Origin of the sequence: Phytoactinopolyspora halophila (assembly GCF_003287285.1) — a bacterium.
Lineage (GTDB): Bacteria > Actinomycetota > Actinomycetes > Jiangellales > Jiangellaceae > Phytoactinopolyspora_A > Phytoactinopolyspora_A halophila.
The window spans coordinates 57,351-112,536 of record NZ_QMIG01000006.1; the positions used below are offsets into that span (position 1 = coordinate 57,351).

General features: G+C 63.7%; 59 protein-coding genes and 2 pseudogenes (2 of these 61 only partly in view). 23 read left to right on the forward strand and 38 right to left on the reverse strand.

Annotated features, from left to right (window positions below; translation table 11 throughout):
• Positions 1-158, forward strand: partial view of an arsenite methyltransferase gene (arsM, locus tag DPM12_RS08935; protein WP_112257968.1) — the 3' end only. It extends 643 nt beyond the left edge of the window; only the last 158 of its 801 coding nucleotides appear in the window; its start codon lies off the left edge, out of view; its stop codon occupies positions 156-158.
• A gap of 78 nt (positions 159-236) precedes the next feature.
• On the opposite strand, the gene DPM12_RS08940 is transcribed toward arsM, so the two are convergent.
• A complete protein-coding gene (locus DPM12_RS08940; protein ID WP_112257969.1) occupies positions 237-1,217 on the reverse strand; it encodes a threonine ammonia-lyase in 981 nt (326 codons plus the stop codon).
• A gap of 80 nt (positions 1,218-1,297) precedes the next feature.
• Between DPM12_RS08940 and DPM12_RS08945 the strand changes: the two genes are divergently transcribed.
• From DPM12_RS08945 to DPM12_RS08955, 3 genes are read left to right on the forward strand one after another with little or no spacing between them, the layout of a single operon-like run.
• A complete protein-coding gene (locus tag DPM12_RS08945) occupies positions 1,298-2,191 on the forward strand; it encodes a LysR family transcriptional regulator (protein ID WP_112257970.1) in 894 nt (297 codons plus the stop codon).
• Between the two features lie 56 nt (positions 2,192-2,247).
• Positions 2,248-2,490, forward strand: a complete 243-nt coding sequence (locus DPM12_RS08950) for a hypothetical protein (protein ID WP_211658708.1) — start codon at positions 2,248-2,250, stop codon at positions 2,488-2,490.
• Positions 2,487-2,924: a type II toxin-antitoxin system VapC family toxin gene (locus tag DPM12_RS08955; protein WP_112257972.1), complete on the forward strand. Its 438-nt coding sequence runs from the start codon at positions 2,487-2,489 to the stop codon at positions 2,922-2,924. The genes DPM12_RS08950 and DPM12_RS08955 overlap by 4 nt, the downstream gene beginning before the upstream one ends.
• Before the next feature lie 34 nt (positions 2,925-2,958).
• Here the strand turns inward: DPM12_RS08955 and paaE are convergent, their stop codons facing one another.
• The 6 genes from paaE to paaZ all read right to left on the reverse strand — a co-directional run bounded on the left by paaE (position 2,959) and on the right by paaZ (position 8,974).
• Positions 2,959-4,047 (reverse strand): 1,2-phenylacetyl-CoA epoxidase subunit PaaE, encoded by a 1,089-nt coding sequence (gene paaE, locus DPM12_RS08960; RefSeq protein WP_164465333.1) that lies wholly within the window; start codon positions 4,045-4,047, stop codon positions 2,959-2,961.
• Positions 4,044-4,634 (reverse strand): 1,2-phenylacetyl-CoA epoxidase subunit PaaD, encoded by a 591-nt coding sequence (gene paaD / locus DPM12_RS08965; protein WP_112257974.1) that lies wholly within the window; start codon positions 4,632-4,634, stop codon positions 4,044-4,046. Before paaD ends, paaE begins: the two co-directional genes overlap by 4 nt.
• 2 nt (positions 4,635-4,636) lie before the next feature.
• Positions 4,637-5,575, reverse strand: a complete 939-nt coding sequence (gene paaC, locus DPM12_RS08970) for a 1,2-phenylacetyl-CoA epoxidase subunit PaaC (protein ID WP_112257975.1) — start codon at positions 5,573-5,575, stop codon at positions 4,637-4,639.
• Between the two features lie 8 nt (positions 5,576-5,583).
• Positions 5,584-5,874: a 1,2-phenylacetyl-CoA epoxidase subunit PaaB gene (gene paaB / locus DPM12_RS08975; protein ID WP_112257976.1), complete on the reverse strand. Its 291-nt coding sequence runs from the start codon at positions 5,872-5,874 to the stop codon at positions 5,584-5,586.
• 80 nt (positions 5,875-5,954) lie between these two features.
• The gene (paaA, locus tag DPM12_RS08980; protein WP_112257977.1) at positions 5,955-6,941 is read right to left on the reverse strand and encodes a 1,2-phenylacetyl-CoA epoxidase subunit PaaA; all 987 of its coding nucleotides are present in this window, start codon (positions 6,939-6,941) and stop codon (positions 5,955-5,957) included.
• Positions 6,938-8,974: a phenylacetic acid degradation bifunctional protein PaaZ gene (paaZ, locus tag DPM12_RS08985; RefSeq protein WP_112257978.1), complete on the reverse strand. Its 2,037-nt coding sequence runs from the start codon at positions 8,972-8,974 to the stop codon at positions 6,938-6,940. Before paaZ ends, paaA begins: the two co-directional genes overlap by 4 nt.
• 266 nt (positions 8,975-9,240) lie before the next feature.
• Here paaZ and DPM12_RS08990 point away from each other — a divergent pair, with 266 nt between their 5' ends.
• On the forward strand, positions 9,241-10,404 hold the full coding sequence (locus DPM12_RS08990) for a thiolase family protein (RefSeq protein WP_112257979.1): 1,164 nt from the start codon (positions 9,241-9,243) through the stop codon (positions 10,402-10,404).
• A 144-nt stretch (positions 10,405-10,548) separates the two neighbouring features.
• Here DPM12_RS08990 and DPM12_RS08995 read toward each other — a convergent pair whose 3' ends face one another.
• The 3 genes from DPM12_RS08995 to DPM12_RS09005 are packed head-to-tail and all read right to left on the reverse strand — an operon-like array spanning position 10,549 to position 14,137.
• The gene (locus tag DPM12_RS08995; protein WP_211658710.1) at positions 10,549-12,828 is read right to left on the reverse strand and encodes an ABC transporter permease; all 2,280 of its coding nucleotides are present in this window, start codon (positions 12,826-12,828) and stop codon (positions 10,549-10,551) included.
• Positions 12,829-12,839: 11 nt separating this feature from the next.
• On the reverse strand, positions 12,840-13,580 hold the full coding sequence (locus DPM12_RS09000) for an ABC transporter ATP-binding protein (RefSeq protein ID WP_112258087.1): 741 nt from the start codon (positions 13,578-13,580) through the stop codon (positions 12,840-12,842).
• A gap of 5 nt (positions 13,581-13,585) precedes the next feature.
• A complete protein-coding gene (locus DPM12_RS09005) occupies positions 13,586-14,137 on the reverse strand; it encodes a PadR family transcriptional regulator (RefSeq protein ID WP_112257981.1) in 552 nt (183 codons plus the stop codon).
• A gap of 223 nt (positions 14,138-14,360) precedes the next feature.
• Here DPM12_RS09005 and DPM12_RS24475 point away from each other — a divergent pair, with 223 nt between their 5' ends.
• Positions 14,361-14,723: a response regulator transcription factor gene (locus DPM12_RS24475; RefSeq protein WP_112257982.1), complete on the forward strand. Its 363-nt coding sequence runs from the start codon at positions 14,361-14,363 to the stop codon at positions 14,721-14,723.
• A gap of 49 nt (positions 14,724-14,772) precedes the next feature.
• On the opposite strand, the gene DPM12_RS09015 is transcribed toward DPM12_RS24475, so the two are convergent.
• Together DPM12_RS09015 and DPM12_RS09020 are read right to left on the reverse strand one after the other, a co-directional pair.
• Positions 14,773-15,651 (reverse strand): 3-hydroxyacyl-CoA dehydrogenase family protein, encoded by an 879-nt coding sequence (locus DPM12_RS09015; protein WP_112258088.1) that lies wholly within the window; start codon positions 15,649-15,651, stop codon positions 14,773-14,775.
• A gap of 63 nt (positions 15,652-15,714) precedes the next feature.
• Positions 15,715-16,935 (reverse strand): thiolase family protein, encoded by a 1,221-nt coding sequence (locus DPM12_RS09020; RefSeq protein WP_112257983.1) that lies wholly within the window; start codon positions 16,933-16,935, stop codon positions 15,715-15,717.
• 137 nt (positions 16,936-17,072) lie between these two features.
• On the opposite strand from DPM12_RS09020, the gene paaI reads away from it, so the two are divergent.
• From paaI to DPM12_RS09045, 5 genes are all read left to right on the forward strand, one after another.
• The gene (gene paaI / locus DPM12_RS09025; protein ID WP_112257984.1) at positions 17,073-17,468 is read left to right on the forward strand and encodes a hydroxyphenylacetyl-CoA thioesterase PaaI; all 396 of its coding nucleotides are present in this window, start codon (positions 17,073-17,075) and stop codon (positions 17,466-17,468) included.
• Positions 17,465-18,817 (forward strand): phenylacetate--CoA ligase PaaK, encoded by a 1,353-nt coding sequence (gene paaK, locus DPM12_RS09030; RefSeq protein ID WP_112257985.1) that lies wholly within the window; start codon positions 17,465-17,467, stop codon positions 18,815-18,817. The genes paaI and paaK overlap by 4 nt, the downstream gene beginning before the upstream one ends.
• A 22-nt stretch (positions 18,818-18,839) precedes the next feature.
• Positions 18,840-19,505: a TetR/AcrR family transcriptional regulator gene (locus tag DPM12_RS09035; RefSeq protein WP_112257986.1), complete on the forward strand. Its 666-nt coding sequence runs from the start codon at positions 18,840-18,842 to the stop codon at positions 19,503-19,505.
• A 170-nt stretch (positions 19,506-19,675) separates the two neighbouring features.
• Positions 19,676-20,302 carry a YceI family protein gene (locus tag DPM12_RS09040; protein ID WP_112257987.1) on the forward strand — a complete coding sequence of 209 codons (627 nt, stop codon included), beginning with the start codon at positions 19,676-19,678 and terminating at the stop codon, positions 20,300-20,302.
• A 156-nt stretch (positions 20,303-20,458) separates the two neighbouring features.
• Positions 20,459-21,358, forward strand: coding sequence for a DUF3592 domain-containing protein (locus DPM12_RS09045; protein WP_158542830.1), 900 nt, complete (start codon positions 20,459-20,461; stop codon positions 21,356-21,358).
• 51 nt (positions 21,359-21,409) lie between these two features.
• On the opposite strand, the gene DPM12_RS09050 is transcribed toward DPM12_RS09045, so the two are convergent.
• Positions 21,410-22,312 carry an endonuclease/exonuclease/phosphatase family protein gene (locus DPM12_RS09050; RefSeq protein WP_211658716.1) on the reverse strand — a complete coding sequence of 301 codons (903 nt, stop codon included), beginning with the start codon at positions 22,310-22,312 and terminating at the stop codon, positions 21,410-21,412.
• Between the two features lie 88 nt (positions 22,313-22,400).
• The gene (locus DPM12_RS09055) at positions 22,401-23,081 is read right to left on the reverse strand and encodes a LysE family translocator (protein ID WP_112257990.1); all 681 of its coding nucleotides are present in this window, start codon (positions 23,079-23,081) and stop codon (positions 22,401-22,403) included.
• A 100-nt stretch (positions 23,082-23,181) separates the two neighbouring features.
• Between DPM12_RS09055 and DPM12_RS09060 the strand changes: the two genes are divergently transcribed.
• Positions 23,182-23,658 (forward strand): Lrp/AsnC family transcriptional regulator, encoded by a 477-nt coding sequence (locus DPM12_RS09060; protein WP_112257991.1) that lies wholly within the window; start codon positions 23,182-23,184, stop codon positions 23,656-23,658.
• 60 nt (positions 23,659-23,718) lie between these two features.
• On the opposite strand, the gene pip is transcribed toward DPM12_RS09060, so the two are convergent.
• Complete coding sequence (pip, locus tag DPM12_RS09065; RefSeq protein ID WP_112257992.1) at positions 23,719-24,687, reverse strand: prolyl aminopeptidase; 969 nt, start codon at positions 24,685-24,687, stop codon at positions 23,719-23,721.
• A 213-nt stretch (positions 24,688-24,900) separates the two neighbouring features.
• On the opposite strand from pip, the gene thiI reads away from it, so the two are divergent.
• The 5 genes and pseudogenes from thiI to DPM12_RS22795 all read left to right on the forward strand — a co-directional run bounded on the left by thiI (position 24,901) and on the right by DPM12_RS22795 (position 30,616).
• Positions 24,901-26,133, forward strand: a complete 1,233-nt coding sequence (thiI, locus tag DPM12_RS09070; protein ID WP_112257993.1) for a tRNA uracil 4-sulfurtransferase ThiI — start codon at positions 24,901-24,903, stop codon at positions 26,131-26,133.
• 143 nt (positions 26,134-26,276) lie between these two features.
• On the forward strand, positions 26,277-28,412 hold the full coding sequence (locus tag DPM12_RS09075) for an endonuclease/exonuclease/phosphatase family protein (RefSeq protein ID WP_123788600.1): 2,136 nt from the start codon (positions 26,277-26,279) through the stop codon (positions 28,410-28,412).
• 158 nt (positions 28,413-28,570) lie between these two features.
• Positions 28,571-28,719: pseudogene (locus tag DPM12_RS24100) on the forward strand (IS982 family transposase); the annotation flags it as partial.
• A gap of 59 nt (positions 28,720-28,778) precedes the next feature.
• Positions 28,779-29,942, forward strand: coding sequence for a site-2 protease family protein (locus DPM12_RS09080; RefSeq protein ID WP_112258089.1), 1,164 nt, complete (start codon positions 28,779-28,781; stop codon positions 29,940-29,942).
• Positions 29,943-30,193: 251 nt separating this feature from the next.
• Positions 30,194-30,616, forward strand: a complete 423-nt coding sequence (locus tag DPM12_RS22795) for a hypothetical protein (protein WP_123788601.1) — start codon at positions 30,194-30,196, stop codon at positions 30,614-30,616.
• Positions 30,617-30,705: 89 nt separating this feature from the next.
• Here DPM12_RS22795 and DPM12_RS09090 read toward each other — a convergent pair whose 3' ends face one another.
• The 4 genes from DPM12_RS09090 to DPM12_RS09100 form a co-directional block, all read right to left on the reverse strand.
• The gene (locus DPM12_RS09090; RefSeq protein WP_112257996.1) at positions 30,706-31,380 is read right to left on the reverse strand and encodes an LmeA family phospholipid-binding protein; all 675 of its coding nucleotides are present in this window, start codon (positions 31,378-31,380) and stop codon (positions 30,706-30,708) included.
• A 77-nt stretch (positions 31,381-31,457) separates the two neighbouring features.
• Positions 31,458-32,366 (reverse strand): hypothetical protein, encoded by a 909-nt coding sequence (locus DPM12_RS09095; RefSeq protein WP_146751905.1) that lies wholly within the window; start codon positions 32,364-32,366, stop codon positions 31,458-31,460.
• Positions 32,333-32,929 carry a hypothetical protein gene (locus DPM12_RS22800; RefSeq protein ID WP_123788602.1) on the reverse strand — a complete coding sequence of 199 codons (597 nt, stop codon included), beginning with the start codon at positions 32,927-32,929 and terminating at the stop codon, positions 32,333-32,335. Before DPM12_RS22800 ends, DPM12_RS09095 begins: the two co-directional genes overlap by 34 nt.
• A gap of 88 nt (positions 32,930-33,017) precedes the next feature.
• Entirely contained in the window at positions 33,018-33,431 is a 414-nt protein-coding gene (locus tag DPM12_RS09100; RefSeq protein ID WP_112257998.1) for a VOC family protein, read from the reverse strand.
• 94 nt (positions 33,432-33,525) lie between these two features.
• On the opposite strand from DPM12_RS09100, the gene DPM12_RS24105 reads away from it, so the two are divergent.
• On the forward strand, positions 33,526-34,125 hold the full coding sequence (locus tag DPM12_RS24105) for a TetR/AcrR family transcriptional regulator (protein ID WP_112257999.1): 600 nt from the start codon (positions 33,526-33,528) through the stop codon (positions 34,123-34,125).
• A gap of 14 nt (positions 34,126-34,139) precedes the next feature.
• Here the strand turns inward: DPM12_RS24105 and DPM12_RS09110 are convergent, their stop codons facing one another.
• Positions 34,140-34,967, reverse strand: a complete 828-nt coding sequence (locus DPM12_RS09110) for a carbohydrate kinase family protein (RefSeq protein WP_123788603.1) — start codon at positions 34,965-34,967, stop codon at positions 34,140-34,142.
• Positions 34,968-35,094: 127 nt separating this feature from the next.
• On the opposite strand from DPM12_RS09110, the gene DPM12_RS09115 reads away from it, so the two are divergent.
• Both DPM12_RS09115 and DPM12_RS09120 read left to right on the forward strand, forming a co-directional pair.
• The gene (locus DPM12_RS09115; RefSeq protein WP_112258001.1) at positions 35,095-35,862 is read left to right on the forward strand and encodes a maleylpyruvate isomerase family mycothiol-dependent enzyme; all 768 of its coding nucleotides are present in this window, start codon (positions 35,095-35,097) and stop codon (positions 35,860-35,862) included.
• Positions 35,863-35,922: 60 nt separating this feature from the next.
• Complete coding sequence (locus tag DPM12_RS09120; RefSeq protein ID WP_211658717.1) at positions 35,923-37,107, forward strand: winged helix DNA-binding domain-containing protein; 1,185 nt, start codon at positions 35,923-35,925, stop codon at positions 37,105-37,107.
• A 103-nt stretch (positions 37,108-37,210) separates the two neighbouring features.
• Here DPM12_RS09120 and DPM12_RS23150 read toward each other — a convergent pair whose 3' ends face one another.
• Positions 37,211-37,354 (reverse strand): hypothetical protein, encoded by a 144-nt coding sequence (locus tag DPM12_RS23150; protein WP_158542831.1) that lies wholly within the window; start codon positions 37,352-37,354, stop codon positions 37,211-37,213.
• Positions 37,355-37,469: 115 nt separating this feature from the next.
• Here DPM12_RS23150 and DPM12_RS09125 point away from each other — a divergent pair, with 115 nt between their 5' ends.
• Positions 37,470-38,117 (forward strand): hypothetical protein, encoded by a 648-nt coding sequence (locus DPM12_RS09125; protein ID WP_123788604.1) that lies wholly within the window; start codon positions 37,470-37,472, stop codon positions 38,115-38,117.
• Positions 38,118-38,212: 95 nt separating this feature from the next.
• On the opposite strand, the gene DPM12_RS09130 is transcribed toward DPM12_RS09125, so the two are convergent.
• The 8 genes from DPM12_RS09130 to DPM12_RS09165 form a co-directional block, all read right to left on the reverse strand.
• The gene (locus tag DPM12_RS09130) at positions 38,213-39,301 is read right to left on the reverse strand and encodes an ABC transporter ATP-binding protein (protein ID WP_158542832.1); all 1,089 of its coding nucleotides are present in this window, start codon (positions 39,299-39,301) and stop codon (positions 38,213-38,215) included.
• A gap of 32 nt (positions 39,302-39,333) precedes the next feature.
• Complete coding sequence (locus DPM12_RS09135) at positions 39,334-40,143, reverse strand: ABC transporter permease (RefSeq protein WP_112258004.1); 810 nt, start codon at positions 40,141-40,143, stop codon at positions 39,334-39,336.
• Entirely contained in the window at positions 40,140-41,015 is an 876-nt protein-coding gene (locus DPM12_RS09140; RefSeq protein ID WP_112258005.1) for an ABC transporter permease, read from the reverse strand. Before DPM12_RS09140 ends, DPM12_RS09135 begins: the two co-directional genes overlap by 4 nt.
• Before the next feature lie 15 nt (positions 41,016-41,030).
• Positions 41,031-42,185: an ABC transporter substrate-binding protein gene (locus tag DPM12_RS09145; protein WP_112258006.1), complete on the reverse strand. Its 1,155-nt coding sequence runs from the start codon at positions 42,183-42,185 to the stop codon at positions 41,031-41,033.
• Between the two features lie 438 nt (positions 42,186-42,623).
• A complete protein-coding gene (locus DPM12_RS09150) occupies positions 42,624-42,938 on the reverse strand; it encodes an L-rhamnose mutarotase (protein WP_112258007.1) in 315 nt (104 codons plus the stop codon).
• A 2-nt stretch (positions 42,939-42,940) separates the two neighbouring features.
• Positions 42,941-43,834 carry an amidohydrolase family protein gene (locus DPM12_RS09155; RefSeq protein ID WP_112258008.1) on the reverse strand — a complete coding sequence of 298 codons (894 nt, stop codon included), beginning with the start codon at positions 43,832-43,834 and terminating at the stop codon, positions 42,941-42,943.
• Positions 43,834-44,625, reverse strand: coding sequence for an SDR family NAD(P)-dependent oxidoreductase (locus tag DPM12_RS09160; protein WP_112258009.1), 792 nt, complete (start codon positions 44,623-44,625; stop codon positions 43,834-43,836). Before DPM12_RS09160 ends, DPM12_RS09155 begins: the two co-directional genes overlap by 1 nt.
• Before the next feature lie 33 nt (positions 44,626-44,658).
• The gene (locus tag DPM12_RS09165) at positions 44,659-45,462 is read right to left on the reverse strand and encodes an SDR family NAD(P)-dependent oxidoreductase (RefSeq protein ID WP_112258010.1); all 804 of its coding nucleotides are present in this window, start codon (positions 45,460-45,462) and stop codon (positions 44,659-44,661) included.
• A gap of 411 nt (positions 45,463-45,873) precedes the next feature.
• Here DPM12_RS09165 and DPM12_RS09170 point away from each other — a divergent pair, with 411 nt between their 5' ends.
• Both DPM12_RS09170 and DPM12_RS24275 read left to right on the forward strand, forming a co-directional pair.
• Positions 45,874-46,611: an IclR family transcriptional regulator gene (locus tag DPM12_RS09170; RefSeq protein WP_342778765.1), complete on the forward strand. Its 738-nt coding sequence runs from the start codon at positions 45,874-45,876 to the stop codon at positions 46,609-46,611.
• A 793-nt stretch (positions 46,612-47,404) separates the two neighbouring features.
• Positions 47,405-47,641, forward strand: coding sequence for a GntR family transcriptional regulator (locus DPM12_RS24275; RefSeq protein WP_112258012.1), 237 nt, complete (start codon positions 47,405-47,407; stop codon positions 47,639-47,641).
• A 670-nt stretch (positions 47,642-48,311) separates the two neighbouring features.
• Here the strand turns inward: DPM12_RS24275 and DPM12_RS09180 are convergent.
• The 9 genes and pseudogenes from DPM12_RS09180 to DPM12_RS09220 all read right to left on the reverse strand — a co-directional run.
• Positions 48,312-49,241 (reverse strand): hypothetical protein, encoded by a 930-nt coding sequence (locus tag DPM12_RS09180; RefSeq protein ID WP_112258013.1) that lies wholly within the window; start codon positions 49,239-49,241, stop codon positions 48,312-48,314.
• Between the two features lie 55 nt (positions 49,242-49,296).
• Positions 49,297-50,112: an aminoglycoside 3'-phosphotransferase gene (locus tag DPM12_RS09185; RefSeq protein WP_211658719.1), complete on the reverse strand. Its 816-nt coding sequence runs from the start codon at positions 50,110-50,112 to the stop codon at positions 49,297-49,299.
• Between the two features lie 220 nt (positions 50,113-50,332).
• A complete protein-coding gene (locus DPM12_RS09190) occupies positions 50,333-51,622 on the reverse strand; it encodes a type II toxin-antitoxin system HipA family toxin (protein WP_112258015.1) in 1,290 nt (429 codons plus the stop codon).
• A complete protein-coding gene (locus DPM12_RS09195; RefSeq protein WP_112258016.1) occupies positions 51,604-51,903 on the reverse strand; it encodes a helix-turn-helix domain-containing protein in 300 nt (99 codons plus the stop codon). The genes DPM12_RS09190 and DPM12_RS09195 overlap by 19 nt, the downstream gene beginning before the upstream one ends.
• 551 nt (positions 51,904-52,454) lie before the next feature.
• Positions 52,455-52,799, reverse strand: coding sequence for a type II toxin-antitoxin system PemK/MazF family toxin (locus DPM12_RS09200; RefSeq protein WP_112258017.1), 345 nt, complete (start codon positions 52,797-52,799; stop codon positions 52,455-52,457).
• Entirely contained in the window at positions 52,793-53,038 is a 246-nt protein-coding gene (locus DPM12_RS09205; RefSeq protein WP_112258018.1) for a ribbon-helix-helix protein, CopG family, read from the reverse strand. The genes DPM12_RS09200 and DPM12_RS09205 overlap by 7 nt, the downstream gene beginning before the upstream one ends.
• Positions 53,039-53,110: 72 nt before the next feature.
• Positions 53,111-53,323, reverse strand: a pseudogene (locus DPM12_RS09210) (DNA alkylation repair protein); the annotation flags it as partial.
• Between the two features lie 108 nt (positions 53,324-53,431).
• Positions 53,432-53,794 carry a hypothetical protein gene (locus DPM12_RS09215; protein WP_123788605.1) on the reverse strand — a complete coding sequence of 121 codons (363 nt, stop codon included), beginning with the start codon at positions 53,792-53,794 and terminating at the stop codon, positions 53,432-53,434.
• A gap of 153 nt (positions 53,795-53,947) precedes the next feature.
• On the reverse strand, positions 53,948-55,186 hold the 3' portion of the coding sequence (locus tag DPM12_RS09220; RefSeq protein ID WP_112258020.1) for a type II toxin-antitoxin system HipA family toxin. It continues 60 nt past the right edge of the window; the window shows 1,239 of its 1,299 coding nt (coding positions 61-1,299); its start codon lies beyond the right edge, outside the window; it ends in the stop codon at positions 53,948-53,950.

Below are 55,186 nucleotides of genomic sequence, written 5' to 3' on the forward strand. Positions count from 1 at the left end.
CCTACGTCGGCTGCATCGCAGGTGCGCTGTCGTTCTCCGAGTACCGCGCCGGTCTGATCGAAGCCGGCTTCGCCGACGCCACGGTGGAGCCGACACATCAGGTCACGGATGGGATGCATTCCGCGATCGTCCGCGCGACGAAGGCACCAGCCAGCTAGATCCGAGGAAACTCGACCGGATGATCCGACAGCCCGGCAGTCCGACAGTCCGACGGCGAACCGGATCTTCCCGGAAGATTATGCGGGCAGGTGAGCAGGCTGGGTGATCCGCCGGAGCTCGGGTTCGCTGGCGTTGGCCCCGGTACACATCACCGCGACGCGCTCGCCGGCGAACCGGCCCGGATAGGCCAGGAGGGCGGCAAGCGCGGCCGCGCCGGCGCCTTCGGCGAGCGTGTGCGCGTCGCGCAGCATCACCCACTGCGCTTCGAGGATGGTGGCGTCGTCGACGAGCAGGAAGTCGGCCAGGCGCTCCTGCATCACGCTCTGGGTGAGCTCGAACCCGCAGCCGGTGGCCAGGCCTTCCGCCTTTGACCGGTTCGGCCGCCGCATCATCTCTCTGGCTTCCCAGGAGTCGTGCGCGGCCGGCGACGCCGACGACTGCACGGCGACGACCTCGCACGCCGGCGCCAGCGCGGAAGCAACCAGGCAGGCACCTGCCGCACCGCTACCGCCTCCCACCGGAACGAGCACGACATCGACGTCGGGCTCCTGTTCGAAGAGCTCGACGTAGGCCGTGGCGACGCCCGCGATGAGCGCGGGCTCGTTGCCGGCGCTCACCATTCGGGCGCCTCGCTCGGCGGCGATCTTCTCTGCCAGTTCGCGTGCCTCGTCGAGCGTCTCTCCCGACTCGATGAGTTCGGCACCTCGAGCTCGCACGGCCGCCGCCTTCGCGGCGTTCGGATTCTCCGGCATCACGATCACGCAGGACGCTCCGGTCTGCGCCGCAGCGTAGGCCAGCGACTGCGCGTGGTTGCCCGTGGAGTAGGCCACGATGCCGCGCTCGCGCTCCGCAGGAGCCATCGTGGCCAGGAGGTTAAGGCCACCACGGACCTTGAACGCTCCTGTCGGCTGCGCGTTCTCGTGCTTGATCAGGGCGTGCACGCCCACAGTGGAATCCAGCGCCGGATACGACCACAGCGGGGTGGGCGGGAGCTGGCCGTCGAGCACGCGCCGGGCCCGAAAGATGTCGCCGATGGTGGGGAGCTGGAAGACTGGCATGTGACCACGATGTCACGCGCTAAACGATAGGTCCAATATAGGTTTTCAACAAAAGCATCGAATATATCTATGATTGAGCCATGGATCTCACCCGGCTGCGAGTGTTCGCCGCCGTCGCGCGGCACGGTTCGGTCACCGGCGCGGCCGAAGCCTTGCACTATGCCCAGCCATCGATCAGCCACCACCTCGCCCGGCTCGAAGCCGAAGTCGGCACGCCCCTCATCCAGCGCGCAGGGCGTGGCGTCCGGCTCACCCAAGCCGGGCGCCTCCTCGCGCTCCGCGCCGAGGAGATCCTGGGCCGGGTCGACTCCATCCAAACGGAGCTCGCAGCCCACGCCGGCCTTCGAGCCGGCCGGGTACGGCTGGCGGCGTTCCCGTCTGCTCTCGCCACGCTCGTGCCGCCTGCGGCCGCCCGGCTTGCCGTCGACGCTCCGGAGCTCGAACTCGCCCTCGTCGAGGCCGAGCCCCCGGAATCTCTCGCCGCGCTACGCAACGGCGACGTCGACGTCGCGCTGGCCTTCGAACACGACACTCCGGCAACACCCGCACCGGCCATCACCTCGACGGTGCTGCTGGAGGAACCTCTCTACGTGGTCACGCCCCTGCATCGCACCTGGGAGGGGCGCCGTTCCGCCCTGGCGACCTACGCCGACGAACGCTGGATCGCCGGATGCGAGCGGTGCCGCGCGCACCTCCTGGCCTCGTGCGCCGAAGCCGGATTCACCCCGACGATCGAGTTCGAGACCGACGACTATGTGGCGGCGCAGGCACTCGTCGCCGCGGGCGTGGGCGTGACGACGCTGCCCGGGCTGGCCCTGCTGGCCAGCCGCAACGACGACGTGCGTATCGACCCGATCCCCGGCGATCATCGCCGCGTGATCGCGGTGACATACGGGACGCCACACGCACGCCCCGTTCAGGCCTTCCTCGACATCCTCATGGCCACGCTCACCCCACCCGATTGGCCGGCGTAGATACGTCAGGCTCGGACGCAGGATAGCTATACAGGCATGTTGATATGGTTAGCAATATGAAGACGACCGTAGATCTGTCTGATGTGCTCCTCCGAGAAGCGCAGGAGACCGCACAACGGAAGAACACGACCTTGAAAGCACTGATCGAGTCCGGTCTGCGCAAGGTTCTGGCCGAGCAGTCCGAACGCTCGCAGTTCACGCTTCAGGACGCGAGCGTCGATGGCCGTGGGCTGCAGGACGAGTTCCGGAATGCTGGGTGGGAAAAAGTGCGGGACACCATCTACGAGCGCACTACATGATCGCCCTAGATACGAACATCCTGGTCTACGCGCACCGCCAGGATTCCGAGTTTCATAGCGCAGCTGCCCAGCAGGTCAAGGCGCTTGCTGAGGACATAGCCACCTGGGCGATTCCTTGGCCGTGCATTCACGAGTTCTTTGCCATCGCGACTCATCCGAAGATCTATGACCCGCCCAGCACCACAGAGCAGGCCATCATCCAGATCGAGGCCTGGCTCCAATCTCCGAGCCTGACCGTCCTCGGCGAACCGCACGGATACTGGAACGAATTGAAGACGCTACTCGACAGCGGAAAGATCAAAGGTTCCGCCGTGCACGACGCCCGAATCGCCGCACTTTGCAGTTCCCACGGTGTGCGCGAACTCTGGAGCGCCGATCGCGACTTCAGCCGGTTTCCGTCGTTGCGGGTACGGAATCCGCTCCTCCAGCAGTAGCGATGGAGCGGCAGATCCTCGGAAAGGACGTCGCTCAGGTGTCGTAGTCAACGACGACCTTGTCAGACTGCGGCAGCCCCTGGCACGTGACGACGAAACCCTCTTCGACCTCGGACTCCTCCAGCGCGAAGTTCCGCCGCATGTGTACCTTGCCTTCGATCACCTTCGCCCGGCACGTACCGCAGACACCGCCCTTGCAGGCGAATGGAAGGTCCGGTCGGGCCTCCTGCGCGCCGTCAAGAATCGACATTTCCTGCGGAACCGTAGTGGTGGTCGAGCGGCCGTCGAGGATGATCGTCACCTCGCTCGTCGGCCCCTCGATCGGCGCCTCCTCGTGCCGCACCGGCGGGGGCGGGACGTCGTCGACGTAGAACAGCTCCCGATGGATCCGATCGGCGGGCACGCCCAGCTTCTTCAGGAGTGTCTGGACATCGGCGACCATGCCGAACGGACCACACAGCCACCAGTGCCCGACGTTCTCGACGTCAAGGAGGGCATCGAGCAGCTCGCTCAGCTTCTGGGCATCGAGGCGGCCGCTGAACAGCTCGACGTCACGCGTCTCCCGGGACAATACGTGAACCAGCTCCACCCGGTCCGGATGACGGTCCTTGAGCTCGGCGACCTCGTCGGCGAACATCACCGTCTCCGTGCGCCGGTTGCCATAGAACAGGGTGATCGACGACTCGGGATGGGCGAGGACGGTCTCGGCGATGGAGAGGACCGGCGTGATCCCGGAACCGGCGGCGATGAGCACGTGATGCGCCGGTGCCTGCGGGTCGGGGGTGAAACTTCCCGTGGGCGTGCCCACCTCGATCACGTCGCCCGGCCGGACCTCGTGGACCAACCAGGTGGAGAACAGGCCGTCCGGCACCTCCCGCACCCCGATCCGTGGAGGCGCGCCCTCGGGAGCACAGATGGAATACGACCGCCGCTCATCTCGGCCGTCGACAAACCGGCGCACGGTTAGCGACTGGCCGGCACGGAACGTGTAGGCGTCGGCGAGCTCCGCCGGAACGTCGAACGTGATCGCCACGGCGTCGTCACACAGGCGATCGACGCGCGCGACCCGCAGCGAGTGGAAGTCTCCCCGATGCCGGGGCTTCGCCGTCGTGGTCACCGTCAGATCTCCTTGACGTGTTCGAAGGGTTCGGTGCAGGAGCGACACCGGCGCAGTGCCTTGCACGCAGTCGCGCTGAACCGCGACACCTCCTCGGTGTCCGGCGATCCGCACTGGGGACAGCGCACAGCGCTCCCGCCCCCTCTCCCATGATCATGAACACTTTCCGACCACATAGGCCCGCTAGTGTTCATGATCATGGGAGAGGGGGCGGGTTCGAGGGTCAGGGGGACCGGACCTTGCTGCGGGCTCGGTGCGGCGCCGGGCGGTGCGATCCCGGCCTCCGCGAGCTTGCGTTTGCCCTCCTCGCTGATCCAGTCGGTACTCCACGGAGGATGCAACACGGTACGCACCTCGACGTCGTCGTATCCGGCTTCGTGCAAGGTGCGTACGAGGTCGTCGCGCATCGTGTCCATCGCGGGACACCCCGTGTAGGTGGGAGTGATCGACACGATGACCCGGCCGTCCACGACATCGACATCGCGCAGGACGCCGAGATCCGCGAGCGTGAGCATGGGCAGCTCCGGATCGGTGACGGTTTCCGCGGCGGCCCGCGCATCGGCGACGACGTCGTGGTGCCGAGTGCTCGTCATGCTCACCACCGGCCCTCCGGGTGCGCCCGCGCCACGCTCTGCATCTCCGCCAGCAGGTAGCCCATGGCCTCGGTGTGCACGCCGTCGCGTCCGAGCTTGCCGGCCACTCCCGGGATCGGTGCCACCTCGGGGCGCTCCAGGCTCGCCGCCTTGAGTACCTGGGCGAGGACGTCGTCGAACTCGGAACGCAGCGTGCCCGGATCGATCGCGACCGCAGGCGCCGTATCGTGATCGCCGCCACGAGCACCGTCGCCATTGCCCTCGGCTGCCTGGACGGCGAGGCGCTGCTCCACCGGGTGCGCGGTGAACAGCTCGTCGACGTAGGGCCAGACCGCCTCCAACGCGGCGCGCATCCGCCGGTGCGACTCGTCCGTGCCGTCTCCGAGCCGGACCGTCCACTGTGCGGCGTAGTCGCGGTGATACGTGATCTCCTTGACGCCCTTGGCCGCGATCGCCGCCAGGACGGGATCGCGGGAGACCCGCAGCCGGTCCAGCAGCGCGAGCCGCCACGTGGAGAAGACGAGCAGCCGGGTGACGAGCTCGGCGAAGTCGCCGTTCTCCAGCTCGACCAGGCGGACGTTGCGGAACTCGTGCTCGGGGCGGAAGAACGCGTAGTAGTCCTCCCCGTGACCACCGCCGTCGGCCGCTCCGGCCCGGGTCAACAGGAGGCGTGCCTGTCCGAGCAGGTCCAAAGCGATGTTGGCAACCGCGACTTCCTCTTCGAGCTCGGGCAGCCAGGTGCACCACTGCTGCAACCGGTGCGACATGATGAGAGCATCGTCGCCCAGCATCACGCAGTACGCCGCCAGGTCAGCGCCGTCCACACCGTCGGGCAGCGTCGTGTCGACACCGGAGAGCGGATCCTCGAACCCGGTGCCGAACGCCCACCGCGCATCGTCCTGACCTTCGGTCAGTGCCTCGTACGCGTTGTCGAAACCCATCGGCGACCTCACATGTGCGGCACGTTCTCGGGAATGTCGTAGAAGGTGGGATGGCGATACACCTTGTCCGCGGCCGGAGCGAAGAAGGGATCTTTCTCGTCCGGGCTGGACGCCGTGATGTCCGACGCCTTCACGACCCAGATGCTCACACCCTCGTTGCGCCGGGTGTAGACGTCGCGCGCGTGGCGCAGTGCCATCTCGGCGTCACCTGCGCGCAGCGAACCGACGTGCACGTGGTTCAATCCACGCTTGCTGCGGACGAACACCTCGTAGAGTGGCCACTCGCCTCGTTCACTCATCTCTCGCTCACTTCCTCCCGGCGACGTCCCCGCTGATCATCAACGATCGTCACCATCATCATGTGCCGGATCGTCAATGATCACGACACCGCGGCGTGGCTGTGCTTGGCGGCGTGGGCGGCCGCGGCCTCACGCACCCACGCTCCGTCCTCATGGGCGCGACGACGGTGGGCCAAACGCTGCGCGTTGCACGGCCCGTTGCCGGAGATGACCTGTTTGAACTCGCTCCAGTCGATCTCGCCGAAGTCGTAGTGGCCGCGCTCGTCGTTCCAGGCCAGCTCCGGGTCCGGCAGGGTCACGCCCAGAGCCTCCGCCTGCGGCACGGTCATGTCGACGAAGCGCTGGCGCAGCTCGTCGTTGGTGTGCCGTTTGATCTTCCACTCCATCGACTGGGCGGTGTTCGGGGAGTCGTGATCCGGCGGGCCGAACATCATCAACGACGGCCACCACCACCGGTCGGTGGCGTCCTGCACCATCTGCCGCTGTTCCTCGGTGCCGCGCATCATGGTCATCAGTAGCTCGTAGCCCTGCCGCTGGTGGAACGACTCCTCCTTGCAGATACGCACCATGCCTCGCGCGTACGGGCCGTACGAGCTGCGGCACAGCGGCACCTGGTTGCAGATCGCCGCGCCGTCGACGAGCCAGCCGATCACTCCGACGTCGGCGAAATTCAGCGTCGGGTAGTTGAAGATCGACGAATACTTCTGCCGGCTGTCGATGAGTTTCTCGGTCATCTCCGTCCGGTCGGCCCCCAGCGTCTCGGCCGCCGAGTAGAGGTAGAGCCCGTGGCCGGCTTCGTCCTGCACCTTGGCCAGCAGGATCGCCTTGCGGCGCAACGACGGGGCACGCGTGATCCAGTTGGCCTCCGGCTGCATGCCGATGATCTCCGAGTGGGCATGCTGCGCGATCTGGCGGACCAGCGTCTTGCGGTAACCGTCGGGCATCCAATCCCGGGGCTCGATCCGCTGGTCCCGGGCGATGATCTCGTCGAAGTGCCGCTCCAGATCCTGCTCGGATGGCGTCGCGGTCGGACTCGTGGTCGGGCTCGCGGCCTGGCTCGTCGTCATGGGGTCCACTCCTTTGCCACGAGAGTCAGCACGTCATAGCGCGCGACCACCTCGTCGTCGGCGTTGGTGACGTCGGCGTTCCACCGCACCTCGCCGTAATCGGCGTCGACACGCGGCGTGATCTGCTTGGCGGTGAGCGTGACGGTCAGCTCGTCACCGGGATACACGGGCGTGAGGAAGCGCAGGTTCTCCAACCCGTAGTTGGCCAGCACCGGGCCGGGTTCGGGATCGACGAACAGGCCGGCAGCAAGCGAGACGACGAGGTAACCGTGCGCGACGACGCCATCGAAGAACGGGTTAGCCGCGGCGGCGTCCGCGTCGGTGTGCGCGTAGAAATGGTCACCGGTGAACTCGGCGAAATGATCGATGTCCTCGCGTGTCACGGCTCGCGGGCCAGCGACGACGGTGTCGCCAACATTCAGCTCGGCCAGCGACTTGCGGAACGGGTGGGTCTCGGTGTCGCCGTGCGGGGCGCCGTTCACCCACTGGTTGGTGACAGAACCGAGCACCTTCGGAGTCGCCTGGACGGCCGTACGCTGCATGTGGTGCAGCACACCCCGGATGCCGCCCAGTTCCTCGCCGCCACCGGCACGCCCGGGACCACCGTGGGTGAGTACCGGCAGCGGGGAGCCGTGTCCGGTGGATTCCTTGGCGTTCTCCGCGTCGAGCACGAGCAACCGCCCGTGCCAGGGCGCGACGCCGAGCACGACGTCACGGGCGAAGTCGGCATCGGCGGTGACAACGGATCCGACCAGGCTGCCCGCGCCCCGGGCCGCGGCGTCGATCACCTGATCCGTCGAGGTGTACGGCAGCAGCGTCGAGACCGGGCCGAACGCCTCCACCTGGTGCGGCTCGGGGCGATCGGGGTCCTGGGCGCGCAGCAGAATCGGCGAGATGAACGCGCCCCGTTCGGGATCCGCGTCGACGATGTCGGGCCGCTCCGGGTCACCGAAGACCAGGCTTCCGGCGTCCATGAGCGCCTTGAGCGAGCGGCGGACCTCCTCGCGCTGTTCCAGGCTGGCCAGCGCGCCCATCCGCACGTCGGGGTTAGCCGGGTTCCCGACGGCGACCTTGCCAAGCCGATCCACGGCCGCCTGTGCCACGTCGTCGACCCGTTCTGCGGGGACGAACGCCCGGCGGATCGCCGTGCACTTCTGGCCGGTCTTGACGGTCATTTCGGTGACCAGTTGCTTGACGAACAGATCGAACTCGTCGGTCCCGGGTGTGGCGTCGGGTCCGAGCACGGAGAGGTTGAGCGAGTCGGCCTCGGCGTTGAACCGCACGGCGTTGCGAACGATGCCGGGATGGGTCCGCAGCCGTTGCGCCGTGGACGCCGAGCCGGTGAACGACACCAGGTCCTGCTCGGTCAGGTGATCGAGCAGGTCACCGGCACTCCCGCACACCAGCTGCAACGATCCTTCGGGTAGCAGGCCGGAGTCGATGATCAACTCGACGAGTTTCGCGGTCAGGTAAGCCGTCGGGCTGGCCGGCTTCACGAGGGTGGGCACCCCGGCGAGGAACGCCGGGGCAAGCTTTTCCAGGGGACCCCAGACGGGGAAGTTGAACGCGTTGATCTGGACGGCCACTCCGCGCCGCGGCGTCAGGATGTGCTGGCCGACGAAGGTCCCGCCCTTACCCAGCGGCTCCACCGGGCCTTCGACGTAGACCGTGTCGTTCGGCAGTTCCCGCCTGCCCTTGCTCCCGTAGGAGAACAGCACGCCGATCCCGCCATCGACGTCGAACTTCGCATCGTAGCGAGTGGCTCCAGAGTGGTAAGAGAGCTCGTAGAGCTCCTCGCGGTGCTCCTGCAAATGCAGGGCCAGCTGCTTCAGCAAGAGCGCCCGCTCGTGAAACGTCAGCTCACGTACCGGCGGGCCGCCGATCCGCCGTCCATAGTCCAGGGCTGCCGCCATGTCGATGCCGGCCGACGATACGCGAGCTACCTCCTCGCCGGTCACCGCATCGTGCAAGGGAGCGCCCTCGTCGGGTGGCGTGTGCCATTGGCCACGGACGTAACTGCGTAATGCGCTCATCTGGCGGCCGACCTCCTCGTCGCTCGGGATCCCACCGGGCCGAATTACCGACCGAACGTTCAGGAATTAATGGTAACGCAGCCACCATCACGACGAAAAGATTCGGCACGAACGACGGCTCGCTCCCGCGCGGTCCGGCACATCCGCATCGTCATACCCGACCGCGCTGTGTTGTTCCGCCCGGTGTCCGTCGGCTAGCTTTCGAAGAAACCCCCATCACGAACCGCAGCGACTCATCCCAGCCCGCCGACACCAGGAGTCCCGCCATGCGCAGTGCCGTGATCGTCGACGTCATCCGTACCGCCTCCGGGAAGGGAAAGGCCGGTGGGGCGCTCTCCGGCGTACACCCCACCGAATTGCTCGCCTCGGTCCTGCGCTCCCTGATCGCACGCAACGACGTCGACCCCGCAGCCATTGACGACGTCCTGACCGGCTGCGTATCCCAGGTCGGCGAGCAGTCGTTCAACATCGCCCGGAACGCGCTCCTCGCCGCAGGTCTGCCCGAGTCCGTACCCGGCACCACGATCGACCGCCAGTGCGGATCCAGCCAGCAGGCAGCGCATTTCGCCGCACAAGGAGTCATGGCCGGTGCGTACGACGCCGTCATCGCCTCCGGCGTGGAGTCCATGAGCCGGATCCCGATGTTCAGCAACATGCAGGGCCAGGACCCCTACGCGCCGCTCGCCGCCCGCTACCCGGAGGGCCTGGTTCAGCAGGGCATCAGCGCCGAACTCATCGCCGCCCGGTGGAAGATGGTCCGGGACGAGCTCGACGCCTTCGCCGCACGTTCACACCAGCGCGCTGCGAAGGCCACCGAAGCGGGCTGGTTCGCCGACGAGATCGTCGCCGTCGACGGGCACGCCATCGACGAGTCCGTACGGCCATCCACAACAGTCGAGCGCCTGGCCGAACTGGAGCCAGCGTTCACCGACGCCGCGATCGCCGAACGGTTCCCGGAGATCTCCTGGTCGATCACGCCGGGGAACTCATCACCCCTCACCGACGGCGCGTCGGCGGCGCTCATCATGAGCGAGGAGCGCGCCACCCAGCTGGGGCTGCGCCCGCGGGCACGGTTCCACGCGTTCGCCGTGACCGGCAGCGATCCGATCACGATGCTGACCGGCATCATCCCGGCCACACACAAGATCCTCGACCGTTGCGGTCTGGACATCCACGACATCGACGCGTACGAGGTCAACGAGGCGTTCGCACCCGTGCCCCTGGCATGGCAACACGAGTTCGGCACCGACCCGGAGCGGCTCAACCCGCGCGGCGGCGCCATCGCCCTCGGCCACCCGCTCGGCGCCTCCGGCACCAAGCTGCTCACCACCCTGGTCAATCACCTCGAACGCACCAGCGGCCGGTACGGCCTGCAGACCATGTGCGAGGGCGGCGGCATGGCCAACGCGACCATCATCGAGCGGCTGTAGCCGGGTCGGCCCGGCCGGCACTTCGATATTCACACGTGCGGAAATACCGCCGGATCGGCGGATAAGCGCACGCCTGAGGGTCGAAGTCACCCCGCACTCTCCGGAGTTATGCGGTGACCCCGCCAACAACTCCGACATGTGGAGCTATTCGAAGCGAGTTTGTTCGACAGCCGTTATTTTGTTGACGGCTGGTAGGGCTATTCCAACAACGGTCATCGTGAAGACGAGGCCAGCAAGAACGGGGAGCAGGAGATGCCCCCATGGCAGGGACGCGAGGTTGCCACCCGCGTCGACGATAAAGTGCCCGATGATAATGCCGAGCAGTGCAGATATCACGGACATCACGGTGAGTGGCGCAGCGGCTTCGAGAAACAAGGTGCGTCGCAGGGTGGGCAGTGGCGTGCCGGCTGCACGCAGCAACGCGAAAGGACGCCGCCGTTCGAGTAGGCCAATGGTGACGGCGACGATGAGTCCACACCCCGCGACAAGGAAGACCGCCACCGTGGCAATGGTGAGGGTTTGGTACAGCTGTCGCACGCTGCCACTGAATCCCTCGTAAGAGGTTTCGCGCGTGGATACGTCAGCATCGGGCGCCCGTCGCAGAACGGTAGTGCGGACAGCTTCCAAGGCGTCGACGGAGTGATAACGAGCAAGGAGCAACGTGGGTCGCAGCTGCGGAAGGACGGAGCCAAGTGCATCTGGGGTGACGATCACTGCGGGCATGTCCACTCCCTCGTGGGAAGGCATGATCGCGGCGTCGTCGACCCGGACCGTAGCCGTCTCGATCTGATCCTCATCTGGCGCTGTGGTGTTTGAGACGGGCGTGGCAGGAGAGAGGCTGTGCAGCTCGACCACGCCATCCGGGTTATCGATCAGCTCACGTTGATCGTCAGCAACAATGACCGATGCCTGGTCACACGGGACACCGTCGAGCCGTCCGGCGGCAACGACGGCAGAACAGTCACCAATCCAGACCTTGACCGCATCCTGCCCGGTCTGGGCCAGCGCCTCGTAGACCGGCGTCGGAGAATCAACGCCGTCGACGGACTCGAGCTCGTCGATCGTCACCTCAGTTTCGGCAATGGTGCTGGTCGGAAGGGATACGTGGACGGTGCCGGTGCGCTGGCCGATGACCTCCGTGTCGCGAAGGGACGCTGCCGCAGCAGGGGTCGTGGCGACGAACATCGTCGTGATCAACACTGTGAGAATCACACCGCCTACGGCGCGGAACCCGGCACGAGGATCGTTGGAGAGCCTGCGCCCGGCTAGTAGCAACGCCGGCTTGGAAGAGCGCGTCATCAGCAGACCGACACCCCGGGTGAACCACGGCCCCGCCAACGTGAGTGCTAGCAGCAGGATCAGAAAAGCGGCGGCGGTGATCTCTCCACGACTACCGGCTATGTCCTGCGCAGTACCGGTCGTGAGTAGAAGACCGAGTCCCAGCACGGCCACGGCCAGGGGAATGACCCGGTAGGCCGTCACGGGCTTGCGATCGGCACGACGGCTGACCATTAACGGTGAACGGGCCACCCTGGCAAGAGCGACCTGGCTCGCGGTCGCCGTCACAGCAGGCACGCCGACCACAACAATTATGTACCCAGCGACACTCGGATCAAGGTCAGTGGGGAACCATCGCCCGCCATCGTAGGTGATGTGCGCAGCTAGTGGGCGTGCAGTGAAGAACAGGCCCACGCCGAGGACGAGCCCACCCGCGCCGGCGATCAGCGTTTCGACCATGGCGAGCTGGCGAACCTGCCGGGCCGTAGCTCCGGCCAACCGGAGTGCGGCCAACCGGCGGTCCCTGCTGGCAGCGGACAGTCGGGTGATCATTGCCACGAACAGCGCGATCGGTGCGAGCAAGGCCACGCCGCCGAGTACGATCAACAACCGTAAAACGCCTTCTAGCTGGACCACCTCGCCGTGATGATCGAACTCGACCACCGGGAGACCGAATAGTCTGGCCTCATCGCTGCTTACTCCACGAATTGCCAGCAGGTGGTCCGGCCCAGCCAGCGCGTCGTCGCCGACTTCGCCCACGACGTCGCCATAGCGATCCCCGAGCACCGGAGCGCGCATCATCAGTTCCGCTAACGCCGGTGACACAACTACCTCGCCCTCGCGAGGCAATGAGTCGATGCCGGGAGGTACGGGTGCGTCGGTCCCAACCCCGGCCATGCTGACGACGTCGATGTCGGCCTGGTGGTAATTGTCTTCAACGACATCGACCAGCGTGTACGACTCGGAGTCGTCCGCCTCTTTCGCCCAGTCGTAGGAGTCCATCCACGCCGTGCGATCCGCGCGTGCCTGCATGGCCGGTACCGCGCTCAACGCCAACAGCAACAAAGCCGTGCCAACGGCCACCGCAGCCGTGGTGACAGCGGCCAGGCCCCACGCGGTCCGGCCACCTGCCACTGCCAGGCGCATCCCCAAGCGAATCATGAGGCCCGTACCGTGCGCGCTGTATCCGGCGAGGTGACCATGCCGTCACGCACCAAGACGGTACGTTCGGCATACGCGGCCACTCGAGCATCGTGAGTCACTAGCACCACGGCCACACCACGAGAACGGACGGCGCCGGTGAACTCGTCCAGTACCGCCACACCCGCCGCCGAATCCAATGACCCGGTCGGCTCATCGGCGAAGATCACCCGCGGATCCGTCACCAAGGCCCGGGCGACTGCGACACGCTGCGCCTCACCTCCAGACAACTCGCCAGGACGTCGCTTCTCCAGCCCGGCCAACCCGAACGTCTCCAGCCACGCCTGCGCGACAGCAACCGCCTCACGCCGACGGCGACGTTCCAGCAACAGCGGCAACGCCGTATTCTCGACTGCCGTCAGCTCCGGCACCAATTGCCCGAACTGATACACGAACCCGAAGTCCGTACGACGCAGCCGGCTCCGCTCGGCGTCACTCATCGCATCCAGTCGCTGCCCGTCGTACTCCACAAGCCCCTGATCCGGCAGCAACACTCCGGCCAGGCAATGCAACAAGGTCGACTTACCGGAACCGCTCGGCCCCATCACCGCGACGATTTCGCCAGCACTTACACACAACTCGCCGCCATGCAGCGCGACTGTAGGACCGAACGATTTCGTCACATCCGAGGCCCGCAACAACCCTCGTTTGCCTGGGCAAGACTCATCAGCGCGGACGAACGCCGGCGAAGCCTCCATCGACGTCATGACAGCCTCCGGGCGCTATTCACATGTCGGTTGAGCTCGACCTGAATATCGTCGACACGCGCCGCAGTAAACTCCAACCATCGCAGGTCCGCCTCCAGATGAAACAACGCGTACTCCGCCAACACCGCGCGGGCGGTATCACCGCTCTGGCGCAGGCCGGTCAGCTCGCGCATCCGACCCAGATGTGCCTCCCGCTGCACATCCAGCATCTGCTCCACCGAACGACCCGCGAGCAGCGCCAGCACCACCTTCGTATACAGCACCGTGTGCAGTCGCGGCTCCGGCTCAACCGGCCCCCACAGCCACTCGTCCAGCTCACGCTCGCCTTCACCGGTGATCTCAAACGTGCGCCGCTCCGGACCTGACTCCTGATCAACCTGCGCCACGCGCACCAGCCCGTCGCGTTCCAGCCGCTTCAACGTGGAATACACCTGCGGCGCTTGCACCAACCGGGTCGGGTCCAGCAACTCGTCATACCGTGTCTTCACCTCATACCCATGACTGGCTCGATCACGGATCAAGCCCAACAGCTCGAACTTCAAGCTCACCGGTAACCCTTCGCCGCGCCAGTACCACACGTTAGGTGTTAGTAACTGGGTTACTAACACTATTATTAGTAACCCAGATGAACCCGCTACGCAACCCACGAGCTGGCTGTTCGCGAACCGAGACCCCGACGAACTACTGCGATGCCGAGAAGGTGCCGCAGATCAACGAGATCTGTATCGAGCGGCGGCACGCGTCAGCGACCGAAAACCGTCACTCCATCTCATGGTCAAGCTCGTCGTTAAGATCAACGCTAGTTGCCAGAGGCCATGCGGAAAGATCTCGACGGAGGGGACGCGCGTGCGAACCGTCCACCCAACGTCCCAGTTCACATCCCGCGAACTCGACATTCTTGCCCTACTCGCAACCGGCGACTCCAACGCAGAGATCGCAACCAAGCTGTACCTGAGCGTCGACACCATCGCGTACCACGTTCGAGCCATGCTCCGACGAACAGGAGCCCGCAACCGGGTTGAACTCGCCACTCGCTCCCTGGCAGAAGGAGTGCTACAGGCATCGCCATGGCCACCAGCCGTCGCCACAAGGCGCCCGCTGAAGACGAATTCCGATGATTCCGCGAGTGGTTGATCACGTCCGACCTCGAGACGACAACGAGGCCACGGGCCCGGAGCTGGGGTCAGGACCAGGTATAGAAGCCCTGGCCAGACTTGCGTCCCAGCTCGCCCCGGCCCACCTTGTCTCGCAGCAGTTGCGGCGGAGCGAAGCGCTCGCCCAGCGTCGACTGCAAATACTCCGCGACGGCGAGGCGCACGTCCAGGCCCACCAGATCACTCAAGCGCAGCGGGCCCATCGGGTGGCGGTATCCGAGCTCCATGGCGTTGTCGATGGCTTCCGCATCGGCCACGCCGTCTTCGAGCATGCGGATGGCTTCCAGCCCGAGCGTGACGCCAAGCCTGCTGGTGGCGAAACCTGGGGAATCGCGGACGACGACGTCGGTCTTGTCGAGTGCCCGCACCCAGGACACGGCCTGGTCGCGAGCCCAGGCAGCCGTCGGCTCAGCGACGACGATCTCGACCAGCTTGGAGGCGGGTACCGGGTTGAAGAAATGCATGCCGAGGAAGCGCGACGGGTCGTCGAGCGCCGCGCCGAGTTCGGTGATCGACAGCGAGCTGGTGTTGCTGGCGAGCACCGTCGACGAGTCGGTCGCCTGCTCGGCTGCCGCCAGCACGGCGACCTTGAGGTCGGGTTTCTCCGGCACGGCCTCGATCACGACATCCGTGGCCCGGTCGATCTCGTGCACGTCGCTCGCGAACCGGATCCGTGCGAGCACCTCGTGCGGATCCTGATCCAGCTTGCCGCGTTCGACCGCGCGTCCCAAGCTGGTCACGATCCGGTTCCGGGCCGCATCGACCTGGGTCGCTTCGCTCTCGACCACCACGACGTCGGTGCGCGCTGCAGCCAGGACGTGCGCGATGCCCGCGCCCATCGTGCCGCCGCCGATCACCGCAGCCGTTGCCGGTGCCGAGGTCTCTGCCGCGCCGGTTTCGTCTGACATCCTCTCCTCCGGCATCGTCGCCTCCAGCTCGTCACTCCCCCGACGCCTCCGCCGCGTGGCGTGTCAGGCCGCTTCCACGAGCATCGACACACCCTGTCCCACACCGACGCACAGGGTGGCAAGACCCCGGTGAGCGTCCTCGCGCTCCATCCGGCCGAGAAGCGTCACGAGGATCCGTGCGCCCGAACAACCGAGGGGATGGCCCAGGGCGATGGCGCCGCCGTCGGCGTTCACCTTCTCATCGTCGAGGCCGAGACGCTTGATTACCGCGAGACTCTGCGCCGCGAACGCCTCGTTGAGCTCGATGGCGTCAACATCACTGATACCCAGGCCGGTCCGGGCGAGCAATTTCTCGGTGGCCGGCACCGGTCCCAGCCCCATCAGGTGGGGTGGCACCCCGGCACTCGTGCCACGCACGACCCGCGCCCGCGGTGTCAGGCCGTAGCGCCGCACCGCCTCCTCGCTCGCCAGCACCACGGCCGCGGCGCCGTCGGCGAGTGCCGACGACGAGCCGGCGGTGACGATCCCGTCGCGACGGAACACCGGCCGCAGCGCGGCGAGCTTCTCCATCGTCGTGGTCCTGCGCGGCCCCTCGTCCACGCTGATCTCGCCGTCCTTCGTCGAGACCGGGACGATCTCGGACGCGAAGCGTCCCGCGTCGGTGGCGGCCAGGGCACGCTGGTGACTGCGCAACGCGAATTCGTCGGACTCCTCGCGCTGCACACCGTCGAGCGCAGCCACCTCTTCCGCGGTCTCGCCCATCGACAGCGTGACCTTCCGGGTTTCGGGCCCCGCACTATCCGGAACAGCGCGGTCCGCATCGGCGAACACCGGGTTGGTGAAGCGCCACCCCAGCGACGTGTCGCTGACTTCGCCCGGCCGCGCCCACGGGGTGCCTGGCTTGGCCATCACCCACGGTGCCCGCGTCATCGATTCCACTCCCCCGGCAACGACGACGTCGGCCTCGCCTGCCCGGATGCTCTGCGCCGCCGACGCTGCCGACGTCAGGCCGCTGGCGCACAGCCGGTTCACCGTGTACCCGGGCACGTCGTCGGGAAGGCCGGCGAGCAGCACCGCCATCCGTGCCACGTTGCGGTTGTCTTCGCCCGCCTGGTTGGCCGCACCGAGGATCACCTCGTCGACCGCCTCGGCGGGGGCGTCGGAGCGCCGGATCGACTCGCCGACAACGAGCGCGGCGAGATCGTCCGGGCGGACTCCGGCAAGCACGCCTCCATATCGCCCCTGTGGTGTGCGGACACCGGCAACGAGATACACCTCAGGCATGGGCCGCTCCTCTTGACATCGGCAGATGTGCTGCCTTTACTTGGCACCACATTATTAACCGTCCATTCGGTCAGTAAGCAAGGCGGAGGGCATTCGTGGCATCGGCGCCCCGGGACGGCAGGAATCCAGCGCGGGCCATGCTCGACGCGGACGCCGCGTCGAGCACCCTCGGCATCGAGCTGGTCGATGTCGGTCCCGGTGCGGCAACCGCCACTATGACGGTCACGGCGACGATGGTAAACGGCCACGACGTCGCGCACGGCGGCTACCTGTTCCTGCTCGCAGATACCGCGTTCGCATGTGCATGCAACAGCTACGGCCCCGTCACCGTCGCCGCAGGCGCCGAGGTCTCGTTCGTCGCATCCGCGCGTCTCGGCGACCAGCTCACAGCCGTCGCGCACGAGCGCACCCGTTATGGGCGAAACGGCATCTACGACGTGACCGTGTACCGCGAGACGGCCGCCGGGAGAGACGTCGTTCTCGAATTCCGCGGGCGCAGCCGCACCATCGAGCGAGAGGGTGATGAGGCATGACCAGCTCCGCCGCAGGCGCCGGATCGGCTGGAACGGGCTCGCCGGGCAGCGCCGACACGCACGAGTGGTGGGACACCGCCGAGCGGCTTGACCCCGAACAGATGCGCGAGCTCCAACTCGAACGCCTCCAGCAAACACTGCGACACGCGTACGACAACGTGCCCCACTATCGGCGCACGTTCGACGAGGCCGGCGTGCATCCCAGCGATTGCAAGAGTCTCGAGGACCTCGCGGCATTCCCGTTCACCACGAAGGACGACCTGCGCGAGAATTACCCGTTCGGGATGTTCGCCGTGCCGCGCACCGACGTCAATCGCATCCACGCCTCCAGCGGCACCACCGGAAAGCCGACCGTCGTCGGGTACACGGCGCAAGACCTCGACATGTGGGCGGACGTCATGGCGCGATCGATCCGCGCCGCCGGTGGCCGGCCCGGACACATCGTGCACGTTTCCTATGGCTATGGCCTGTTCACCGGCGGGCTCGGCGCCCATGACGGGGCCGAGAAGCTCGGGTGCACCGTCGTTCCCGCGTCCGGCGGAATGACGGCTCGCCAGGTGCAGTTGATCAACGACTTCCGGCCGGAGATCATCATGATCACCCCGAGCTACATGCTCACCCTGCTCGACGAGTTCGAGCGCCAGGGCCTCGACCCGCGCGAATCGTCGTTGCAGGTGGGCATTTTCGGCGCGGAACCGTGGACGGAATCCATGCGCGCGGAGATCGAAGAACGCGCACGGCTCGATGCGGTCGACATCTACGGGCTGTCCGAGGTGACCGGTCCCGGCGTCGCCCAGGAATGTGTCGAGACGAAGGACGGCCTGCACATCTGGGAGGACCACTTCTACCCCGAGGTCGTCGACCCGCTCGGTGAGGACGTTCGCTCCGACGGAGAGAGTGGGGAGCTGGTCTTCACCTCGTTGACGAAGCAGGCCATGCCGGTGATCCGGTACCGCACCCGCGATCTCACGCGGCTGTTGCCCGGCACGGCACGCCCCGCGTTCCGGCGGATGGAGAAGATCACCGGACGCAGCGACGACATGATCATCCTGCGTGGCGTGAACCTGTTCCCCACGCAGGTCGAGGAGATCGTTCTCGGTGTCGATGGACTTGCTCCGCACTTCCAGCTCGTCCTGACCCGCCAGGACCGGATGGATCACATGACGGTGATGGTCGAGGCCGAGCCCGGATCCACAACCGACCGCCGAGCAGACGCGGCGTCCGAGGTGGTCCGGGCCGTTAAAGACCAGATCGGGGTGACCGTGGACGCCGACGTCGTGGACCCCGACACGCTCGAACGCTCGATGGGCAAGCTGCGACGGATCAAAGATCGACGCGCCGAATCGTGAACGGATTGCCATACTCGGACCCATGACCGTCACCGATCCGCCGCAGCCATCCCGGTCATCGCGACCAGCTCAGCCAGGTCGCCGCGGCAGGCCCGGATACGATCTCGAGTCGTTGCTGCACGTCGCCGTCGAGCTGTTCAACGAGCGCGGTTACGACGGCACCAGCATGGAAGATCTCTCCCGGCGGCTCGGCATCACGAAATCGGCCATCTACCACCACGTGCCCAGCAAGCAGGAACTTCTTCGGCTCGCGGTCGATCGCGCCATCGGCGGGCTGTTCGACGTCGCCGAGGAGGTCCGCACGATGCCGGGGCCGGCGATCGACCGGCTCGAACACCTGGTGCGGGGCAGCGTCCACGTACTCGTCGATCGCTTGCCGTTCGTCACACTACTGCTGCGCGTGCATGGCAACACCGAGGTCGAGCGAGACGCTCTGGCACGGCGGCGCGAGTTCGATCGATTCGTCGCAGACCTGGTGAAGGATGCCGAGGCCGAGGGCGACATCCGGCCAGACATCGACCCCGCCCTCACCGCACGCCTGTTGTTCGGACTCGTCAACTCGTTGATCGAGTGGTATCGCCCGCAACGCGGTATCGACTGCACGGAACTCGCGGACGCGATATGCAAGATTACGTTTGACGGAATGCGAATTCGTTCTTTCGCGGCGTCTCCACAGGAGACGTCGTGATGACAAAGAGCCACCACAGAGAATGAGATCACGCCGGGACGGATCGGAATCTCCTGGGCCGATTTGGCACCATTCGCTATGATTCCTGCGGAATTGCCATATGCATTCACGCATATCCAACATCTCCGCAAGGGGGCGGGGGAGCACTCACACATCGCACGGGGGATTCAATGCTCGAGCCTGTTGGCGTACGCACGTGGAATGGCATTTCGCTGCCCACGCCCGGAACCTTCACCATCGACGCCGCACACACGACCGTCGGGTTCGTCGCACGACACCTCATGGTCACCCAAGTTCGAGGCCGCTTCGAACAGGTCGAGGGTCGTATCGACGTGGCTGATGATCCTCTCCGGTCCCGGGCGAGTGCTGTGATCAGCACGGCCAGCATCGTGACAGGTGCGGATGATCGTGACGCGCACCTTCGCAGCGCCGATTTTCTGGACGTCGACCTGTTTCCCACCATGACGTTTACATCCCGGGAGATCGTCGCCGATTCGGATGCGAAATGGGCAATGGTGGACGGCAGATTGGTCCGGCGCCGGCGCGGAGCCGGGCGCTTCACCGTGATCGGCGATCTCACCATCAAGAGCATCACCCGGCCGGTGACGCTGCACCTCACCATCGACGGCGTCACACCCGACCCGTGGGGCGGCGAGCGGCTGGCACTCAGCGCGAACGGGGAAATCGATCGCGAAGATTACGACATGACCTGGAACGTCGCCCTCGAAGCCGGTGGCTGGCTGGTGTCACAGAAGATCCAGATCGAGATCCGGGCACAAGCGGTCCGGACGAGCTAGAAACTCCAGCCGCCGTGGCGGCTAGTGCCTGCCCCGGTTACGGGACGGCGAGCAGGACGGCTCGTCGGCGATGCTGGCAGACAGGCCGACATGATCGTGAACACTAACCGGCTACATTGGTCTACTAGTGTTCATGATCACGGGGAGGTACGGGAGATGCCGTGGCAGGCTGTCATGGTGGTGGCGGGCATGGGCGTGGTTTTCACCGTCGCCGCCGGCTACCGGCTCCTGCGGGAACGAGCGCTGCGGAGCAATGGCAAAAGGACGCTCGCCCAGGTCGTCGATCAGGACGAGCACTTCCACGGCACCGGCGGCGGCGTCGGAGCTCGCAACAGATCACAAGATCCGGGCCAGCCCACCAAGCGTCCATGGTCTGTGTCGACGAACGACCGTGGCCTCGTGCAAACACCGATCGTGGAATTCACCACGGCCGACGGTGAAACCATACGCACCAGGTCGGCAGTGAGCTCGAACGTCAGCTCCGCCATCCCCGGACGTGTCATGACCGTCTATTACAACCCCGCCAATCCTTCCGAAGTGGCGATCGTCGGGCACGGCCTGGCCACGCTGCGCCTGTTCCTGGTGATCGGCATCGTGCTGCTGGCCGCGGCTGTGGCGATGGTCACCGCCTCCACCGAGACCATCGAGAATGTGGCGCCGCTTCTCGCACCCTTCGTTCTCGGAGCCGCGCTACTCGGAGTGGGCGGATACGGCATCAGCCGGGTGTGGGAGCTTCGCCGACGGGGCGTCGTCGCCGAGGGAACCGTCGTCGGCGAGACGACCTCGAGCACGCGGGAAGGCATGACCCTGCACCATCCCGTCGTCCGTTTCTCCGTGCACACCGGACACGAGATCGAGACCGCCTCCCAGCGGGGACGCGTGGCGCGGCGCGCGCATACCGGCGAGCACGTGCGCGTGCGTTACCACCCGAATGATCCCTACCGCATGCTGCTCGTCGGTGACGGCGCCCGCCCACTGTTCTGGATCTTCGCCCTGGCGGGCATCGTGGTGCTGGCCCTCGGAACGGTGATCACCGGCTACATCCTCACCAACTAACCCGCTGATCATGAACACTAACCGACTACATAGAACCACTAGTGTTCATGATCAGCGGTGAGGGAGCGTGAGCAGTGCCTGCACCCCGAGGTGATCCGACGGGAACTGCCCACCAGCCGCGAAGGGATTGATGGCGGCTGCCTCCACGGTGATGCCCGCAGTGGTGAGGATCCAGTCGATGCGGACGCCACCGACGGCGGGTTCCTTATACCCCGCAAACGTCGCATACGCGGGCGTGCGCTGGTCCTTGGCCGCGAGCCACGTATCGGACAGCTCCGTGTCGGCGACGAGAACCCGGTAGGGCTCGCTGGACTCCGCAGCCGTGTTGAAGTCGCCGGTCACGATCACCGGTGTGGCACCGAACGACTCGACCATGCGCGCGAGGAACGTGGCGCCGCGGATCCGGGCAGTCGCCGAATGGTTGTCCAGGTGCGTATTGACGACGACGAATTCCGCCGCCATGCCGGTTTCGGTGCGGGTACGGGCGCCGCTGGCCGTACCGGCGCTCGTACTTGTGCTCGTGCCGGCGGATCGAGTGTCGGCGAATCGCACCCACGTGGCCATCCGCGGGGCGGCATTGCCCCACGTCGTCGAGCCGGGCACATGCGGCGTGTCGGACAGCCAGACGTGTCCGTGCTCGCGAGGCGCCAGGTGCCGGGAGTCGTAGAAGATCGCCATGTGCTCGCCCCGACCGCCACCTTCCCGCCCCTCACCGATCCACTCGTACCCGCCTGGCAGGTCGGCGGCGATATCCCGGATCTGGTTCAGGTGCCCTTCTTGCGTACCGAGGACGCACGGCCGTTCCCGATCCAGCAGCGCGGCCATGACGGGACGACGCTGCTCCCACAGATGTCCGGGATCCGGCGCCGGATACCGGAGATTCTGCGTCATCACATGCAGGTGCCCGTCGGCTGCCGGCCCGATGATCGGACCTTGCGGAAAATCGGCGCTCACGTCAGCCCTTCCACAGTCGGCGCGTACGAGTACCATTATCACGGAGCCGACAATGCACAGCCGGGACAACCTCCTGCTTCGTCGGGGATCACCCGACGACGGCGATGACGGGCGGAAGCGCCACCCAGACGGCGAATCCCAGGAATGCGATGCCCGACACGGCATCCATGATCCTGCGCGCCCGCACGCTGCTCAGCCACCGGGCGGCGCGGCTCCCGAGCTGGACGATCCCGATCCACCACAGCGCCGAGGTCACCATGGTCGTCGCCGTCAGAATCAGCGTCTGGACGGTGACGTGGCCCGATGCCGAGACGAACTGTGGCAAGAGCCCGATGAAGAACAGGAGCGCCTTGGGGTTGAGGGCGTTGGTAGCCATCCCGTCCCGGAAGGGATGGCCGTCGATTGTCCCGGGCTCCGAGCTCGCTGCGCCGTTGCTGGCGGGTACGCGGTCACCAACGCCATGCGGGATGTGGTGACGGGATCGCGCCAGGCACGCGCGCAACGCCGCCGTCCCCAGCCACGCGAGGAAGGCCGCGCCCGCGAGCCGGAGCGTGTCCAGCAGCCATGGCCGCGCGGCAATCAACGCGGCTAGACCGACGGCGGCCACGATCGTGTGCAGTGAGAGGCCGCCGACGATGCCGGCTACGGCACGGTAGCCGGCACGGGTACCCAACAGCGAATACCGCAGCACGACGACGAAGTCCGGGCCCGGCGTGCAGAGCACCACCAGGAGCACCACGAGGAATGCTGGCCAATGTTCGGGCAGCATCGCTCCCTCCCCGCTTCTGACGCCATCGCATGCCAGCTATTGCGCATACAGTTCGCCACTGTCCGGAACTTTGCAAGCGTCGCCGGATAGCATCCGAGGAATGACAGAATATCCAGATCTGGATCCGGTCGACTGGCGGATTTTGGCCATCCTTCAGGACGATGCGTCGATCACCAACAAAGCCCTCGCCGAGCGCGTCGGCCTGCCGACGTCCTCGTGTCACGAGCGGGTGCGACGGCTGCGCCGCACCGGCGTGATCACTGGTGTGCGTGCCGTGGTCGATCCGGCAGCCGTCGGGCGCGGCCTGCAGGCGATTATCGCCGTGCAACTACGGCCGCACAGCCGAGATCTGGTGGACGTGTTCACCTCGGCCGTCCTCGCCCTGCCCGAGACGATCGCCCTGTACAACGTGTCTGGCCCGGAAGACTACTTCCTCCACGTGGCGGTCGCCAACAGCACCGACCTGCAGCGAATCATCGTCGACCATCTCGCGACGCGCCCGGAAGTCGGCCATTGCCAGACGCATCTCATCTTCGGCCGCCCGCTGACCGCACCAGTGCGAGCCAGGAGACAGTGACGGCTCGACCTCGCCGAGCACTCGACGTCGTCGCGCCCGCACCCGGGGCGTCCTCGTGACCTATGCCCGTGCCGCCAGGCGATCGGTCGCACCGACGAGAGCTTCGGCCATGCCCGGATCGCTCGCTCCGTGCCCCGCTTCGTCGATCAACACGAGCTCGCTGCCGGGCCAGGCGTGCGCCAGCTCCCACGGCGTGCCGACGAGATTTCCCAAGTCCAGGCTGCCCTGCACGAGAATGCCGGGGATACCCTCGAGACGCCCGGCGTTCTGCAGCACCTCGCCTTCCTCCAACCACGACCCATGCCGCCAGTAGTGCGTGACCAGCCGTGCGAACGCCATGCGGAAGGCGGGATCGTCGAAACGGGGGTTAGGGCCGGGAGCTGTCGGAACGATCGCGTCCTCCCATTCGCACCAGCGGCGCGCCGCCCGGTCCCGCACGGCGGGGTCGGGATCGGAGAGGAGGCGGTGGTAGGCGTCGGCGAGGTCGCCGTCGCGTTGCGCTTCCGGAAGCATGTCACAGAACCGTTCCCACGCCTCCGGAAACAGTGCCCCGAGTCCGCGTGTCAGCAAGTCCGTCTCGACGCGCCTCCCGGTGGCCAGCGCCATGAGGACCATCTCGCTCACACGTTGCGGGAATCGCTCGGCATAGACCAAGCCCAGCACCGACCCCCACGAGCCGCCGAAGACGAGCCACCGTTCGATCCCGAGGTGTTCACGTAGCTGTTCGATGTCGGCCAGGAGGTTTCCGGTCGTATTCGACGTCAGGTCCGTTGCCGGGTCACTGGCGTGCGGCGTGCTCCGCCCGCAGTTTCGCTGATCGAACAGAACGACGCGGTACGCCGCCGGGTCGAAGTACCGGCGCATACCTGCATTGCTCCCGCTTCCCGGTCCCCCGTGCAGGAAGAGAGCAGGCTTACCTCGGGGATTTCCGCATTCTTCCCAATAGACGAGGTTTCCGTCACCGACGTCGAGCCAACCGTGGCGATACGGCTCGATCGGGGGATACAGCGCCGGATCGTTCGATGCCATGCCGAGCCTCCTGTCTGGTCGAAAGTACTGAACAAGCGTTCGCTCCCACCGCAGTTTCCCGACGCGGCGTTTCGCCCGTGACGTGGTCCGTCGTCGTCCGATCCGCGCTGCGCATGATGGAATCGAACCATGCCCGGCCGCGTTATTGTTTCGCGGGCTGCTGTGGTGCCGCATACGTTGTATCAGAGTGGTTAATGGCAGGAGGTGAAACCGATGACGCCCCAGCGATGCGTATTGCTGAAGTACGGAGAGCTGGTCTTGAAGGGCCGCAATCGAGGCGCATTCGAACGGCACCTCCTGCACAACGTGACGCACGCGCTCGGCGGCGGCGAGGACGATCCGCGAATCTTGCAGCGGGGCAACGTCCTCGCGGTCTTGTCCCGGCTTCCGCACGACGAGCTCATCAGGCGGCTATGTGAGGTCATCGGCATCAGCGTGGTGCAGCCGGCGCTTCGTGTCTCCAAGACCCCCGACGCGATGATCTCCGCTGCCCTCCAGCTCCTGCATGAACACATCGAGCACACCGACACCACGGCAGAGCCGCCAACGTTCGCCGTCCGCGCTCGCCGGCGGAGCAAGAAATTTCCGCTCACCTCCGACCAGATCGCCGTGCAGCTCGGCGACCGGATTCGCCGCGAGATGGATTGGCCCGTGCGCCTGGACGCGCCCGACATCGAGGTCAACGTCGAGGTCGACTACCGTGAGGTGTTCGTTTCGGTCGAACGCCACCGAGGCCAGGGAGGCCTGCCGGTGGGGTCCACCGGCCGGGCGCTGGCCATGCTCTCCGGCGGATTCGACTCTCCAGTTGCCGCCTACCGCGCCATGCGCCGGGGTCTGGCCTGTGATTTCGTGCACTTCACGGGAGCGCCGCTCACCGGTCCGTCGTCCGCCTACAAGGCATACGCGCTGGCCCGCGAACTCAACCGGTTCCAGCCGAACTCGCGCGTGCACGTGGTCCCCATCGGAACTGCCCAGCGAACCCTGGCGACCGCTGGCTCCGGACAGTTGCAGATCGTGGCGCAACGCAGGCTCATGGTCCGGGCCGCCGCCACTCTCGGACACGAGCTCGGGGCGGAGGCGCTGGTCACCGGGGACAGCCTCGGGCAGGTCTCCAGCCAGACACTCAGCAACATGGCCACGGTGGAGCAGGCGTCGACGCTGCCCCTGCTGCGGCCGCTGGTGGCCTGGGACAAGGAAGAGATCATCGCCGAGGCGAACCGCATCGGCACGGCGGAGATCTCGAAGCTGCCCGACGAGGACTGCTGCACCCTGCTCACGCCGCCTCGTGTAGCCACCAGCACGACGGAAGAGCAGCTTTCCGTCGTGGAAGGCCGGGCACAGATCGACGAACTGGTTGCGAAGGTTCTGGCCAATACCCAAGTCATGAGCCCGGCCGACATGGGCGAGTCCGTCGCCCCCGAGGAAAGGGCACCGGTCGCGGACTAGATTCACTGACTTCCCGGTCCGGGACGGGCAACCTTGGCGCGTTGATTGCCGCCCGTTGCTGAGCCGCGTCCCAGCTGCATATATCCCTATACGGCCAGTTTGACGTTCGGCTAGGCGCACATTAATTTGCCCCCATCGCACACATGACCGTTCCGTCGCGCCTGGTCGCCGTTGCTGCAGCGGCCATGCTGTCTGCTGTTTTTCTGTTGCCGGGCCACGCATCGGTGACGGACGATCCGTCGTCGGCACCCGCCTCCACCCCGAGCGCAAGCGCCAGCCCTAACCCCGGTGCCACTGCCAGCCCCGGTGCCAGTGCCAGCCCTAGCCCCAGCCCTAGTGCCAGCACCGAGTCGCCACAAACGCGCGAACTGACGGTGCTGAGCTACAACATCAACTGGGCCCAAGGCGGGGACGTCGCGGAGCGCACGCTCGATTACATCCGCGAAAACGAGCCCGACGTCGTGACGTTCACCGAAATCTGCAAGCCCACGTTCGAGCGCTATGTCGACGAGCTCACGGAGCTCGGCTACGCCGGCAATTTCCTTGAGGTCAACACGACGTTGAATTGCGGCCTCGATGGGTTCGGCTTCGGGAAACAGGGTTCCGCCGTGTTCGTCGCCGGTGGCGCCCAGCCCGGCAGCGAGGAATCCTATCCGGATGTCGGTCAAGGTGTGCCCTGCATCACCAGCGACTCCAACCCTCCGGTGCGGGCATGCTCCGTCCACCTGCCGTCCGGTCCCCGCGACGCCCAGCGCGAACTGGCCCAGCTCCGCGAAGACATCATACCGGCCAGCCACGACCAGCCCCTGGTGCTGGGCGGTGACTTCAACCTGGAGGTGACGGACTGGGAGACCGAGCAGGTCAAGCCGTACAACCAGGCGATGCAGGACTTCTACGACGACTTCTACGAAGTCGACATGCACGATCCGATGTGCCGCGACACACAGCCCGCCGAGTACGAGGGACAGTTCGGCGGCGCCTGCACGGCAGAGCACCCGGAACAGGGCAAGAAGAAGATCGATTACGCCTTCGTCGACAACGTGCACTTCACATCGGACGTGTCGGGAGAGATCCTCGACCTCGGCCCGTGCACCGACATCATCATCGGTCCCGAGCACAGGACCCGGGACGTACCGTGCTCCGACCATGAGGCGTTGACCGGTACCGCATCCTTCGACCCGGAGGCCTTTCCCGAGCCGGAGCTGACCCTACGCCGTTACGGAATCTCCACCGCGTCGGAGCTGACCGGTTCCGGCCTGATCAGCTTCGGTCTGTCATCGGGTTCGCTGTCCCGTATCCAGGATCGGCTGAGTGCTGCCTTGGGGCCAACGTCGTACTCGGTCAACGCGGACGGCGCGGCTCCCGAATGCGCCGACCAGGTCGACGACTACGTCGTCTGGGGATCACGCAGCCAGCCCGAGCTGGCTATCGCGGTGGCCGATCGCGGCGACGGGCCCGCGCTGGTCGGCTACCGCCTCTACGAGAACATCCCCACGGTCCAGCTGCCCGACGAGGCACGCATCGGTGCCGCCCGCACCGCACTACCGACGACGTACATGTTCCTCGACCTCGGACTGGAACTGATCGAGTCACAAGACGGCGTCAGCTACCGGCTCACCGGGCCGCATTTGTCCCCTGACGTGGGCGCCCTCGACGGCAAGGCCGAGGACGCTCCGATCCTCGAGCGCGGCGCCGGCGAGCAATGCAGGCTCGACACGCTGGTCAGCGACCCGCTGGTCGAGCCGATACCCGAGGGGACGTGGCGTTGGACGCTGCGCGATCAGATCGACACCAACTGCTTCAACGACGTCATCCTCGAATGCACCCAGCTCGCCTGGGAGGGCGAGATGGAGCTGCATGACGACGGCACCATCACCGGCGAAGGTGAGCTGGACTGGAAAGACGGTCTCGGATGCGCCCGAAAGGCGATCGGCCGGATCGATACAATCACCGTGACGGCCAAGCAGCCGGTCACGCTCCGCGGACAGGTGAACGGCAATCGCGCAGAGGTGGAGCTGAGTTTCGGCGAGCCACACGTCGAGCATGACCCCGTCCCGAACTGCCTCCACGAGAAGGGCGAGCTCTACACGCCAGATATCCTGCTGGAATCGATCGACGAGTTCGAGCAGTTCCTCACCATCGACGAACCGATCCGTATCACGCAGGGTGACCAGCAATGGTTCGGCCCGCTGCCCGACTTCCGCACCTCCGTCGACGTAGCCGGCCGACCGTTCCAGTTCACCGAAACGTTCGAGTGCGCTAACGCGCAATGTGACTAGACGCGGCCGGTCCGTGTGCTGCGGGCTTCGGGACGAGTTCGACGTCACGCCGGACTGTCAGGACTTTCTACGGGTTCTCTTAGGTTGACGACACAGAATGGTGAACCAGTCGGCGGGTAATCCTCCTGAGAGGAGATCCAGATGTACACGACGTCGACACAACCGCCGAGGGCCTGCCAGTAGCGCGGTGTCTGGCCGACCCGAAACCCGGCGAACCGAGACCGACGCGGAACCGTTCGGTCACACCCACGACACCGGTGCCCTGCGCGAGCAGATGATCGTGCTCGCTGACAAGGGCCTGCCCGGCACATAGCTGGAACGCAAACCCGTCAGTTCGGAATCATCGGTCCAGAGGAGGTGAGCACCGTGACGGAGACGGTACGTCTCGGCACCATCGCCGGCGTCCGGGTTGGTCTGCATTGGAGCGTGCTCGGCATCGTCGTCCTTCTTGTATTCGGTCTCGCCGGTGGCGTACTGCCAACTCAGTTCCCCGACCATGCGCCTGTTGCCTACATCGCCGCCGCCATCGTCGCCACCGCACTGTTCGTTCTCTCGTTGCTCGCGCACGAAGTAGGGCACGCCGTGGTGGCGCAGCGAAACGGCATCACCGTCGACGGCATCACGTTGTGGTTGCTCGGTGGGGTCGCCCGGTTGCGCGGCGACGCGCGAGACGCCGCGACGGACTTCCGCATTGCCGCTGTCGGGCCCGCCATCAGCTTCATCCTCGGCCTCGGATTTGCCGGGGCGACGTGGCTGGTCACCGGAATCGGAGCGACCAACCTCGTTGCCGGCGTCCTGAGCTACCTGGCCGTCATCAACGTGCTGCTCGCCGTGTTCAACCTGATCCCTGCGGCTCCGCTGGACGGCGGGCGGATCTTGCGCTCCCTCCTGTGGGCGTGGCGGGGCGACCGGCAGCAGGCACAGATCTGGTCAGCCCGTGCTGGCCGGGTATTCGGCCTGCTACTCATCGCCCTCGGCATCTTCTCGCTGTTCAGCGACTACGGCGGCGGCCTGTGGTGGGTTCTGATCGGCCTGTTCATCGTGACCATGGCCTCGGCCGAAGAACAGCACGCACGTACGGGCGCGGTTCTCGGAAACCTCACTGCCCGGGACATCATGACGTCCGATCCGGACACGGCCGATGCTCGTCAGAGCATCGCGGATTTCGTCCGCGACGTGGTCATGGTGCGGCGCCACTCCGCGTTCCCGCTTCTCGGTTCCTCCGGAGAGGTGGAAGGGATGGCGACACTGAACCGCATCCGTGCGGTGCCTCCGGAGCAGCACGCCGACACCATGGTCAGCGACGCGGCGTGCCCGCTCGACGAGGTTCCGATCGTGCGGCCGGACGACCTGGTGTCCGACATCCTCGGACGACTCGGCGGCTGCGCCGACGGCCGTGCGCTCGTGATGGACGGCGGACGTCTCGTGGGCATCATCTCGCCGAGTGACATCAGCCGTGCCATGTCGTTGAAGGGCATCGGAGTGGAACCGTTCGGCGGTGCTGATCTGAACTACTCCGACCGCCGCTGACGAACATTCTCGGGCACATACCACCGCGTACTCAGTGGGATCGTGTCTCTATCCAGCTCGAAGAGCTGTCTCCAGAATCGAGCACACAGATCGGCAGCCGGAAGCGCCGCCAAATTCGGTCAAACAGAAGCTGTCAGACCCAGGTGGCATTATACGAACATACGATCGAACGCTCACAAACAGACGTGGGCAGGGCTGCACGAAGACAGCACCTTCGTGCAGCCCCTCGATCACCACCTGATGGGAGGCAGATGACCGTGGGACACAACCTACCCGACCACCACTACACGAGCACGGCCGTGCGGCAAGGTCGTCATTGGCAGACCCGGTGTGATCAGTATCCAGGAGTCAGCTGCCAAGCTCGCACTCTCCACCAGGCCGCCGAACAGCAACGACGTTCCCTCGCACACGTCACGGACATGCCCGAGGCAAGCATCACGGTTGAGGTCGTCCCCGTACTCCCCGACGCCGTACGCCGGCGGCTCTCCCGCGCGAAAGAACTGCGCCGAATGGCGACGTGGGCGAACCACGCGGCGGCAACCGAGATTCGGGCTGCTGCCCGCGAGCTCGCTCGGATGGAGCTGTCGTTACGCGATATCGGGTCCATCCTCGGTGTCTCTCACCAGCGAGCACACCAGCTCGTCAGCTACGGCACGGAGCCCGAGAAACGGTAGTCCGGGCCGCCTCGCTTTACGCCGACATCGGACACGGTGCCCGGCATCCGGGCACCGTGTCGTTCGCAGGGGTGGAAGGCCAGCGGGCCTCAGCCTGAGTCCAGGGTGAGCAGCACTCCTTCGTCGATGACCGTCAATCCGGTCGGAGACAGGCCAAGCGGCAGGTCGGAAAGCTCACTGATGCTGTAGGTGGAACCTTCACCGAATCCCAGATCGAGCTCAGGCAGTGACCCGCCGAGTTGAACGTCGTCGATCTCGATGATCACGGCGTCTCCTTCCAAGCTGGGCGTGACCAGAAGGGTCACAGCTAGCTGCTGCCCCGACGCCAGCTCCATCTGCTGGCTCTCCGGAAGCGACGAGATGGCGACGTCAGTAAGATCGACAGGAAGCGAATCGCTCACGGCCTGTTCCAGGCCCTCAGCTGGGACGTTGATCTCCATACGCGAGCGGGATGCCGAAACGTCGTTCCCGTCCCACCGAACGTTCTCCAGCTCGGCGTGCCCACTGATGCCCGTCATCGAATTGTAGGCGGCGTCCCGGATATCGAGTTCGACCGAAGACAACTCGTCCGACAGCAACTGTGGCAAGACGAGGGTAGAGCTCACAGCAGCATCCGCGGTTCCACCCCACTCGGATTCGACGCGGGCGGCGATACGGTCCTCCACCAGCCCGCGGACGAGTAGCTCCGCCGCCGCGGCAGCCACGGCCACGATGAGGAGGAAACCGACAAGAAGCGGCCAGCGCCGCCGTCGAGAACGTGCCATGACAAAGCACGATACGCATACCCGGGCAGATGGCCGGCATTTCGCCACATCGTGAAAGCTGGCCTGCTCCTCGCGTGTCAGTCGACCAGCACGGTGCGAGCGCTATGCACGGTGAAGGTTTCCCGGGCGTCATAGATCAACGGCTCGATGTCTGTGATCGGCGGGATCCCATCCACCGTCAAGGTGATCGACCACGTAGCCGTCAGGTCAACATGTGCCTCTCCGGAGCGGCTGTAAACGGCACGAACGGGGTAATGATCTGGATGAGATATCGGGTCCGTCCCGTCATACCCGCGCCCCGGGCCGGTGCCGCTCGTGCCATCACTCCAGTTCCAGTCATACTCCGGCGATGCCTCGACCGTGCCGGGCAGCGGATTCTCGATCGCGAACTGCACCGATCCGGCGTCTTCTGTCGCTGCCAGCACCGGCAAATTCACCACCGCGTTCGCCGGCGGAGCAAGGTCGATCTCGGGCCGAGAGATCGCCTCATAATGCTCTTCGAGCACGGATATGATCTCCGCTTCCACGTCTTCTAGCGGTATTGGCTCACCCCCGTCATACGCCCAGCACACCCTTTCCCTGCCGGGCCACGGCTCCCACTCGTCGGCAGCGCTCTGTCGCCGAAACACCTGGGCGTAGAAGCCGAAGAAGCCATCCGACTCACAGGTGGCATCGACACACACCTCGTCGACCGGACGCTCAGGATTGTTGAACCCACACAAGACGACGTAGCGAACCGACCAGACGACTCCATCGTGATGCTCTGATCCCCCACCATCTGAGGGGTTCGGGTAGAACGTCTGTGTTTCGCCATCGTAGCTGTAGCCAACACCACCCTGGTCAGAACAAGGCAGCGGCACGCCATAACGATCAGTTCCACATTCGGAGACTGGAAGTGCACCTCCTGATAGGGATGCAACCAAGATCATTAGCAGTGGCATCATAAACTTATTCACTGCAGAACGTCCCCTTTTATTATGATCCACTGCTCGCCTGATGCGCGCTGGACCTGATACACAATCTGGCTTCCAATATTGGCTTGAAACTCTCGGACCAGATTTCCTTCAGAATCGATCAGTTGCGCCGCAGGGGCATCGATTTGAATTAATACTGACGCTAATTCGCCGTCGAAATTTGTCAGACTAATATTGACGATTTTTCCAGGATCTCCGACGAACGAAAGATCGTCTTCGACAGATTCAGCCGCCAATTCATATCCAGCCAGGCATATATCACAACTGTCGGCAAACATATCACGACGACGATCTAATGCTTTGCTGGATTCCCAGCTCTTATCAGACGTTTCTATATACTCTTTGAAGAACTCGGTTATCTCTTGCTCGATAGTCTCCGTCGAGTCACCACCGAGTGTCTGCTCGCTGGTGGGGTCATCCGTTGGCGTGGTCTCGTCAGAAGGCTCCGTGGGTGTGGCGTCTGGAAGGGTTCCTGGTGCCCCGTCGTCGTTTTCGCCGGCACACCCGGACACGAGCAGCCAGATGATGACAGATGATAGGAACCATCTGATGGTAAGCGAGTCACGGTCGAGCATGACCGAAGCTTAGGCGCTCCGATCTGGTCACGCCAGGCCCAAGCCGAAGTTGTCCACAGTCTGCTCGTCTACGGGGCAGACGATGGCGTCATTGCTGGAAGTATTGCGCAAACTCGCCTGACGGCGGGACCTCGGTGATGATATCGACGAGTACGCCTGACGGATCAGCGACGATGAAATGGCGCTGGCCGAACTCCTCGGTCCGCAATGGAAGCACCTCAGCCAATCCCGCACCGTCGACCAACTTACGGTGCTCGGCATCGACATCCTCGACTTCGAAGTTCAACAGCAGACCAGCAACAGGCTGGCGATATGCCTCCGGAAGTGTCGGATGGCCTGCATCCAGCACCGCCAGCTCGTATGACGGATCGCCGCTGCGGCGCAGGCTCACGTACCAGCCGGCATCGAAGACGATCTCGAAGTCGAAGTGACGCGTGTAGAAGTCCCGGGTCTCCGTGACCCTCGACGTGCAGATGACCGGATAGAAACTGGACAGTTTCATGGCTCTCCTCAGCATGAGATTAACATACCGTCGGTATGTATCTGGTCAAACACTAGACGCATACCGTTGGTACGTCAACTAGTACGATCGCACCATGCCTCCGCACACGCGCCCTCGCACCAAAGCAGAACAGCGTGAAGAAACGACGCAGAACCTCGTCGAACACGCCCGCGAGCTCTTTGCCACCTACGGCTACGCCAAGGTCAGCCTCAGTCAGATCGTGACGGCAGCGGGCGTCACCAAGGGAGCTCTCTACCACCACTTCGCAGGCAAGGAGGACCTCTTCCAGGCCGTCCTCACCCAGGTCCACCAGGAGGTAGCAGACCGTGTGGCGTCAGCGGCCCCAGACGCTGACCTGTGGACGCAGTTCATCGCTGGATGTCGGGCATTCCTGACTGCCAGCACCGAGCCACGGATTCAGCAGATCATGCTGGTCGACGCACCGTCGGTGCTCGGATGGGGGGTCTGGCGCGAAATCGACGCCTCCACGTCAAGGCAACATCTCGAGGAGATCGTCACGCAGCTGATCGAACAGGATCTGATCAGCAAGCAACCCGTCGCACCGCTCGTTCATTTGCTGTCCGGGGCCATGAACGAGGCGGCGCTGTGGCTTACGACGTCGACCACTCGCGCACACGACGTCGAGGCGACGATGGCGGCCTTGACGAATTTGCTCAAGTCGCTGCGGACGTAGGCGTGGGCTGGCCACTAACCGACGTTGCACAGCATTCGCAACGCCGCGCGTGCAAAGCGCTCACCGTCGGCCGTCGGCCTGGCTACCTCGACAGCGCCTTCGGAGATGGGCTGTAGGCACCCCATCAGCCGCAACACCCGATGCGTCTCCAGCGCGGCGTCCACCGCGTCCCACGTAGTCGGCGCCGCACCGTCATCCTTCACCCACCCCAGCGCATCCAGGAGTTCGGCAAGGCGAGCGGCAAGTCCACGCTTGCTGCCGGACGCCACGAGACCGAGAAGGGCCAAGCCAGCCTCGTAGGAAAGCGGATGAGCTGATTCCGCAGGGAGGCTTCGCGCGAGATGCCACCACAGCCCGATTGGACGCGAGCACAACCATCGCCCACGTGGTGTGGCGACCAGCTTCCGGCCGACCCGTTCCGCCAGCCCGGTCGCCGCAGCAGACACGCGCAGCTCGTGGATGAGCGCGGCGCTGTCCTCGTGGCTATTCCTGCGTTGTTCGTCAGCAAGACCGATCTCGTTGATCCCCGCACGAATGTGCACGGGTGGAAGCCGCCCAACGAGGGTCAGTGTCACGCCTGCCGGCTCCAATCGCCGCAGCAGCCAGACATAGCGCCGAACCATTCGACGAGCCGTCCACACGTCGAGCTGAACCGGCTCGTCGGACGTTGCCGCGTCGAGTAGCTGGCGAAGCGCCGAGTGGGGATGCACGACGCGTCTCGATCCAGCTAGCGTGGCCGCGGCCTGGGGCCGTTCCGGACACGAGAACGGGGCCGCGCCGGACTGTGCGGAAGTTTCATTGATCCATTCATAAATTTTGCCCTGGCGTCCAACCACAGCCATGGAGACACGTTACTCAGCGAACAGCGTTCGACTCAGGCAAACCCGGAAACTGCCTCGTCGCAGATTCCCTCAGTGTCGGGCACTCCGCGCGAAGCCGGTTGTCAGTACCTTCCCTTACGCTGTCGGCATGCCAACACAGCTAGATCTCGGCCAGCACATCACCGCACTGGCCGAGAGCGGAGCCCTGCTGCGAAGCGTCGCCGGCGAGATCGCTCTCGACGCACCGGTGCCTACGTGCCCGAGCTGGAGGGTTGCGGACCTCGTCACACACCAAGGAATGGTCCATCGCTGGGCGGCGGCCAACCTTCGCGGCGAAGACGATCACCAGCCCGCGAGTTCGCAAGAGGCAGCTGCGGCCGCGTCCGACCTGCTCGCCTGGTACGACGACGGCCTCGACGATCTCCTCACCACACTGCGCGAGACGCCCGACGACGCGAACGCAATGGTGTTCTTAAAAGATGCGCCCGCCCCGAAACAGTTCTGGGCGCGCCGGCAAGCACACGAGACAACCATGCACGGCGTCGATGCCATCTCGGCTGCTCTCGGCAGGTCGCCGCAGACGGTCGACGTCACCATCCCGGCCGAGCTGGCCTCCGATGGGATCGATGAACTGCTGTGCGGTTTCGTTCCCCGCCGCAAAGGGAAGCTGCGATCGTCCGAACCATTCACCGTCGTGGTCCGCACGTCGGATACCGGCCACGCATGGACCCTGCACGTCAGCGACGCTCCTGTTGTCACCACAGTCGGCGCCTCAACCGCCGCAGATGCCACCTTGAGCGGCACCGCCGTGCAGCTTTACCTCGGCTTGTGGAATCGCGGCGACGAGATCGTGGCCGACGGCCGCCTAGACGTGCTCGACCAATGGCGCTCTCACGTCCAAGTTCGCTGGGGTTGACGCCCGTATGCAACATCGATCCAACCCGTACGGGCAATCTATCGTGCAGGGACCATCGACATGATGCGAGTCAGCAGCCAGCAACGACGCGATCGGCTGATGCGGCGTCATTGCCTCGCCCCGGAGTCGACGGCACCTTCGCCGCAGGCAAGCGCGTCGTCCATCGTCGCGCTACACGCGACCGATCCCGCCACCGTGTATCTTTCCGTGCTGGCTCGCTGCCCCGAAGCGTCCCTCGCGGATGTCTCGTCGGCGCTGTATGAAGACGTCACGCTGGTGAAGATGATCGGCATGCGGCGCACCATGTTCGTCGTGCCGACCGAATTCGCGCCGATCATGCACAGCGCCGCGGGCGTGGAGATCGCGGCGCGCCTGCGCCGGCGGCTCGTCAAGCAGCTCAGCACAACGCCCACCGATCCCCCGCTGGGCACTGATATCGAGTCCTGGCTGGCCGATGTGGAAGACGGCGCCGAGAAAGCGCTACTCGCGCGCGGCCCGGCATTCGCCAGTGAGCTGTCGGAAGACGAGCCGCGCCTACGAACAGCCCTGCTACCCACGACGAACAAGGCATGGGACGTCAAGCAGAACATCACCAGCCACGTGCTGACATTGCTGGGTGCCGAGGGCCGGCTCGTGCGCGGACGCCCTGGTGGGTCATGGGTGTCGCGCATGCACCGGTGGGTACCCTCCCGCCAGATCTGGCCCGAGGGCATGCCTCACGTCGATCAGGACGTCGCTCGTACACGCCTGGCGCAGGCGTGGCTTCGGGCATTCGGTCCGGCAAGCGTCGACGATCTGCGCTGGTGGACAGGCTGGTCGCAAGGAACGGTCCGCCGGGTCGTCGCCGAGCTCGATGTCATCGATGTCGAGCTCGATGGGCTCGACGGGATCATGCTCGCCGACGACACCGAGCCGGAGGAACCGCTAGCGCCCGCGGCGGCGCTTCTACCTGCGCTGGATTCGACGCCGATGGGCTGGAAACACCGTGACTTCTTTCTCGGTAATCATGGCCAGCAGCTCTTCGACCGTAATGGGAACATCGGGCCCACAGTGTGGTGGCACGGGCGCATTGTGGGTGGCTGGGGCATGCGCGGGCCGGAGATCGTCTGGCGGCTACTCGAGGACGTCGGCGTCGAGGGTGAGACGGCGGTCACCAGCGCCGCAGAGCGGCTGCAAGAAAGGCTGGAAGGAACGCCGGTCACACCAACGTTCCGGACGCCACTCGAACGTGATCTTTCTGCGTGAACGTCCCACCTTATTCAAGATCATAGAATTTGGCTGACGAATCTATATTTTCAAAATGAGCCACCATCAGTTATGATGGCAATGTGCCTCGTAAGCGGAGCGGTCATCTCTCCGCATCACCACGCGTGTCGCCCCGCCGGTAGGGCCAGTCGGCGGGGCGATACACCTGATTGGACCCTTCGAAACCACCAGTCTCGATTTCGACGAAACCTCCGTGACGGGCCATGACGAAATGGTCCTCAGGCATGCACAAATCATCAAGATCAACGCGATTCGGTTGCGATCCGTCAACCATGCTGACGGCCGCCCACGCGCGGGGTACGGTGCCAATACGTACCGGGGAGCGGGTGGAGGAGATCAACATGATTGCGAGCTACCCAGCCAACCCCATGTCTATCGAGCTGACATTCGGGCATCGCCGTTTCTGGTGGCAGGACAACGACAATCCACCACCACATCACGTCGACGTCTCCGCTGATGTCTGGGAGTACATCGAATGTCCCCCAGAACTCCGGCACGTCGGTGACCTGACCCTGGCCATAGCTGACCTCGAATACCCGTCGAGCGAGCTGGATTCGGTTTCGGTCGGCGAACATGCCATGATGTTCTTGACCCAACGAGGCGTCAGCCCAGACGGTACGCTACATCCCGATCTTGACGATCTGATCAGCCCTGGACCGCCACGCGCGATCGTGCTGCGCTGGGTCGAGCTGTCCTCTTACTGGCGAGGACGCGGCGTCGGCCCGGGACTCGTGGCCGCGGCACTGACAACCTTCAAGAAGTCGGCACGACTCGGATTGTGTCACCTCACGGCCGCCGACATCGAAGAGTACTATCCGGATCGCAGCGACGCCGAGGAGATGGTCGAGCATCTCGCGACGCTGCTGAAGAGCCTCGGGTTCATTCCCTGGGGCGACGCCTACGTCATCGACCTCCGGAACGATTCCCTCACCCAGGCCAGGCGGCGCACCATCGAACGCTTCGAACGGTATTTCAGCGACTTCAATTGACAGCACCGGCCGAGCGTGCCGTCTAAAGCACACATTGCGACCGCGCCACCGTGATCCGCCGGCATGGCAAACACGACCACATCAGCCTAAACATCTCATGCGCCCGCATCTTTCAAGGCCACGCCCGCCGTCTCATTCCAGGAGACACCGACACATTCGCCCGGCTTGACGACCTTTTCCGAGAGCGCGCGCACGTCACCTATCTCCGTCCCTACGACGACCTCGGTACGGTGCCCCAGGAACGTCGACGTTCGCACCGGACCCACCAATACTCCTTGCGCAGGCGGCACTAGGCTTACCTCTTCTGGCCGGAGCAAGAGTCGGCCATGTGTTCCCGCTACCGCATCGGCACACCTTGCGCTTATCACACTCCCAGCGACCTCAACCACCACCTTCTCGCCCCTTCTCTCCTTGAATAGGGCCGGCAGCAGCGATCCCGTCCCAATAAACTGTGCCGCGAACAACGAGGACGGTTGCTGATAGAGCGTATGTGGATCGGCCAACTGCTCGACACAACCGTCACGCATCAGGGCGATCGAATCCGACATGCTAAGTGCCTCTTCCTGATCATGCGTCACCAGCAAGAACGTTGTTCCCGTGGCCGCGTGGATGCGTAGCAGTTGTTCACGCATCATCAGCCGAACATGCCGATCAAGCGCCGCCATCGGTTCATCCAACAGGAGCAGTCTCGGCCGGTTGATCAGCGCTCGTGCAAGTGCCACGCGTTGGGCTTGCCCGCCGCTGAGCTCACTCGGCATTCGATCCCCCAGGCCGTCAAGCTCCACCAACCGCAGTGCCTCGTTCACCTCCTCCACCAGCGCCGACCTCTTCCGCCGGCCCGACCGTTGCACACGGGGCCCGAACGCGATGTTGTCTGCCACAGTCAGATGTGGGAACAGCGCATAGGTTTGGAAGACCAGATTGAACGGCCGACGCTCAGGAGCCGTTCCGCGTATCGACTTCCCATCAAGGACGATGTCGCCACTCGTAGGTCGCTCCAAGCCGGCGATGATTCTCAGTAGTGTCGTTTTCCCGCATCCACTCGGACCCAGAAGACTGAAAAACGCACCTTCCGGTATATCTAATGAGACGTTATCGATAGCTGATACGTATCCGAACTGTTTGGTAAGGCCCTTGATCTCAACCAGGGACTTGAGTACGCCACCCGATTCATGCTCAGCCATCTCGTGATCGTATTTATCACTCTGTATCATTCTCACTCCCGACTCCGGGCCGAAACCAACACGCTTCCCGCCCCAAACGACCTTTTCATGACCAGAGCGGAAAGCCCCAGCGCTATCCATGGGATAAGTAATAGAACTGTTGCCACCGCGTTCACCGACGGATCGACGGTTCGTCGCAGCTTCGAAAGCACATATACGGTCAATGTCGGATCGTTACCAGAGACAAAATTCGTTATGTATATCTCATCGAACGACAGACCGAACGTGAGAAGCGCCGCTCCACCAACAGCAGGAAGTATCACCGGTATCGTCACCCTGCGCAGCGTCTGAGCCGGCGTCGCACCGAGGTCCCGCGCAGCGTGCTCGAGTTGCATATCAAAACCTCGCAAGCGTGCGCCGACGACGATGAGCACATAAGGAATGATGAAGATCACATGACCAGCGACGATCGTCGCCAGAGACAAGGATATCTCCAGTGCCGCAATCGTGGTCAGAAGTGATACCCCAATCAAAAGCGGAGGCAGCATGATTGGAAGTCGTGAAACCGCCGCGACCGGTGCCAGCCACCACCGTCGCTGTCGCTCAAGAATAATTGCGCCCAATCCGCCCACGACAGTCGCGATAGCTGTGCTCGTCACCGCAGCCTTTATGCTCATCATAAACGCACCACGGAAGCCGCTGTCATTGAATATAGCATCAAACCAGCGGAGCGAAATTCCGTCTATCGGCCACGTGAGACCGGCGCCCGAATTGAATGCAAAAAGCACCACCAATAGCACCGGAAGATAAAGGAATCCCATCAAGAATATCGCAACGAGCGTCAATGTCGGCGGTCTCTTCATGTACTTGCACCTCCCCCGCGTTTCGGGAGAATCCCCACGCCGCGCATGGCAACTCGCACGATGATATAAACGACTATAAAGGCGCCAATCATCACGAACGACAAAGCGCTACCCAACGGACGATTTCCCGTAAGTCTCAGCTGATCTGATATCGCCGTACCAAACGTAGACGAGTCCGCCCCGCCGAGTATTAGCGGCGTCAAATAGTCACCTGCACTGAGCATGAACGTCAACGTAATCGCGCCGAGTAGCGCGGGACCGGCGAGAGGCAACGTTACGCGCCCAAAAACAATGATCGGACGAGCGCCCAGATCGCGCGCAACGGCCCGCAGCTGCGGCGAAATCCCAACGAGCCCGGCGAACATGACGAGCGTCGTGAACGGTAGCAAAAAATTGACCTGTGCGACGACTATGCTGAACCGAGAGAACAGAAGGAAGTCCGGAGCGCCGGACTCGCTGCCCAAACTTCGCAGTATGCTGGAGAGCATTCCCTCTTGGCCGAATAAAGTACGCCAAGCATACGTCCGCGCCAAGTAACTGGCGAGCATGGATATGACGACGAGAACGATAAGTACTGCCCGTTGTCGCGGTTGGCGCTGGACGATGAAGTATGCAAGTGCGAACCCACTACAGACAGCCAATATTGTGGTTGGGACGGCAATCTTGGCCGTGTTGGCCATCAAGTCGCGATAGCTTTGATCAGTAACCGCTAATACATAGTTATCTAAACTGAAAGCGCGGATGATCTCAAGGTTTTCGAACTCAAAGAATGACAGTACGAAAAACAGGCCAGCCGGAATTATGATGGTGGCGACGAGAACTGCGGCAAGTGGCGCAACTGCTGCGAGCGCGGCGCGGCGCGAGTAGAACATAATTGTCCACCGATTCTAGGCAGCCTTCACTTCATCCCAAGCGGCCAATGCCTCATCGAAGGTCACGTAGTCGCTTTCCGAACGTGGCAGCCCAGTTGGGAACACGACGTTGTCAAACAGCGAATCGAGATCGTCATAAGGCAGGATCTCGCGCGTTTCCGGCGCAAGCGAATCAACGAGCGACGGGACGCTGACGCCACCCGCGAACGAATCGAACGCCTGAGCTGCGGCACGCCCTTCAGAAAGCATTTGACACCATTCCAAGGCGGTAGAACGATTATCCGCGTTCGGTGGAATGAACATGGCGTCGTTGAATCCCAAGCCACCTTCTTTCGGAATGACTGTCTTGCAGCGCTCATTCTGCTCTTGAATGAACAGATCGGAAGCGCTCCAGCCAAGATAGACTGCGTCGACTTCACCGCTTGCCAGGAGATTGATGTAATCACCGACTGCCGAGGCAAACGTTCGCACCTGTCCAAGTAGCTCAATCAGCCATTCTTTGACATGCTCCAGTTCATCATGCGTAAGCGCGTCCGGGTCGTACCCGAGAATGATTGAAGCAAGAAGAATATTTTGCTGAGGATCGTCCAGCATCGTCACGCGCCCGGTGAGCGTGGGATCGAAAAGTGCTTCCCAGCTGTCCGGCTCGTCCATGCGATCCGGAGCGTAGATCAAGCCCAGGACGCCCCAAGACCAAGGCACGCAATTGAACGTCCCATCTTCGTTCTTGTAAGGCGCCTGGTCGAACTGCGGATAGAGGTTGTCCAGCGCTGGCACCTCTTCGGGTGTGATGGGAGAGAGGATTCCTAGTTCCTTGTAATAATTTATGTAGGCCTGATTGACCGAGCTGACGTCTATCCCCTCTCCTGCTGGCGAGGCGATCCGTGCCTGAACGTCGTCCTGGATGCCAATATAGTTCGCCTTGACCGTGACACCGTTCTCTTTCCGCCATTCAGCAGTGGCGTCAGGTGCGTCGTAGCCTTCCCAGGTGTAGAGATTCAACTCGCCGCCGACCTCGTTGTCCGAGAGATCCTCGGTATCGTCGTTGCATCCTAGGAGAAGGGACGCCAGTCCCGCCCCTGTCGCGGCAAGTGCGGTCCGACGTGTCAACGGCTGACCGATCATACCGTCATAGACCGTTCTCGTTTCTCGCTTAAATTCTGCACCCATGTCCGCTCTGCTTTCCTGTCTCGATTATTGGCGATTACTTCACGCTGCTGACTACCGTCGTTTGAGGCGTCGACGGAATCTTGGACGCGCGTGGCGTCGTGACCGTTAGTGTCAGAATTCGTCCCGGCCCTCCGCCTCGGCCGATTCGATAGGAACCTGCAATAGTGTGACGGTGATGCCGTTCGGACCACGGCGGGAGCGGGCTCATCTATCCGCGCTCCCACTCGTGAATCCGAACGGCATGGAGAAGGTGTGGCAGTACGCGATCCCGCAGCCGTTGGAAGATTGGCGTGTAGCCGCCGGACGTTAAGCAGGGACGGCCGTTGCGATACTGTAAATCTCCATCTCCACGAGCGCTGCAGGAGATTCGATCAGGGGATCAGGTCGAGCGCACCGTACGGTCGGCCATAGTGAAACAGGCGTATAATTGTGGCTGTGTCATAGCGACCAGACCTCCGTGAGTTGTTCTGGCCACCCGGTTTCCGGATCGGCGTTGGGAAACGTGAGAATGTCCGATAGCTCCTGTTCCCAACGCTCGGCGATAGGATCGGAATTGTACTCCGCTACGAGCCGCTCATAGTCCTCGACCGCGATGTGGCCGAAGACGGTATCGCCCCACAGATAAATTGAGTATGACCGTACGCCAGCCTTCCGAAGTAATGCTTCAATCTCCGGCCAAACAGTCTTGTGGCGCCGCACGTATTCGTCCGCCTTGCCTGGACGCACCTTGTAAACGTGACCGATATATTGCATGTTTAGGAATCCTCCAAACTGAAGATTCGTGTAGCGTTTCCATAGAACAAGGCTTGCTGTTCGCGAGGCGTGAGTTCGGCGGCGAGTTCCTCATACGTGTCGAGTACGTCACCGTATGAGCTATACAGCCGATCGACGGGCCAGTTGGTGCCAAAAAAGCATCGTTCAACGCCGAATGCTTCGATGCATTCAGTGAACCATGGTCGAAGTGACTGCGCCGTGAACCAGTGATCCGACATCCCTAAACCGGAAATTTTCATCACGACATTTTCCGCTCGTGCAAGCTCTCGAATTCCGGCACGCCATGCGTTGAAATCTGCCTGCTCCGGCACCCGGGGGTTCCCACCCGATCCCGGGTATGCGGCGTGATCGATACAGAGCGTCACACCGGGGAAGTCTTCCGCCAAGGCACGTGCGGCTGGCATCTCTTCGATCAAGGGATCGTCGCAGCAGACCAATCCCTCGAGGAGTCCGTACCCGCGTCGCCACGCCTCGTTGGTGAGATAGTCGTCCCACCGCAGATCTCGAATTCCGCGGAAGTTGGGATACTGGCGATGACGCTCAATGGTTTCCTCGGCGTCGGGCTGCGCAAGATCCGCATAGCCGATGATGCCGTCCGGCATCGCCAGACGGTCAACAAATCCTTGAAGCCACCGCGTCTCGTCCACGGGATCTGCCGTTCCGATAGCGGCCTGTACATGCACCACCTTGCTAACGTTTTGAAATCGTGTTTCGGCAAGGAAGTCGTCCGCCCAATACCGTTGCGCGCGCATAGCACCGTCGGGTCCCACTACCGGATCGACCTCCGCCTCAGGCTCGAGCCATTCGTACCGGAGATCGGGGTGGGCCATGTCGTAGAAATGAACATGTGTGTCCACAAAGGGAAGAGATGCCATCAGTTCACCCCCGGGGTAGCGCCAAGATGTGCTCCGCCGTCGACATCCAGACTCACGCCTGTGAGAAAGCTGGCCGAGTCGGAGATGAAGAAGAGCACGGCGTCGGTTACGTCTGTTTCTGTCGCGTTCCGTCCCAACGGATTTGTTTGTGCCGCGGCACGGATAATGTCATCAGATGATTGCGTTCCGTCAGCGGTCTTCTGCCGCACGACCTCCTGCCCCATTCCCGTCGTGGGGCAGCCGACAGGACAGACGCAGTTGACGGTGACAGCATCTGCCGCAAACTCTGCTGCGAGTGCTTCGGTCACCCCGACGAGCCCGAACTTTGATGCCGTATAAGGAAGCAGGCCGGGAAAGCCACGTCTACCGGCATCCGAGCCTATCGCTACGATGCGGCCCCGTTGGCTTTGCCTGAGATCTGTCAGCGCAGCTTGAGCGGTGAAGAACGCACCTTTCAGGTTGACGTCCACGACGCGGTCCCAATCAGTCTCACTGATGTCCGCGCTCGGCCCCATGTGGAATACGCCGGCTGCAATCACGAGAGTGTCGAGACCACCGAGTTCGGCCGAGCACTGCCGAACCGCGTTTTCCGTGTCTACGACGTTGCGGACGTCAGCGGTAAATCCAAGGACATCGGGGCCCAGTTCCTTGGCCGTATCGCGGACATGTTGCTCGTTGATGTCAAGAATCGCTACCTGAGCACCGGACTCGTGGAGCCGACGAGCGATCTCCCTGCCGAAACCTGAGGCGCCGCCAGTGATGAGCGCTTTTCGCCCCGTTGCGATTTCCATAGGCAACTCCTTTGTACAGTGCGGACTATCGCGTTAAACGGAGGTGAACTCGTACGTGGCCGAGGAGTCGAAGTCGAAGGTCGTCGTCAGTCCGCCATCGACTGTGACTTCGGCACCAGACATTCCTGATGCGTCACTAGTGACCAGGAAGCGGACCACCGACGCCACCTGCTCTGGTTGGAGAATCTGCCCGGTGGGAATCCGTCGTTCAAGTGCACTAAGTATGCTGGCGGAGTCCTCGAGAGAGTCCAAGTGCCGGCGGAGAAGTGGAGTGTCGACGGCACCCGGGCATACGGCGTTAATCCTGATACCTTTAGCCGCATATTCCAGCGCGGCCGAGCGTGCAGCGTTGAGCAGTGCAGCCTTGCTGGTGGAATACGCACTGAGTTGATCTTCGGCAAATAGCGAGTTGACGCTACATACGATGGCGATCGAGCCGCGGCCTTGGCTCAACATCGGTGGAATGAAAGCTTGCATGCCGCGAACGGCGCCAAGCACGTTGATGTCAAGCAAGCGTTTCCAGTTCTCGATCGGTGTATCGAGAAATGCGTCCACGACGACGTCGGCCGCACAGCTTACGAAGCAATCTGCGCCGAGAGAATCGAGTGCGGAGGCTCGAGCGGTAGCGGCATCCCACGTGTCACCGATGGATACGTCGCCTTGGACCCAAGTGGACTCGGGGTCGTCAGGCCATGACGGCGGAGGTTCGGCGACGTCGACCCCGATCACCAAGGTACCGACCTGCCGTAGGGCGGATGCGACCGCATTCCCAACGCCCGATGCGGCTCCGGTGACCACCGCCGTTCGCGGTATTCCCGTCGAATCGTCAACCATCATCGCTTCACCCGTTCCTCTCGAGGTTTCGGCGAACCCGCTGTTTCGCCAATGCTTCAGAGGACCGTAACAGGGCTATCGTATCGAGACAAGAACATCATATTATGATAATCGCCCTGGTGTAGAGTTCGTTGGTGATACATGAAGATCAGATACTGATGAGCTTTGTATATGCTGCGACGACAGATACAAGCGCCTCGCCACGACAGACGGCTATGCGGTGTTGCGGGATCTCGAGCCAACGCTTACGAGGTGAGGCGAGGTCGGCTCACGACCGGCGACATGCAGCAGGCCCTCAACCCGATAACCATTCGTCACGTCCAGGCCGCCAGCGCAGACAGGAAGGAGAGAATCTTGAAGCCAGGCAATGACGCTCAGTCGTCGAACGATGAACAATCGAGACCGCGGCCTCGGGTGCAATCAGCGGCCCGAACAGTGGAGATACTGCTTGCCATTGCACAGAGTGAGAGGGGTTTGACGACCAAGGAAATCGGTGAGCAAGTCAACATTGGCCGGCAGGCGGTGTATCACCTCCTGCATACACTGACCACCACAGGGATGGTCACCCGGGTGGACGACAATCGCTTCGTTCTAGGCCTTCGCGTCGGAACGCTGGCGCAAGGCTTCGAACGACAGCTTGCACCGTCGGAGCACCTTGCTCCGTTGGTTCGGGCATTGTCTCGACAAACCGAGGAGACTGCGTACGCGGCGGGATGGCGGTTCGGGGAAATCACAGTTCTTGCCGTCGCGCGTGGCACGAATCCAGTTCAGGCCGCAGAGACACCACAAGGCCACACAGGCAATGCACACGCCCGTGCATCGGGGAAGCTGCTCTTGGCGTTCGCTTCCCGTGCGACTCGGCAGGCCTATCTCGATACCCACCCGCTTGCAGAACTGACGTCGACGACGATCACCGATCCCGCGGAGCTCAACCGAGAACTCGACGCCGTTCGAGCCCAGGGCTATGCGGTCGACAATGAGGAGTTTGCACCGGGCCTCTGCTGCTTGGCCGTGCCGTTCGACGCCGGGCACTCTCCCTTCGTTCTGGCCCTATCCGCTCCAAAGGACCGGTTCTTACAACACTTCAATCGAAACCTATCGATCATGCAGCATCTTGCGGAGCATCGCACGTATCCAGCGCTGGATACGTAACCTCACCGTGACGGCGTCCGGTCACCGCAGCTTCCGCTGCGGCTCTCACCGGGGCCTCCAGGTGCGCTGGTCGCGGAGCCCTCACAGCGCGAAGACATCGGCACGGTCAAGGACGAGCCGGTCGTCGCCCATCGCGCCGACGCTACGAGGCGGCGCACTAGGCGTCCGGTTGGTGAACAGATCTATCTTCGTTCTGTACGGGGTGCCCCTCGACGTCACCCGGCTCTTGCCGTCACAGCCTGATTCTCGTACGAGGTGGTGTGATGGCTCCGCCCGCTATACCTCTCTGGGCCGCCGATCTGTCCCCGACCCGTTCCTCATCCGAGCGGCCACCTGCCGGTCGCGTGGTGTGGCACGACCGGAGAACTCGCGGTGGGCATCTACCATGAGGCCAATCAACCGCTCACATGCCGGCCAGTCTAGGGTCGTTCCTGCGTATGCGCGGTGTCCGAGAAATCCCGTCGTGATCGCCAGACGGGGAACCAGCTGATCGGGCTCGGAATCCAGGAAGAGCCTGACAAACGTCTCGTCCGATCGCACTTCGCCCAGACTGCGGGTGTGACGGTGCCCCCACTCGTGTTCTTGCTCGCACCAGTTCGGACAGGCGTATTCTGGCTGGTCGCTGGCTGGTCTGTGCCCCCTCGTCATAACCGCTTACCGCCCTTGACGAACAGCTGGTAGTTGCTCACACAAATATACATCTCCGCGTCTCGCTTGTCCCATGTTGTCTCATGTCGTCATCAGACAGCCGCAGCACTCATGAGCTGGATGGGGCCGTCTAGCGTGTCTTGCCATGACGGAACTAGATCCTGACCTGCCCGTTACTCTCTGGCGCCAGCTGGCCAACGTACTCCGCGCTCAGATCGAAGCGGGCGAGCTACAAGGGCTGATCCCCTCGGAGCCGACCCTGTGCCAGCGATACGGCGTCAGCAGAGCCACCGTGCGGACAGCAAAGGCCTCCCTCATAGAAGAGGATCTATTGACCGTCGTCAAAGGTCGAGGAACGTTCGTAAAATCTTCTAGAGAGTAAGAAATTTCGACGTATTCACAGAGATCGAGCATCTCCTTCTGCACTGAGTCGATCACAACTGCAATTGATCCACATTGAGTCTGTTTGGAATCTTTATTCTCGCCTGGGTCCAAGCATGGTCATTATAAGTGCGCTGACTTGTCTCCAACTTCCGCCTCCTGGAGAAGCGGTCGTAAGAGTGTATTAGATTCGATAGGACTTGTCACCACACAATCTTCATGGATCTGACCTGGTAAGAATGGGTTCACGTGCGCGAAACGTCCGCCGCATGAACACCACCCAACACCAGGAAGACAATCCAGCGTTCACATGAGTCCTCCGATGTCGCCGAACGACGTCGTTGAGCTTGTCACGAGTTACCGAGACAGGTCCGACCTCGAATGCGGTAGGACGCAGTGCGGGGCAGTTCGTCGCGTCAGCCGACTCGGATTCCAGCGACCACGGCCAGGGCTGCCGAAAGGTCCATGAGCTGATGCTGTGACCAGGATGAGAATGCGCTCATAAACAAGCACAGCCGCCTATATGGCGGGTAAACCTTGAAGGGACCGAACGACACCGACCCGCGAAAGGTCCCGGATGATGCGCCCGATAGCCGCACCCCTCGCCACCTTCGGCAGTGGACTGTCGCTCGACGATGTGACGGCCAACGAGCAACACGTATCCGACGTTGCTACGTCTGGTGCACTTCGTATTCGCCGTGGCTGCCATCCGGAAAGCCGAGCTGACCCGTCGTCGCCGCCTCGGGCTGGGAGTCGCGGTCCCAGTCGAGCACGGCTGCAAACCCCAGGGTCAGATGTCGGGTATCGCGGCGTGCGAGATCACCAGGACCATCGGGGCCACCCACGAGCGACACCGGCATGCTGTCCGCATCGGCCGGCCACCCGTACCGCACGGCCTTGGCAACGTACTCGGCTGGTGCATCCGTGGGCGGCTCAAAGTGGCACAACAGCGTTCCATCCGGCACCGATACGGGATCCTGCGGTTGCCAGTCGCGCAGCTCGTCCGATACCGCGTCACCCGGGTACAGGACGAGCCCGTGCTGAATTCCCGCCTGCCCGAGAACGACGGCGACATACCGGGCAGCGACGTCGTCGACCGTAAGCACGAGGTCGAGACGGACGGCGTCGGACCATCGTTCCCACGGGGCCGCCTGGCGATACTGGTCGGCCAGTGCGAAGAACAGGTACCAGTCATCCTGGTTGGGAAACTCGTCGGGCTGACGGCGTCCTGCCATATGCCCCACGAGCGAGTCGACGATGTCCTCGGCCTCGTTTCCGGGAACGACCTCGACCACGGACGGGACCCTCTGCGCGCCGAACACCTGCTCAAGCCTGGCCCCGACAGCCTCGACATGGTCCTCACCGCACAACAGCTGCTCAGGTGGGACCGGTTCGTGTAGCTCCGTGGCCCTCGTCACCGCCTTCGTCAATGCATCCTGACATGCGTCCTGGCTGGTCGACCCCGCCGACACTCCGTGCATCCGGCCGGTATCCACATCGAGCACGACAGAGGCGATCACCGTCGATTGGCCGCTGATGCGGACCGCGTGAGAGATGTCGCGGACCATCACCATCCACGTTGTGCCGGCGTCTTCACCCATGGGCCGAAGTCTGCCAGACCCCGGTGCCCTGTAACAGCGCCGCCATGGGCTTCTCTCAGGTGATGTCCCAGATCAGACGGTAGAAGGCGATGCGTTCGGGGTCGGGATCGACGCCATACGCGTCATACACGATCTCCTCGTAGCCTGGACCGTAGTTCCACACCGTGCTCCAGGCGGCGACGGCGAGATCCGCCCAACGGTCGGCCACACCGAGCGAACCGAGATCGACGTGGGCGGCGAACGTGCCGTCGTCGTGAAGGAGCGTGTTGGGAGCGCACGCGTCCCCGTGGCAGACGACGGCGACGTCGGTGGGAGGCGGTTCGGCGATGAGCGCGTTCGGGTCGGAGACATCGGGATGCTGGTCCGGATCGAGCCGGTCCACGAGCTGCTCACCGTCGGAGAGGCGCTCGCGCGCACGAGCGAGCCGTTGCTCGACGCTCCAGTCGAACGGGCACTGCTCCACGGGGAGAGTGTCGTGGACCATGCGCAGCCCGCGGCCGACCGCGGTGGCCGCAGACGTCGGATCGACGATCCACTGCGGCGCCACTGCCGATTGGCCCGGAACGGGCAACGTGACCAGCCAGGAACCATCGTCGTCGATACCGTGCTCGATGACCCGTGGCACCGTGATCCAGCGCTGTGCCCAGCTCAGGCGCCGCGCCTCGTCGTCGAGGTTCAGCTCCGGAGTGTCCGGTGGCGCCCACTTGACGTAACGCGTGGCACCGTCGGGCCCACCGTCCAGGCGGAAGGTCAGGCCACCGAGCTCGTTCTCCCAGACCGGCGTGATCGTGTCGTCACCGGCGAGCTTGACGACGATCTCTGGCACGGCGACCGAAGCGTCGGGGAATCCGGAGATGACTGGGCGACTCACCGTACCGATCATCGCCGACGGACGTTCCGGACGCGAACACCACAACCGATCCCCATCATCTCCCCTCGTCACTAACTCTCACGTCTGGCGGAACTCCTGAAACCGGAACTCGAGATGTGACCGTTCGATCACACTACGAGATGTTGTCGAACGACCACACGCGTAACTAACGGGCACCTTTGCCTATCGCTGCCAAATTGGTTGCCCACATCCGCGCCAATCAGGGTTTCAGCACGCCGAACGCACCGCGCCTGTCCTCAATGTGCGCCGTGACGAGCTCCGAGATCCACGTCGCGCGTTCCTTCAATGCTCCAGGAACCGCGTCCTCATGGGCCGCACGATGGAACGCATCCGGAATCGCCGCTCTCAGCGTCGCCACCCGCTCGAGCGACTCCTCCACCGACAGACCAAGTCGTGTCGCCACGGTCGCCCAGTCGCTTTCCGACACCTTGTGTAGGAGCCAGGTGCTCCCGATCTTCATCGCCGACTTCGCCCCCAGCTGCTGCTCATACGGCACGATGGTCGCCACGTCATACAAAGGACCCAGCTGGGTTCGGGAATTGGAAGCAAGAAGCAACGAGTAGTTCTTGGCGTGCGCGTCAGTCGCACCAATCAAGACATTGAACGCCAGTGCATCGAAGAAGCGCTTGGCACTTGCTTGCCGGTCACGAGCAACGAGGCCGCGCAGAAGTTGGGCGATTTCAGCCACACCCGGTCCGCCGTCGCTCTGATATTTCATATGTGGGTGCACAGCAAGAGCCTGACAGAGGTCCTCCTGGTGAATCCGCCGCCACCGCCCGTCAACGAACACGCGATCATAGCGCCGACTGATAAGTACCTCGGTGGCACCATGTGTGATGATCTCAGTCTCAGCAGCGGGCAGACCGACCAATTGGGCAGCACGCAAACACAGGTGCTCGTTGAGATGGTGATGTTCCAAGCCGGGGATAGATGGTTTGAGAATATGCGTGGTCGGTGTCGAGTCGCGTGGTATTCCCCACCGGCCGTCGTCGCCTCTGAACAGCGCGACTTTGCTCTGCGCACCAGCAAGACTCCATCGACCGGTATGGCGGCCGGGGTTCCAGTCAGAGCGATGTGCAGCTATCTCATCAAGGATGCCATCGATGTCATTCGTAGCAAGCCACTCGATGTCACCATGTCGGGAAGCCGCATCCGTCGACGCCTCGTCTTCGGGGAGCACTTGAACGGCGCCAGCCGCGTCCCGACCGACGTGTGCAAGCAGAGCAAAGGGATTGCGAGGAGACACCCCGAACTGCCGACCCCAGCGCTCGAGCGTGGATTCGCTGTCTGGCAACAGGCCCGCGAGAAATGCGTTCACTGCCTTCGGCGGGAACGTGGTTCGTCCAAGCGGAAGAGACAGCGACAAGGGCACTGAGGATGGATCGTTGTATTCCGCGAGGTAGTTGAAATCAACCCGTCCCGTCGTGCTCTGAGTGAGCGTGCCCACCGGCGTGCCATCGAGATAGACAGCTAATCGCCGCTCGGCCATGTCGACCTCCGCTCAGTCAGCCTGCCCAAGATGTCGTCGAACACATCCCCAGCGGATTCCTCGGCACCGCCCTCCGTGACAGCCACGCTGAGTCCGACGCCCACAGCGGCCAAAGCGTCGAGGACCAGTTGGGCTTCGAGTCGCGGATAGCCCTTTTCGAGGCGGACTACCCACTCCCGCGAGACGCCGACCGCCGCCGCGAGCTCCGCTTGAGTGAGACCCTTCTGCCTGCGTGCCTCCCGCACCACAGCGCCGAGATCTCGCATCGTGCGCGCTTGCATAGCCACCTTCAATGTGATCGTTCGACCACTTTATCATATGTGATCGAACGATCACATTAGCGGCCATGCAACCCTGTGCTTAGACCACGATCATCCGACGAGCGACGCTACGGTCGAAGCGCACCGATCGGAACGACGTCGACGCCGTCGGGACGTTGGTACGCGTACTCACCTGCGGTTACCACCACGAGCGCCTCTGGCTCGTGCGCGACTCGCCGTTCGGCGAGTCTGCGAAGTGATGCGGCGGCAGCGTCGATGTCGCGTCCGAGCTTGACCTCGATACCGATCCAGCTACCATCCCGACCCTCAATGATCAGAGAAGATACAGCAGAACTAGCAGCTCTAGCACTGTAGAACTAGCAGGAACTTGGTGACGCGCGAGCTCATGGCCTACGCCAGCTGAGACGACCAATCCAGCAATCCGACTCCAAGACATCGCCGCCCATAACCGCACCGAGGGCGTTGACCGTGGACATAAGCAGCCTCCCCGAACTCGGCCTCAGAGTGCACAGACTGACATGCTTTACGATTCGCCGACGCGCAGCGCCGCGTTACAGGGCGAGAACCCGGCGCAGCCCTTCGTCAACGTCGCTCATGAGATACACAGGCACGCAGTCGACGTACTCGGCGAGGTCTTCCTTGTTGATAGTGATGAGCGCAGTGACGTTGACGACCGAGTCCTTGGGTAGACCCGTGGAACTCGCTGGCAGGAACACGTTGCCAGGCATGGCGGCCAGGCTGGTAGCCGATGTGAGGACGACAACGATTGCTGTAGCGAGCTCACTGTCATTGAACGGATCCGACTGGACGACGAGGACCGGCCGACGCTTGGCCGGCCTGCTCCCCGTAGGAGTTTCGAGGTCTGTCCAATACACCTCGCCCCGGCGGATCACCACTCGTCGTCACTCGCCTCAAGGCGGCTCGTGCCGGCAAGCGCAGCAAGTTCGTTGGAATCATCCGTTCCAGTGGCCGCGAGCGCTCGATTGATCTGCTCCGTGACGGTGGCCGCCTCAACCTGCTCCAGGTACCGCTCGGCCGCCGAGGCAAAAAACTCGGAACGACTGATGCCCAGGCGGGCGGCGCACTTGGAGACACGCTCGAACGTGCTGTCTGGCACAGAGATCGCTGTCTTCATGCCGCCAGTATAACCCAGTAATACTCACGTCAGCGGCCGGTCTCCTCCCGACAGGCACGGCACCGCGCGTAGTCAGCTCTGTCTGTCGACCATCTCCTTGATCCAGGCCGGCGCGAACGGTGAGGTGCATCCGCTGGGGACGGGGTAGTCGCGGTACATGCCAAGTTTCTCGCCGATGGCGATGGCTCGCTCGCGGTGTTCGGGGTCGTGGATCCCGATCCCTGCCAGACTGAAGTTCATCGTCCACTGCACTTCCGGAGCGGCGTCAGGCATCTCGGTTTCGATGCTGCGGCTGCTCTTCCGAGAACGCAGGAGCCTCCGCGATATTCGCCTTCCGGCCGTGGGCCGTCGCTATTCCACGACCGGAGCAGTGTGCCGAGCAGGAGGGCTCGTCTAGCCGCTGCGGTAGAGGCTGATCCAGGTTCCGACTGTGGCCACAGCGGCCGGGAGAAAGAACAGGCCGATCGACGGCAGTGAGATAACTACGCCCAGACACAGGACGACAGAGCTGAGGCCCACCAGCCCGAGCCGTCGTCCCCAGGAAGCCAACCCGGTAGCGAAACCCGCAAGAGTAACCACGATAAGCAGGAGCATCGCGAAGAAGTTGAGGTCATCGACGAGGCCAGAGGTTGTTGAGCCGTTGGAAGTGGAAGTCGTCTGGATCGGGCCAAATAGGACGAGCAGAACGGCGAGCACCGTCAACACGGGAGTGATGATGGCCCATGATCGACATGCCGTCGGTGTTTCCGTGGTCATCACCTCCTCCTCTGCGTCTCCGAATGCACGTGCGGACACCGGCGCCACCGGACAAGGGTGAACGCTGGCCAGGACTGTACCTTCAGCACACTGTACTTAGGTACAGCTCTCTGAGCTGCGGCGACGGTAGCCGGTTGAGGCCACGATCTTGAATCATCGCGTAGCCGTCGACTCGGATCGGTCGTCGAGCCGGGCCGTCAACTGCTTGACATGAGCAGCAATCGGATCGATCGAGCGCGCCCTTATCTCCCCCGCCTCCGGCGTGCCCACCTGAACCAGGGCGTCCGCGAAGGCGTCGGGAAACGTGTCGGCCATATGCCGTACGCGTTCCCGATAACGCTCTGGTGGGATGCCAAGCGTGCTCGCAGCCCTTTCCCAGTGCTTGCCGAGTATCTGGCCGAACTTTCGCCGACCTCCAACGGCAATCGCTAGCTCGCGGAGCGCGGAGTTGCCGGCGTAAGGAAGGCCTGTTGCCAGGTCATAGAACGGAGCCACCTTCGTCTCGCGCGGCAGGAGAAGGAGAGAGATGTTCTTCGAGTGCCCGTCCGGTGCTCCCGCCACATAGTTGAACGCTGCAAAGTCTCCGAGCGCCGCCATTCCCGAACTGCGCTCATGGACATTCTGTTCGACGATTCGAGCCATATCAGCCAAGGTCGGCCCGCCGTGCGCCTCATATTTCCTCGCCGGCAGTCGTCCGCTGGCCGAGCAGAAGTCCTCCTGGTGGATGCGTAAGACGGTCTCGTCTTCCAAGATGAGCCGGTCGTAGCGCTCGACCACAATCGCTGGCTCGCTTTCACCGAAGTGAGTGAAATCTGTGTGCGCCACATCCAATCCGATCTTGCGAGCGGCACGCATCGTCGCATGTTCAACGAGTGCCTGGTGATGCAGCCGGCCGATACCGGGCTTGACGATGTGGGTAGTTGGAGCAGCCCCTCGCGCCTCGTACCACCCGCTCGGCACGTTGACCAGAGCGATCTTTGACTGTTGCCCGGCAAGGGACCAGTGCTCGTCCGGCAGCGTCCACGATGCGGCGTCGCGAGTACGCAGAGACTTCAGCCTCTCCGCGATGTGAGTTTCGGTCACGGGCTCGAGCTGCTGGTTCCGTGATTGCATCTCGTCGAGTGAGTCAGGTGCGCAGAACTGCACCGCTCCTGGGCAGTCCCAGCCCATCCGAGAAAGGATCGCCACGGTGTCACCCGGGTCGACGCCGAGCATCGCGCCCCATTGGTTGCGGGTTTCCGGATCCTCGGGAAGCAGGCCTTCGAGGAAAGCACGGACGCTTTTGCCCCGATACGTGATGTCCGCAACCGGCATTCGAGTTCCCAGGGGAGTGGCGCCTGAAGCCACATAGGACGGGTCGTACGTGAACTCTGGCTCGGCGGTTGGGGAACG

Bases quoted from the DNA above. Each gene is read 5' to 3' on its own strand.
- DPM12_RS09190 (WP_112258015.1), bottom strand. From the start codon at position 51,622: ATGGCCGAGCGGCGATTAGCTGTCTATCTCGATGGCACGCCGGTGGGC.
- DPM12_RS09020 (WP_112257983.1), bottom strand. From the start codon at position 16,935: ATGCCTGAGGTGTATCTCGTTGCCGGTGTCCGCACACCACAGGGGCGA.
- DPM12_RS09000 (WP_112258087.1), bottom strand. From the start codon at position 13,580: ATGGAGGCTTCGCCGGCGTTCGTCCGCGCTGATGAGTCTTGCCCAGGC.
- DPM12_RS09015 (WP_112258088.1), bottom strand. From the start codon at position 15,651: ATGTCAGACGAAACCGGCGCGGCAGAGACCTCGGCACCGGCAACGGCT.
- DPM12_RS09115 (WP_112258001.1), top strand. From the start codon at position 35,095: ATGCCAACACAGCTAGATCTCGGCCAGCACATCACCGCACTGGCCGAG.
- DPM12_RS09090 (WP_112257996.1), bottom strand. From the start codon at position 31,380: ATGGCACGTTCTCGACGGCGGCGCTGGCCGCTTCTTGTCGGTTTCCTC.
- DPM12_RS09150 (WP_112258007.1), bottom strand. From the start codon at position 42,938: ATGCAATATATCGGTCACGTTTACAAGGTGCGTCCAGGCAAGGCGGAC.
- DPM12_RS09055 (WP_112257990.1), bottom strand. From the start codon at position 23,081: ATGCTGCCCGAACATTGGCCAGCATTCCTCGTGGTGCTCCTGGTGGTG.
- DPM12_RS09205 (WP_112258018.1), bottom strand. From the start codon at position 53,038: ATGAAGACAGCGATCTCTGTGCCAGACAGCACGTTCGAGCGTGTCTCC.
- DPM12_RS22795 (WP_123788601.1), top strand. From the start codon at position 30,194: ATGACCGTGGGACACAACCTACCCGACCACCACTACACGAGCACGGCC.
- DPM12_RS08955 (WP_112257972.1), top strand. From the start codon at position 2,487: ATGATCGCCCTAGATACGAACATCCTGGTCTACGCGCACCGCCAGGAT.
- DPM12_RS09045 (WP_158542830.1), top strand. From the start codon at position 20,459: ATGCCGTGGCAGGCTGTCATGGTGGTGGCGGGCATGGGCGTGGTTTTC.
- DPM12_RS23150 (WP_158542831.1), bottom strand. From the start codon at position 37,354: ATGCCTGAGGACCATTTCGTCATGGCCCGTCACGGAGGTTTCGTCGAA.
- DPM12_RS24105 (WP_112257999.1), top strand. From the start codon at position 33,526: ATGCCTCCGCACACGCGCCCTCGCACCAAAGCAGAACAGCGTGAAGAA.
- DPM12_RS09215 (WP_123788605.1), bottom strand. From the start codon at position 53,794: ATGACCACGGAAACACCGACGGCATGTCGATCATGGGCCATCATCACT.
- DPM12_RS09140 (WP_112258005.1), bottom strand. From the start codon at position 41,015: ATGTTCTACTCGCGCCGCGCCGCGCTCGCAGCAGTTGCGCCACTTGCC.
- thiI (WP_112257993.1), top strand. From the start codon at position 24,901: ATGACGCCCCAGCGATGCGTATTGCTGAAGTACGGAGAGCTGGTCTTG.
- DPM12_RS09040 (WP_112257987.1), top strand. From the start codon at position 19,676: ATGCTCGAGCCTGTTGGCGTACGCACGTGGAATGGCATTTCGCTGCCC.
- paaB (WP_112257976.1), bottom strand. From the start codon at position 5,874: ATGAGTGAACGAGGCGAGTGGCCACTCTACGAGGTGTTCGTCCGCAGC.
- paaI (WP_112257984.1), top strand. From the start codon at position 17,073: ATGCTCGACGCGGACGCCGCGTCGAGCACCCTCGGCATCGAGCTGGTC.
- DPM12_RS09145 (WP_112258006.1), bottom strand. From the start codon at position 42,185: ATGGGTGCAGAATTTAAGCGAGAAACGAGAACGGTCTATGACGGTATG.
- DPM12_RS09120 (WP_211658717.1), top strand. From the start codon at position 35,923: ATGATGCGAGTCAGCAGCCAGCAACGACGCGATCGGCTGATGCGGCGT.
- DPM12_RS09155 (WP_112258008.1), bottom strand. From the start codon at position 43,834: ATGGCATCTCTTCCCTTTGTGGACACACATGTTCATTTCTACGACATG.
- DPM12_RS09110 (WP_123788603.1), bottom strand. From the start codon at position 34,967: ATGGCTGTGGTTGGACGCCAGGGCAAAATTTATGAATGGATCAATGAA.
- DPM12_RS24475 (WP_112257982.1), top strand. From the start codon at position 14,361: ATGGTCAAGCTCGTCGTTAAGATCAACGCTAGTTGCCAGAGGCCATGC.
- DPM12_RS09195 (WP_112258016.1), bottom strand. From the start codon at position 51,903: ATGCAAGCGCGCACGATGCGAGATCTCGGCGCTGTGGTGCGGGAGGCA.
- DPM12_RS08990 (WP_112257979.1), top strand. From the start codon at position 9,241: ATGCGCAGTGCCGTGATCGTCGACGTCATCCGTACCGCCTCCGGGAAG.
- DPM12_RS09060 (WP_112257991.1), top strand. From the start codon at position 23,182: ATGACAGAATATCCAGATCTGGATCCGGTCGACTGGCGGATTTTGGCC.
- paaZ (WP_112257978.1), bottom strand. From the start codon at position 8,974: ATGAGCGCATTACGCAGTTACGTCCGTGGCCAATGGCACACGCCACCC.
- DPM12_RS09100 (WP_112257998.1), bottom strand. From the start codon at position 33,431: ATGAAACTGTCCAGTTTCTATCCGGTCATCTGCACGTCGAGGGTCACG.
- DPM12_RS09160 (WP_112258009.1), bottom strand. From the start codon at position 44,625: ATGGAAATCGCAACGGGGCGAAAAGCGCTCATCACTGGCGGCGCCTCA.
- DPM12_RS09165 (WP_112258010.1), bottom strand. From the start codon at position 45,462: ATGATGGTTGACGATTCGACGGGAATACCGCGAACGGCGGTGGTCACC.
- paaD (WP_112257974.1), bottom strand. From the start codon at position 4,634: ATGACGAGCACTCGGCACCACGACGTCGTCGCCGATGCGCGGGCCGCC.
- paaC (WP_112257975.1), bottom strand. From the start codon at position 5,575: ATGGGTTTCGACAACGCGTACGAGGCACTGACCGAAGGTCAGGACGAT.
- DPM12_RS08995 (WP_211658710.1), bottom strand. From the start codon at position 12,828: ATGCGCCTGGCAGTGGCAGGTGGCCGGACCGCGTGGGGCCTGGCCGCT.
- DPM12_RS08945 (WP_112257970.1), top strand. From the start codon at position 1,298: ATGGATCTCACCCGGCTGCGAGTGTTCGCCGCCGTCGCGCGGCACGGT.
- DPM12_RS09035 (WP_112257986.1), top strand. From the start codon at position 18,840: ATGACCGTCACCGATCCGCCGCAGCCATCCCGGTCATCGCGACCAGCT.
- paaK (WP_112257985.1), top strand. From the start codon at position 17,465: ATGACCAGCTCCGCCGCAGGCGCCGGATCGGCTGGAACGGGCTCGCCG.
- DPM12_RS09135 (WP_112258004.1), bottom strand. From the start codon at position 40,143: ATGAAGAGACCGCCGACATTGACGCTCGTTGCGATATTCTTGATGGGA.
- DPM12_RS08940 (WP_112257969.1), bottom strand. From the start codon at position 1,217: ATGCCAGTCTTCCAGCTCCCCACCATCGGCGACATCTTTCGGGCCCGG.
- paaA (WP_112257977.1), bottom strand. From the start codon at position 6,941: ATGACGACGAGCCAGGCCGCGAGCCCGACCACGAGTCCGACCGCGACG.
- pip (WP_112257992.1), bottom strand. From the start codon at position 24,687: ATGGCATCGAACGATCCGGCGCTGTATCCCCCGATCGAGCCGTATCGC.
- DPM12_RS09180 (WP_112258013.1), bottom strand. From the start codon at position 49,241: ATGGGTGAAGACGCCGGCACAACGTGGATGGTGATGGTCCGCGACATC.
- DPM12_RS22800 (WP_123788602.1), bottom strand. From the start codon at position 32,929: ATGCTCGACCGTGACTCGCTTACCATCAGATGGTTCCTATCATCTGTC.
- DPM12_RS24275 (WP_112258012.1), top strand. From the start codon at position 47,405: ATGACGGAACTAGATCCTGACCTGCCCGTTACTCTCTGGCGCCAGCTG.
- DPM12_RS09130 (WP_158542832.1), bottom strand. From the start codon at position 39,301: ATGGCTGAGCATGAATCGGGTGGCGTACTCAAGTCCCTGGTTGAGATC.
- DPM12_RS09075 (WP_123788600.1), top strand. From the start codon at position 26,277: ATGACCGTTCCGTCGCGCCTGGTCGCCGTTGCTGCAGCGGCCATGCTG.
- DPM12_RS09125 (WP_123788604.1), top strand. From the start codon at position 37,470: ATGATTGCGAGCTACCCAGCCAACCCCATGTCTATCGAGCTGACATTC.
- DPM12_RS08950 (WP_211658708.1), top strand. From the start codon at position 2,248: ATGAAGACGACCGTAGATCTGTCTGATGTGCTCCTCCGAGAAGCGCAG.